General features: G+C 63.8%; 37 protein-coding genes and 4 tRNA genes. 18 read left to right on the top strand and 23 right to left on the bottom strand.

What is annotated here, in order from left to right:
- The 3 genes from VNN55_04905 to miaB form a co-directional block, all read left to right on the top strand.
- Positions 1-1,027: MiaB/RimO family radical SAM methylthiotransferase (locus tag VNN55_04905; protein ID HWO56888.1), on the top strand; the 1,027-nt coding region annotated here is incomplete at its 5' end.
- A gap of 82 nt (positions 1,028-1,109) precedes the next feature.
- Positions 1,110-2,786, top strand: coding sequence for a tetratricopeptide repeat protein (locus VNN55_04910; protein ID HWO56889.1), 1,677 nt, complete (start codon positions 1,110-1,112; stop codon positions 2,784-2,786).
- Positions 2,787-2,830: 44 nt separating this feature from the next.
- Positions 2,831-4,222 (top strand): tRNA (N6-isopentenyl adenosine(37)-C2)-methylthiotransferase MiaB, encoded by a 1,392-nt coding sequence (gene miaB / locus VNN55_04915; protein ID HWO56890.1) that lies wholly within the window; start codon positions 2,831-2,833, stop codon positions 4,220-4,222.
- A gap of 246 nt (positions 4,223-4,468) precedes the next feature.
- Here the strand turns inward: miaB and VNN55_04920 are convergent, their stop codons facing one another.
- The 13 genes from VNN55_04920 to smpB form a co-directional block, all read right to left on the bottom strand.
- Positions 4,469-5,125, bottom strand: coding sequence for a hypothetical protein (locus VNN55_04920; GenBank protein HWO56891.1), 657 nt, complete (start codon positions 5,123-5,125; stop codon positions 4,469-4,471).
- Complete coding sequence (locus VNN55_04925; protein ID HWO56892.1) at positions 5,122-5,661, bottom strand: heme-binding domain-containing protein; 540 nt, start codon at positions 5,659-5,661, stop codon at positions 5,122-5,124. Before VNN55_04925 ends, VNN55_04920 begins: the two co-directional genes overlap by 4 nt.
- A gap of 57 nt (positions 5,662-5,718) precedes the next feature.
- Positions 5,719-6,276 carry a YHS domain-containing protein gene (locus tag VNN55_04930; protein ID HWO56893.1) on the bottom strand — a complete coding sequence of 186 codons (558 nt, stop codon included), beginning with the start codon at positions 6,274-6,276 and terminating at the stop codon, positions 5,719-5,721.
- Positions 6,277-6,291: 15 nt separating this feature from the next.
- Positions 6,292-9,786, bottom strand: coding sequence for an efflux RND transporter permease subunit (locus VNN55_04935; protein ID HWO56894.1), 3,495 nt, complete (start codon positions 9,784-9,786; stop codon positions 6,292-6,294).
- Positions 9,787-9,804: 18 nt separating this feature from the next.
- On the bottom strand, positions 9,805-11,304 hold the full coding sequence (locus VNN55_04940) for an efflux RND transporter periplasmic adaptor subunit (protein ID HWO56895.1): 1,500 nt from the start codon (positions 11,302-11,304) through the stop codon (positions 9,805-9,807).
- Positions 11,301-12,626 carry a TolC family protein gene (locus VNN55_04945; GenBank protein ID HWO56896.1) on the bottom strand — a complete coding sequence of 442 codons (1,326 nt, stop codon included), beginning with the start codon at positions 12,624-12,626 and terminating at the stop codon, positions 11,301-11,303. The genes VNN55_04940 and VNN55_04945 overlap by 4 nt, the downstream gene beginning before the upstream one ends.
- Before the next feature lie 844 nt (positions 12,627-13,470).
- Positions 13,471-13,544: transfer RNA gene (locus tag VNN55_04950), tRNA-His, on the bottom strand.
- A gap of 60 nt (positions 13,545-13,604) precedes the next feature.
- Positions 13,605-14,936 carry an NCS2 family permease gene (locus tag VNN55_04955; GenBank protein HWO56897.1) on the bottom strand — a complete coding sequence of 444 codons (1,332 nt, stop codon included), beginning with the start codon at positions 14,934-14,936 and terminating at the stop codon, positions 13,605-13,607.
- A 426-nt stretch (positions 14,937-15,362) separates the two neighbouring features.
- A tRNA-Arg gene (locus VNN55_04960) sits at positions 15,363-15,438 on the bottom strand.
- 29 nt (positions 15,439-15,467) lie between these two features.
- Positions 15,468-15,541 (bottom strand) — tRNA-Pro (locus tag VNN55_04965).
- Positions 15,542-15,592: 51 nt separating this feature from the next.
- Positions 15,593-16,189, bottom strand: a complete 597-nt coding sequence (locus tag VNN55_04970; GenBank protein ID HWO56898.1) for an XTP/dITP diphosphatase — start codon at positions 16,187-16,189, stop codon at positions 15,593-15,595.
- A gap of 15 nt (positions 16,190-16,204) precedes the next feature.
- The gene (gene murI, locus VNN55_04975; protein ID HWO56899.1) at positions 16,205-17,041 is read right to left on the bottom strand and encodes a glutamate racemase; all 837 of its coding nucleotides are present in this window, start codon (positions 17,039-17,041) and stop codon (positions 16,205-16,207) included.
- Between the two features lie 5 nt (positions 17,042-17,046).
- Positions 17,047-17,520, bottom strand: coding sequence for an SsrA-binding protein SmpB (gene smpB, locus VNN55_04980; protein HWO56900.1), 474 nt, complete (start codon positions 17,518-17,520; stop codon positions 17,047-17,049).
- A gap of 130 nt (positions 17,521-17,650) precedes the next feature.
- Between smpB and VNN55_04985 the strand changes: the two genes are divergently transcribed.
- The 3 genes from VNN55_04985 to VNN55_04995 all read left to right on the top strand — a co-directional run bounded on the left by VNN55_04985 (position 17,651) and on the right by VNN55_04995 (position 21,584).
- The gene (locus tag VNN55_04985) at positions 17,651-20,434 is read left to right on the top strand and encodes a TonB-dependent receptor (GenBank protein HWO56901.1); all 2,784 of its coding nucleotides are present in this window, start codon (positions 17,651-17,653) and stop codon (positions 20,432-20,434) included.
- A complete protein-coding gene (locus VNN55_04990) occupies positions 20,434-21,456 on the top strand; it encodes a hypothetical protein (protein HWO56902.1) in 1,023 nt (340 codons plus the stop codon). Before VNN55_04985 ends, VNN55_04990 begins: the two co-directional genes overlap by 1 nt.
- A 41-nt stretch (positions 21,457-21,497) precedes the next feature.
- Positions 21,498-21,584: transfer RNA gene (locus tag VNN55_04995), tRNA-Leu, on the top strand.
- Positions 21,585-21,702: 118 nt separating this feature from the next.
- On the opposite strand, the gene VNN55_05000 is transcribed toward VNN55_04995, so the two are convergent.
- Positions 21,703-22,158, bottom strand: a complete 456-nt coding sequence (locus tag VNN55_05000; GenBank protein ID HWO56903.1) for a hypothetical protein — start codon at positions 22,156-22,158, stop codon at positions 21,703-21,705.
- A 93-nt stretch (positions 22,159-22,251) separates the two neighbouring features.
- On the opposite strand from VNN55_05000, the gene VNN55_05005 reads away from it, so the two are divergent.
- Positions 22,252-23,736, top strand: a complete 1,485-nt coding sequence (locus tag VNN55_05005) for a GWxTD domain-containing protein (GenBank protein HWO56904.1) — start codon at positions 22,252-22,254, stop codon at positions 23,734-23,736.
- 21 nt (positions 23,737-23,757) lie between these two features.
- On the opposite strand, the gene VNN55_05010 is transcribed toward VNN55_05005, so the two are convergent.
- The 6 genes from VNN55_05010 to VNN55_05035 form a co-directional block, all read right to left on the bottom strand.
- Entirely contained in the window at positions 23,758-24,183 is a 426-nt protein-coding gene (locus VNN55_05010; protein HWO56905.1) for a hypothetical protein, read from the bottom strand.
- Positions 24,170-25,291, bottom strand: a complete 1,122-nt coding sequence (locus VNN55_05015) for a hypothetical protein (GenBank protein HWO56906.1) — start codon at positions 25,289-25,291, stop codon at positions 24,170-24,172. The genes VNN55_05010 and VNN55_05015 overlap by 14 nt, the downstream gene beginning before the upstream one ends.
- A 285-nt stretch (positions 25,292-25,576) precedes the next feature.
- Positions 25,577-26,884: a hypothetical protein gene (locus VNN55_05020; GenBank protein HWO56907.1), complete on the bottom strand. Its 1,308-nt coding sequence runs from the start codon at positions 26,882-26,884 to the stop codon at positions 25,577-25,579.
- Between the two features lie 127 nt (positions 26,885-27,011).
- The gene (locus VNN55_05025) at positions 27,012-28,100 is read right to left on the bottom strand and encodes a hypothetical protein (protein HWO56908.1); all 1,089 of its coding nucleotides are present in this window, start codon (positions 28,098-28,100) and stop codon (positions 27,012-27,014) included.
- 187 nt (positions 28,101-28,287) lie between these two features.
- A complete protein-coding gene (locus tag VNN55_05030) occupies positions 28,288-29,619 on the bottom strand; it encodes a sigma-54 dependent transcriptional regulator (protein HWO56909.1) in 1,332 nt (443 codons plus the stop codon).
- Between the two features lie 24 nt (positions 29,620-29,643).
- Entirely contained in the window at positions 29,644-30,936 is a 1,293-nt protein-coding gene (locus VNN55_05035; GenBank protein HWO56910.1) for a HAMP domain-containing sensor histidine kinase, read from the bottom strand.
- A 308-nt stretch (positions 30,937-31,244) separates the two neighbouring features.
- Here VNN55_05035 and VNN55_05040 point away from each other — a divergent pair, with 308 nt between their 5' ends.
- The 3 genes from VNN55_05040 (at position 31,245) to VNN55_05050 (ending at position 35,298) form a co-directional block, all read left to right on the top strand.
- Positions 31,245-32,357: a hypothetical protein gene (locus VNN55_05040; protein HWO56911.1), complete on the top strand. Its 1,113-nt coding sequence runs from the start codon at positions 31,245-31,247 to the stop codon at positions 32,355-32,357.
- A gap of 134 nt (positions 32,358-32,491) precedes the next feature.
- Positions 32,492-33,487 (top strand): tRNA epoxyqueuosine(34) reductase QueG, encoded by a 996-nt coding sequence (gene queG / locus VNN55_05045; protein HWO56912.1) that lies wholly within the window; start codon positions 32,492-32,494, stop codon positions 33,485-33,487.
- 374 nt (positions 33,488-33,861) lie between these two features.
- Positions 33,862-35,298 carry a FlgD immunoglobulin-like domain containing protein gene (locus VNN55_05050; GenBank protein ID HWO56913.1) on the top strand — a complete coding sequence of 479 codons (1,437 nt, stop codon included), beginning with the start codon at positions 33,862-33,864 and terminating at the stop codon, positions 35,296-35,298.
- Between the two features lie 55 nt (positions 35,299-35,353).
- On the opposite strand, the gene VNN55_05055 is transcribed toward VNN55_05050, so the two are convergent.
- The gene (locus tag VNN55_05055; protein HWO56914.1) at positions 35,354-36,076 is read right to left on the bottom strand and encodes a class I SAM-dependent methyltransferase; all 723 of its coding nucleotides are present in this window, start codon (positions 36,074-36,076) and stop codon (positions 35,354-35,356) included.
- Positions 36,077-36,215: 139 nt separating this feature from the next.
- Between VNN55_05055 and VNN55_05060 the strand changes: the two genes are divergently transcribed.
- Both VNN55_05060 and VNN55_05065 read left to right on the top strand, forming a co-directional pair.
- Positions 36,216-36,650: a CoA-binding protein gene (locus tag VNN55_05060; protein HWO56915.1), complete on the top strand. Its 435-nt coding sequence runs from the start codon at positions 36,216-36,218 to the stop codon at positions 36,648-36,650.
- A gap of 245 nt (positions 36,651-36,895) precedes the next feature.
- Positions 36,896-37,753, top strand: coding sequence for a hypothetical protein (locus VNN55_05065; protein HWO56916.1), 858 nt, complete (start codon positions 36,896-36,898; stop codon positions 37,751-37,753).
- A gap of 68 nt (positions 37,754-37,821) precedes the next feature.
- Here the strand turns inward: VNN55_05065 and VNN55_05070 are convergent, their stop codons facing one another.
- The gene (locus tag VNN55_05070) at positions 37,822-38,250 is read right to left on the bottom strand and encodes a hypothetical protein (GenBank protein HWO56917.1); all 429 of its coding nucleotides are present in this window, start codon (positions 38,248-38,250) and stop codon (positions 37,822-37,824) included.
- 208 nt (positions 38,251-38,458) lie between these two features.
- Between VNN55_05070 and VNN55_05075 the strand changes: the two genes are divergently transcribed.
- From VNN55_05075 to VNN55_05090, 4 genes are all read left to right on the top strand, one after another.
- Positions 38,459-38,749: a hypothetical protein gene (locus VNN55_05075; GenBank protein ID HWO56918.1), complete on the top strand. Its 291-nt coding sequence runs from the start codon at positions 38,459-38,461 to the stop codon at positions 38,747-38,749.
- 237 nt (positions 38,750-38,986) lie between these two features.
- Positions 38,987-40,981 (top strand): tail fiber domain-containing protein, encoded by a 1,995-nt coding sequence (locus VNN55_05080; protein HWO56919.1) that lies wholly within the window; start codon positions 38,987-38,989, stop codon positions 40,979-40,981.
- Positions 40,982-41,116: 135 nt separating this feature from the next.
- A complete protein-coding gene (locus tag VNN55_05085) occupies positions 41,117-41,290 on the top strand; it encodes a hypothetical protein (GenBank protein ID HWO56920.1) in 174 nt (57 codons plus the stop codon).
- Positions 41,291-41,538: 248 nt separating this feature from the next.
- Positions 41,539-42,408: a hypothetical protein gene (locus VNN55_05090; protein HWO56921.1), complete on the top strand. Its 870-nt coding sequence runs from the start codon at positions 41,539-41,541 to the stop codon at positions 42,406-42,408.
- A 34-nt stretch (positions 42,409-42,442) separates the two neighbouring features.
- On the opposite strand, the gene VNN55_05095 is transcribed toward VNN55_05090, so the two are convergent.
- Positions 42,443-42,982 carry a DinB family protein gene (locus tag VNN55_05095; GenBank protein ID HWO56922.1) on the bottom strand — a complete coding sequence of 180 codons (540 nt, stop codon included), beginning with the start codon at positions 42,980-42,982 and terminating at the stop codon, positions 42,443-42,445.
- Between the two features lie 599 nt (positions 42,983-43,581).
- Between VNN55_05095 and VNN55_05100 the strand changes: the two genes are divergently transcribed.
- Both VNN55_05100 and VNN55_05105 read left to right on the top strand, forming a co-directional pair.
- Complete coding sequence (locus tag VNN55_05100) at positions 43,582-46,704, top strand: tail fiber domain-containing protein (protein ID HWO56923.1); 3,123 nt, start codon at positions 43,582-43,584, stop codon at positions 46,702-46,704.
- 412 nt (positions 46,705-47,116) lie between these two features.
- Positions 47,117-47,770, top strand: coding sequence for a hypothetical protein (locus VNN55_05105; GenBank protein ID HWO56924.1), 654 nt, complete (start codon positions 47,117-47,119; stop codon positions 47,768-47,770).
- Positions 47,771-47,969: the final 199 nt, after the last annotated feature.

Here is a 47,969-nt window from a genome sequence, read left to right on the forward strand (position 1 = left end):
GGCGGGAGCCTCGCCCTCCCGGATGAATTCGAGTGAGGGCGCGGCTGCCGAGCCGCTCCCACGCACTTGGGGCGAGGGGCCCTGGGTCGTGGTCAATCGGCGAGTGGAGGCGGATGCGCTTGAGTATCCGCTGGTCGGGTACTATCCGCATCAAACTCGTGCCAACATCAAGATTCAGGATGGTTGCGACTTTTGCTGCGCCTTCTGCATTCTGCCGCGCATCCGCGGGCAGGCGCGCTCGCGCCGTCTCGGCGACATCATCGCCGAAGGCCACGAACTGGTCCGTCGCGGCCACAAGGAGCTGGTGGTCACCGGGGTCAACGTCGGCACCTACCGCTTCGAGGAGTACACCATCGCCGACGTTGCCTGGCGGCTGTCGGCGATTCCCGGCGTGGAACGGGTCCGCATTTCTTCCATCGAGCCATCAACAGTCAGCGATGGGTTGCTCGATTGGATGGCCACCAGCGACAAGGCCTGCCGTCACCTGCACCTGCCGTTGCAATCTGGCGACGACCAGGTGTTGGCGCGCATGAAGCGGGTTTATACCGCCGCCGACTACGCCCGCTTCGTTGAGCGGGTCAAAGCCCGCATTCCCGACCTCGGCCTCGGCGCCGATATCATGGTCGGCTTTCCCGGCGAAAACGACGTCCACTTTGAAAACTCGCGCCGCTTTGTCGCAGAGATGCCGTTCTCGTACCTGCACATCTTCTCGTATTCCGACCGGCCTCGGACCGCCGCCAACTCGTACCACGACAAGTGCCGCCCCGGGACGATCCGTGAGCGCTCGGCGGCCATGCACGAGTTGGCGGGGGAGAAGAAGCGGGCGTTCTTCCGGGAGCACCTCGGGCAGACAGTGGATGTGCTCTTTGAGACCGTCGACGCCGACGGTCTCCGCAAGGGCTTCTCCGGCAATTACCTGCGGGTCGGGTTGCCACCCAACCAGGCCGTGGAAAACCAGTTGCTTTCCGTCCGCGTGACCGAACTGGCCGATGACCACTGCCTCGGCGCCGTTTGCCCCACGAATTGATTGTCTGCGAGTGGTTTCGCCGCTAAATTAATCCGCTAAACAGGACTGTTTTTCTCGACCATGTCACAGGGAGGAGATAACCATGACGAAGCGACGACGGGGATGCGCGTTGATGGTGATCGCCACCGTTGCCATCATCGCGCTCTCGGTGAATCCCGCCACGGCCTGCGAGACCTGCACACGCGCCCGTGAGGCGCTCTTCGCCGATCCGCCGAAACTGGCGCAGGGACTCGGCATGATCCACATGCCGGTGACCACCGACAACAAGGAGGCGCAGTGTTACTTCGATCAGGGAGTGGCCTATCTGTACGCCTTCAACCACGATGAGGCGGCGCGCAACTTCCGTCAGGCGGCGGCGCTCGACCCGAATCTGGCGATGGCGCACTGGGGCGTGGCCTATGCCCTCGGCCCCAATTACAATCTGCCGGCCGACTCGACCCACCTGGCCCTCTGCTGGGAGGCGATCCAGAAGGCGCTGGCGCTCAAACAGCATGCTTCCCCGCGCGAGCAGGCCTACATCGATGCGATGGCCAAACGCTATGCCGCCGATGTGGCCGCCCCGCGCCCGCCGCTCGATTCGGCTTACTACCGGGCGATGCGCGATCTGATGCAGGCCTACCCCGATGACCTCCATGCCGCCGTCATGTTCGTCGAGTCGGGCATGAACCTGCGGCCGTGGAAACTCTGGAGAAACGACGGCACCCCCGAGCCGGGCACGCTCGAACTGGTGGCGACGCTCGAGCGGGTCCTCCAGCGCGACCCCGGACACACCGGCGCCAATCACTACTACATCCACTGTGTTGAGGCGTCAACCGATCCCGAGCGCGCCCTGAGCGCCTGCATGCGGCTGGACACCTTGGCCTCCAACGCCGGACACCTGATCCATATGCCGGCGCACATCTATTCCCGCACCGGCGACTACGCCCGGAGCGCCAAGAGCAACGCCGACGGCGCCGCCATCGACGAGAAATACCTCGCCACCGCGCCCAAGGGGAACATGTACGGCCTCATGTACTACCACCACAACGTGCATTTCCTCTCGGTGGCCCAGCAGATGGAGGGCAAGTACGAGGCCTCTTTGGCCAACGCCCTGAAGCTCGAGAGAAGCGTCAGCGAGTTCATCAAGGACGTGCCGCTGCTGGAAGGCGTGTACATGACCTCGCTTTTGTGCTATGTGCGCTTCAACCGCTGGAGCGAAATCCTGGCGTTGCCCAAGCCCGATCCGTCGCTGAAGACCATCACCGCGCTCTGGCACTACGCCCGCGCAACCGCCCTGGTCGAAAGCGCGCGACTCAAGGACGCCCAGAAGGAATTCAAGGCCTACCGCGCCGCGGCGGCGGCGGTGCCGCCGGAAAACCTCATCGGTTTCTGGAACAGCGCCCAGTATGTCTTTACGATCACCGATGATGTCCTCACCGCCCGGCTCCTGGACGCCGGGGGCAAGACCGACTCGGCGGTCGTCCTGCTCCAACGGGCCGTCATCGCCGAAGACAATCTGGCCTACGACGAGCCCGAAGGATGGTATATTCCCGTGCGCGAGACGCTCGGCGCCTACCTGCTGAAACTGGGGCGGGCGGCGGAGGCCGAGCAGGTCTTTCGCGATGAGTTGCAGAAGCACAAGCGCAGCGGCCGCGCTCTCTTCGGTCTGCGCGAGGCGCTCAAGGCCCAGGGCGACACGGAAAACGCCCAGCTCGTCGACCTGCAGTTCCAGGCCGCCTGGCGCAACGCCGACACCCAACTGCGCCTGGAAGATCTGTAAGCCGAACAGGTCCTCACGGACCGACAGGATCATTACATTGCCGCATGCCTGACACCTCGGCCATTCCCGCATCCTGCGTCGATTCCGCGCCGCGCACACACCTGCGCGGCGCGGCGTCGCCGGATGCCCACACGCTCGTCTGCCTGCAGACATTCGGCTGCCAGATGAACGAGTACGATTCCGAACTGGTCGGCTCGCTGTTGCAGGACCGCGGCTTTGCCTTCACCGCCGACGAGCGACAAGCCGATGTCATCCTGTTCAACACCTGCGCCATCCGCGAAACCGCCCACACCCGCATCTATGCGCGTCTGGGCGAACTGAAGCAGGAGAAGAAAACCCGTCCCGGGCTGAGCGTCGGCATCCTCGGCTGCATGGCGCAAAACCTCAAGGAAGAGATTCTCCTGCGGTTCCCGGTGGTCGATTTCATCTGCGGGCCCGACGCCTACCGTCAATTGCCGGAGTTGATCGCGCGCGCGCGCGCGCTGCGTGAACGCTCCACCGCCATCGACCTCTCGGAATACGAGACCTATGAGGACATCGCGCCGACCCGCGTCGAGGGCGTCAACGCCTGGATCGCCATCATGCGCGGCTGCGACAACTTCTGCACCTTTTGCGTGGTCCCCTACACCCGCGGCCGCGAACGCTCGCGCGATCCGCGCGGGATCGTCGAGGAGACCCGCCGTCTCGCCGACGCCGGCTACCGGCAGGTCACCTTGCTCGGGCAGAATGTCAACTCGTATGCCCATCCCGATGCCGACTTCGCCACCCTGATGCGCCGCGTCGCCGACGTGCCGGGCATCGCGCGGGTGCGCTTCACCTCGCCGCACCCGAAGGACTTTCCCGAGACGCTGCTGCACGCCATCGCCGAGCACCCGCACATCTGCAAGCAGATCCATCTGCCCTTGCAGGCCGGTTCCGAGCGCATCCTCAGGAAGATGAATCGCGGCTACACGCCCGATGAGTATTGCCGCCTGGTCGATCGGATCCGGAGCATCATCCCCGACGTCGCCCTGTCCACCGACCTGATCTGCGGTTTCTGCGGCGAGACCGACGAGGAATTCGCCGCGACCGAACGGCTGGTGCGCGGCATCGAGTTCGACTCGGCCTTCACCTTCAAGTACTCGCAACGCGTCGGCACCATCGCCGCCAAATTGTGGGAGGATGATGTCCCCGACGCGGTTAAATCCGAACGTGTCACCCGTCTGGTCGAACTGCAGAAAGACATCTCGCTTGCGAAGCACCGCCGCATGATCGGACGCGCCGTCCGAGTGCTCATCGAAGGCGAGAGCCGCAAGAACGCCGCCGAGTGGCGCGCCCGCACCGATGCCAACACCATCGTCGTCTTTGCCGACCCGTCACAGCAGGTGGGCCAATTCTGCGACGTACGGATCACCGACGCCACACCCAACACGCTGATCGGCACACCCGCCTGTTAGCGCGTTCTCGGAGTGTCCCGATCGCGGGAACGGCAGTTGCGGCCCCGTAAGGGCAAACCTCGTTCTCGCCCGGCGCCCGCGGGATCATCAACAAAGATTCCAAGGGCATTGCCCCTCCGGCTTCGCCTCCGGGGCACTGCCCTTGGAATGACGACGAGGCCGGCGATGACTGTGATTGGATTTACGGATTTGTGCGAAGTATCAGACTGTGCCCGTAGGGGCGTATTGCATACGCCCGCTCCCGCGCTATCCTGCGACTTGCCCCGCTTGCCTTGCCATCTTCTTCAGGTGCTGGTGGAAAAAGAACGCGACCGCATCGGCCAGCGGCTTGGCGACGTCGTATTCCGAGGCGTACATGCCGCGGAAGGTTTTTCGCGCCGTGCCGGCGATAATGACATGCCCCAGACGCCGGTCCGAAAGCCGCATCTCGATGGCCACCGCGCCGCCGCCGGCGAGCACGCCCAGCAGCACACGGTTGACCGCGTCGCCCTTGTTGTACTCCCGCAGGGTAATTGTGCATTCGGCGACGTGTTGGGCGATCCCCGGCAACGAATCCGACGGAATAAGTTTCTCGCGGGGCACCTCGCGGACCGTGGCGGCTTCGAGCACCGAAGTGTCCTCGACGGCGATGTGCTTGAAGGTGTGGGAGTAGATGATATACTTGATGGTTTCGGCCATCAGCATACGGCAGAGTTTGGGATTCGGCTGGGCGCCGGTGCTGTCGACGAGCGCCCGCACAAACAATCCGTCGTAGGCCAATTGCGGCGCGCTGGCCAATGGAGAGGTGATCTCAACTTTCGGCGGGGGGATCCAGATGCAACCCGCAAGCGGCAGGGCGATTGCCATCGTCAGCGCGGCCGGCGCGCGAAGGCCGCGCCGGGCGCCCGGATGTCCGCGGCTCACTTCTCCTCCGGCACATTCTCCCGCTTATTGAACGGAAACTGCCCGCGCTTGGCCAGCAGGCGCAGACTGTTGTCGATCCAGGTGAAGATCGAGTCCTTCTCCGCGTCGTTGGGCGCCGCGCCCCAGTGCATGAGGCGGTAGGAACGCAAAGGCATCGCCCCCGATTCGATCTCGCGCTTGATCTTCAGCAACTGGTCCGGCTGGCGGCGCCGGCCGGCAAACGGAAAGCCCTGGCTGAAGTCGAGCTCCTCACGCGCCTCGGCCACATGCTTGTCCATCCAGCGGCCGATAACCGGCAGCGAATGGTACCAGGGGAAGTCGGTCTGGTCGCTGTGGCAGTCAAAGCACCCCTCGCGGAAGATCGGTTTCAGGGCCTCATACCCGACGGCAATCTGGCGGTAGGCCGCTTCAATCTCCGCGGTTCGTCCGCCTTCCTGAGTGTCTTGCGCTTCGTTGTCGCTGACGGCCAGGGCCGCGAGAAAAACGACCACTCCCAGCGCCGTCGCAATCCGTTGGGTTCGGTTCATCTTCTGCATACGGATCTCATCTCCCCGTCCCCCCATGTAGGGGGGACGGGGCCGCGAGAGCAAGCGCTAATCCTTGTCGCCGTGGTGATGGCCCGGTTCGGTCGTCACGGAATCGGAGGGCGGTGTGATCTGGCCCGCCAACGCCGAATCGAGGCGCGCGAGGTACATCGTGGGGTCCTTCTCAAACTCCTTGATACAGCTCTTGCAACAGAAGGTCAGCTCGCGGTCTTTGTACTTGTAGGGCACGGGCTTGCCCATCTCGCCGAGTTTGTCCCCGGTCACGATGCACCAGTCCAGCGATTTCGGCTTCGCGGCGGCATCGAGCATGGCCATGTACTTGGCCGGATCGGCCTCGAATTTCTTGATGCATCCCTTGCAGCAGAAATACACCGTCCGCCCCTTGTACTCGTACCGCACCGGATCGCCCATCTCTCCCAGCTTCTCGCCGGAGACAATGCAGTAGTCGATGGGATAGTCCTTGGTCTTGTCCGGCGCGGTCGCCGTCGCCTGATGGGAGGCGTGGCTTCCGGAGTGCATGCCGCCGCACTGCGCCTCCCCGCGTCCGGCCATGACCAACGCTCCAAACACGCCGATCGTCGCGAGCCCCAACATCCGCCGTTTCATCTTCCACATCCTTTCTTAGACAGGCCGCGCGGGCCCATCGCTCTTATTGTGTTTGATTTGCCAAAGCCGCCAGTATGTGTACACCACCGGAATCACCTCCAGCGTCAGGAACGTCGACGTGATCAGCCCGCCGACCAGCGGCGCGGCAATCCTGCGCATCACATCCGAACCCGTCCCGGTCGCCCACAGCACCGGCGCCAGCCCGATGATGTTGACCATCACCGTCATCAGCTTGGGACGCACCCGCATCACCGTGCCTTCCATGTGCGCCCAGATGATGTCGTTGAGGTCGCGGATTTTCCCCGCCGCCCTGCGGCGCTCATAGGCCTGGTCGAGATAGAGGATCATCACAATCCCCGTCTCGGTCGCAATCCCCACCAGCGCGATGATTCCCACCCAGGTGGCGGTCGAAAAGTTGTAGTCGAGCGCGTACATGAGCCAGATCGACCCGACCAACGCAAACGGCACCGACGCGAGCACGATCAACGTCTCGGTGAAGTTGCGGAAGTTCAGGTAGAGCAGGATGATGATCAGCAGCAATGTGATCGGCACGACAATCTGCATGCGCCGTGCCATCGCCTCGAGCAGTTCATACTGCCCGGTCCACTTGAGGTAGTAGCCGGCGGGAATCGTGACCTTCTCCGCGACCGCCTTCTTGGCATCCTGCACATACCCGCCGATGTCGCGGCGGCTCTGATCGATGTCGACAAAGACATACCCGACCAGCATGCCCGCCTCGTTTTTGATCATCGGCGGCCCGGCGGCGATCCGGACATCGGCGATCTGGCCAAGGGGAATGTGCGCGCGCCCCGCCGGCAGTTCGAACCGGTAACCGGTGCCGGTCGGCGCGGGGGAGGCAGACGGCGTCGAGGATCCCGGCGTCGGCACGCTCATGGCGGCGGGCCCGGACGCGCCACTCCCGGACGCAGAGCCGCCGCCGCCCATGCCGCCCATCTGGAACGAGGGCGTCGCCCACGGGTTGTAAATCCCCTCCAAATCCAGCGACGCCAAAAGCGGCGGCTCCGGTTCGGGCAACGCGCTCATCCCGCCCATGCCGGCGGCCGCGGGTCCCGCCGCCGTCGGCAACGGCACCAGCACCCCCTTGAGCCGCTCGACATTCTGCCGCAGATCGCGCGGATAGCGCACGTTCACCGAAAACCGCGCCCGTCCCTCGACCGTCACCTCGATCGGCATGCCGCCGATCGCCGCTTCGATCACATCCTGCACATCGCGCATGGTGAGGCCATAACGCGCGATCGCCGTGCGGTCGGGCACGATGTCGACAAAGTATCCGCCCGTGTTGCGCTCGGAAAAGACACTGCGCGTCGCCGGGATGGGGGAGAGGGTCCGTTCCAATTCCTGTCCGATGCGTTCGATTTCGGCCAGGTCATCCCCGAAGATCTTCACCCCGATCGGGGTGCGAATGCCGGTGGAGAGCATGTCGATGCGGGTCTTGATCGGCATCGTCCAGGCGTTGGTCCATCCCGGCATGTTCATTGCCTTGTCGAACTCGGCGACCAGCTCCTCCCAGGTGATGGTGCGTGTCTCCGGCCAGATGAGCCGCAGCGCCGGCTTGACGAACTCCGGCGCCGAACGCGAATACCAGCGTTCGACCTCGATTGCCCGCCACTCCTCGGGCGGTTTGAGCTGCACCACGGTTTCCAGCATCGACAGCGGCGCCGGGTCGGTCGGGGTCTCGGCGCGCCCCGCCTTGCCGTAGACAGCGACCACCTCGGGAAACGACCGGATCACCCGATCCTGGAACTGCATGTAGTTCTTCGCCTCCTCCACCGAGATGTTCGGGAAGGTGGTCGGCATGTAGAGGATGTCGCCCTCGTTAAGCGGCGGCATGAACTCCGAGCCGATCTGCGGGATCATCGGGACGGCCGAGATGATCGCCGCCACGCCGATGGCGATGGTCGTCTTCGGATTGCGCAGCGCGACGTAGACAAACGGCTTGTAGAGACGGATCAGAAACCGCGAGACCGGATGCTCGCGCTCGTGATGAATCCGTCCGCGCACAAACAGCATCATCAGCGCCGGCACCAGCGTGATGGCGATCATCGCCCCGAAGAACATGACGAAGGTCTTCGTATACGCCAGCGGGTGAAACAGCCGCCCCGCCTGGCCGGTGAGCGCGAAGATCGGCAGGAAGGCCACGGTGATGATCAAAAGCGCGTAGAACACCGACGGGCCGACCTCCTTGGCCGCTTCGATGAGGACGCGTCGACGGTCGGTGCGCGCGGTGGCGCGCTCGAGTTTCTTGTGCGCGTTTTCCACCATCACGATGCTGCCGTCGACCAGATCGCCGATGGCGATCGCGATCCCCGCCAGACTCATGATGTTCGAGCCGATGCCCAACAGGTGCATCGGGATGAACGCCAGCCCCACCACGATCGGAATCGTGATGATCGGCACCAGCGAACTGCCGAAGTGCAGCAGGAAGACGATGATGACGGCCGCGACCGCGATGCCTTCCTCGATGAGCGTGGACTTGAGCGTCTGGATGGAGCGATTGATCAGACCGCTGCGATCATAAACGGTCTTCAATTCGACCCCGGGCGGAAACGACGGCGTCATTTCGGCGATCTTGGCCTTGACCCGGCCGATGACGTCGAGCGCGTTTTCGCCATAGCGCATCACCACGATCCCGCCGACCGCTTCGCCGATGCCGTCGAAGTCGCCAACCCCGCGCCGGATGTCGGGCCCGTAGGTCACCCGCGCCACATCGGCCACCCGAATCGGGACGCCGGTCGGGGAGACGCCCAGTCCGACCTGACGCAGCGCCTCGAGATCCTCGATGTAACCGAGTCCGCGGATGTAATACTCGCGCCCCGACATCTCGACCACACGGCCGCCGACGTCGTTGTTGCTGGCGCGGATGGCGCGCGCCACGTCGCCGATGGTGAGATCGTAGGCGCGCAGGCGGTCGGGATCGACCTCGACCTGGTACTGCTTTTGATAGCCGCCGATCGAGGCGACCTCGGCCACCCCGGGCACCGTCGCCAGGGCGTACTTCAACGTGAAGTCCTGGAAGGTCCGCATCTCCGCCAGATCGTGGCGTCCGCTGGTGTCGACCAGCGCATACTGGAAAACCCAACCGACCGAACTGGCATCGGGGCCAATCTGCGGCGAAACGCCCTCCGGGAGAGACCCTTCGATCTGCTTGAGGTACTCCAACACCCGGCTGCGCGCCCAGTAGATGTCGGTGCCGTCCTCGAAGAGGACATAGACAAACGACATCCCGAACATTGAGTACCCGCGCACCGCGGTCACTTTGGGCGCCGCCAGAAGCGAGGTTACAATCGGATAAGTCACCTGGTCTTCGACCAGGTCGGGGCTGCGCCCCATCCACTCGGTCCACAGGATGACCTGCACATCCGACAGGTCGGGGATGGCGTCGAGGGGAATGTTGTTCAGCGAATACCATGCGCCCAGACAGGCGAAGATCGTGGCAATGATCACCACCGTCTTGTTGCGCGCACAGAATTCAATCAGCGAGCGGACCATAATGGTCAGTCCTTTCTGCTAATGCTGGTGCGCCGGTGGCGCGGTGGCCGAATCGACCGTCCCCATGCCGGAGATCGCCGCCTGCAGACGCGACTCCGAGTCGATCAGGAAGTTGGCGCTGGTGACCACGATGTCGCCGTCGGACAGTCCCTGACGAATCTCGATGAAATCGTCGCCGCGCCGTCCGACCGTCACCCGACGGGGCACAAAGTGCGTGCCGTCGTGCACGACAAAGACATACTGCGTCTGCCCGCCGTCGAGCACCGCATCGGCGGGCACGGCCAGCGCCGGTTCGCCGCCGCCGGCAATCCGCACGTCGGCGTACATCCCCGGACGCAGCCGCAGCCCGGGGTTGGCGACTTCGATGCGCACACGCACCGTGCGCGTATCCGGCGACAGCGTCGGGTACACAAACGACACCGTGCCCGCAAACGACTCGCCGTTGAAGGTCACTTGTGCCGAGTCGCCGACGCGCACCCGGTCGAGATCGCGTTCATACGCTTCGGCGATGATCCAGACGCGCCGCAGATCGGCGATGGCCAGAAGCGTTTGTCCCGGCCCGACATACTGCCCGGCCTGCACCGGTTTGTCGAGGACATAGCCGGTGAACGGACTGCGCAACACCAGCAACGATCCGTTTGTGGCGCCCTGGCCGATTTCCAGTTCGCTTAAACCGAGAAACCGCAGCCGCCGCTCGGCCGCTTCGGTCACCTCGCGCTTGATCGCCTTCATCAGCGTATCGGAGGCGATTTGCTCGGCGCGACGCGCCACCTGATAATCCTGCCAGGCCTGATACAGCTCGGGACTGTAAATGGCCAGCAGCGGCTCGCCCTTCTCAACGCGCTGTCCGGTCTCATTCACATACAATTCCTGGACCCAGCCCGATGTCCGTAATTGCACTTCGGCGAGCGTGGTCTCGTCCGGTGTGACATACCCCGCCAGACGGACCCCGTCGCTGATCACCCGGCGCGTCGCCGGGGCGGTCTTCAGGCCGATCAGTTGCAGCCGTTGCGGCGCCAGCATCACCGGCACCAGCCCGGGCACGTTCGATTCCGTCGTCGTCGCCGCCAGCTTGGTGGTGTCCACCTGAACCAAAAACATGCGGCAGACCGGGCACCGTCCCGCCGTATCGGAGACCACGTCCGGGTCCATCGGACAGCCGTACTGCCCGTGGTGCGCCTTTGTCTCGCGCATCCAGGCGTTGTCGCCGTCGGTGGCCATGTGATCCGATGCGCCCGCGGCGTCGTTGATCGGCACCAGCTTCATGCCGCAGATCGGGCAGTCGCCGGGTTGATTGCTGATGTAGGTGGGATGCATCGGGCAGTGATACTGCTGCCCGCCGGCGCCGTCGGAGGCCCAGGGCGTGACGCCGAAGTATCCCAGCACCATCACCGCGGCAAACAGGCACATCCCGCCGAAGAGAATCCAGCGGACCACCGCCATGGTGTGGGTCAGCGGCGGCGCCTCTTCGACACCCTCCGGCATCGGTTCCAGCTCGAGATCGTCATGGGGGTTCATTGTGTTTCCTCGTTTCCGTTGTCGGCCGGCGAGACATAGCGGCCGGGATCGGCGGTGTAGCGTTCCGCCTCGATCAACGCCGTCGCGTACGCCAACTCCAATTCGGTGAGCACGCGCCGGTCGGCGAAGATCGCCGCGGCATAGTTGAGCAGGTCCGGCAGCGAGGTGCGTCCGGCGGCGTATCCGGCCAGCGCCGTACGGAACGCATCCTCGTCGGCGGGGATGATCCGTTCACGGTAGAGCGCCCCCGCCTCCTGGAAGTGCCCGGCGCGCATGTGCAGCGTGCGCAATGCGGCGTCGACCTCCTTGGCCAATTGCGCCGCCTCGGCCTCCATCTGCTTCTGCATCGCGGTCATCGACAGCGCCATCTGACGCTCGTTGCGGCCGCGGAAGACCGGCAGCGAAAAGGTCGCGCCGAAACTCCACATGTCGCTCTGGGCCATCCTCTCGCCGTCCGCCAAACGCAGATCGTCACGGATGCCGTATTCCGCCGACAATTCCAGCATGGGCCAGCTCATGCGGCGCGAAGCGCGGGCGCTCAAGCGATAGCGCTCGGCGCGTTGCGCCATCGCGCGCAATGGGGCGTAGTGGGTACGCGCCGAATCCAGCCAGACCTGAAAGGTGTCCGGCAACGCGCCCCAGGCCGGCCGAACCACCGCCGGCATGTCGTCCGGGGAGACCACCCCGCGCAACGCATCCAGACGATGGTGCGCCGAGTGGGCGTCGTTGTGATGGGTCAGAATCTCCGCCTCCAGACGCCACATCGTCGCCAGAGCCGCGTTCAACTCATCCTGCCCGGCCAGGTTGGCCTCCAGACGCGAGCGCACGCTGGTGGCGATTTGCTCGGCCAGTTCGCGTTGACGCTCCAGATCGTCGATCAGCTGCTGGTGGTAATAGAGTTCGGCGTACGCCGTCTTGGCGGCGGCCACCAGATCGAGCGTCTTTTGCCGCCGGTCCTCGCCGGTTGCCTCGGCCTCGGCGCGTTGTGCTTTGGCCTGCAGACCCTTTTCGCCGGCGTAGGGGATGCGCTGCGACAGGCCGACGGCCTTCATCGTCATCATCTCCTCGTCGAAGCGCAGCGAGGACGGCAGGTTCTCGATGCCCAGCATGAGCATCGGGTCATCCCAGGCCCCGGCCGGGCCGACCTGACGTCGCGCCGCCTCCTCCATGAAGGCGGCCGCCTTGAGGGCGTCGTTGTGACGGAGCACCTCGCCGACCACTTCGTCGAGCGACAACGTGTCAGTTGGGGGCGATTGCGCCCACAACCCCGAGGGCGCCGCCATGGCCAGCAAGGCGAACATCCAGATGCCAAAGGTCTTCATCAGTCACCCATCCCGTGTTTCGTAACACGCCCGCAACGGGCGCGCGCCAAACGGTATAGTACACCGGCCCGGATGGGCCGGCGACGGTCAAACCAACCGTTGGCTGATTAACAGCGGAATGAGTGCGTGAGGAGAAAAAGGGGCGGGTCAGAGCAATGCCGGCCGCCACCTTCACGATCGACCGCGGGAGCGGCTGTGACAATCGCCGTCATGGTCACAACGGAGGGCAGCGGAACGGCATCAGACAGAGAGTATTCGAACTTGAGGGCGCCGTTGGTCTGTCCATGGAAGGACAGTGGACGCTCATAGCTGACAAAGCAACAACCCGTCTCGACCGAGGCAGGCGTAAGTGACTCGGTGGAGCAGTGTGCAGGCGCGGCCTCCTCCGGCTTGGCACAGCAGCCACGCTCCGCCACGGCCTCACCGGCGCAACAGTCGCACAACTGCGTCGACTGTGTCCCGTATTGCCGGCAGTTATGCAACAGCAATCCGGGCGAACCGGCCGAGACCAGGAAGACCACGGCCAGCGCGCATGAAATGGTCCCCTGTGTCAAACGCTTCGTCATCGTGTCCTATTATACGTAATCGGCCGGCATTGGGATAAAATAAGTTTGGGAGAGCCGCCTGATCGAATGCTTGATAAAAGCAGCGTAATTAACTGAATGCGCGATAGTTACAGGAGCGCCCGTGGGGTGGCCGCGATCCACCGCCTGGCAGCGAATTGCATGTTTCCATGCAATGTGAGGGTGCGGCCACCTCACGGACGCCGTCGCGATCTCGACGTTGTCGCCACTTCCTGGATGCGATGCGCTGGAGTCTACTGCGACAGCCGAATCGAAATGAGGGTGGGTGATGGGACTTGAACCCACGGCCACCAGGGCCACAACCTGGTGCTCTAACCAACTGAGCTACACCCACCGTAGCGGCGCACAATCTACAGAATTGCTCCGGCAAAGTCCACTGCGACGGCGCGCGGGTTCATGCCACGATGTAACGGATGACCACCAGCGCCGCCAGCGCATAGAGGGCCGGATGCACTTCGCGACGCCGCCCCGCCGCCAATTTCACCAATGGGTATGAGACAAAGCCGAAGGCCAGTCCGTCGTTGATGGAGTACGTGAGCGGGATCCCGATGGCCAGCAGGAAGGCGGGGATGGCCTCGGTGATGTCGTCCCAGCGGACGTTTTTGGCCAATTGCGCCATCAACGCCCCGACCACGATCAGGGCCGGCGCCGTCACCGGTTTGAGCATCACGCCTCCGGAGATCGCCACTCCGCCGGCGATCGCCTGGACCAGCGGCGCAAAGAAAAGCGAAAGCAGGAACAGCGCCGCCACGACCAATCCGGCGACCCCGGTCTTCGCACCGGCCATGATCCCCGAGGCCGACTCGATATAGGCGGTGACAGTGGTCGTGCCCAACACCGCGCCGGCGGTCCCGCCGAGCGCGTCGGCGGCGAAAGCCCGTGTCACCCGCGGAAACTCGCCGTCTCTTCTGATGAATCCCGCCCGCTGTCCGACCGCCGCCAGTGTGCCGGTCGCGTCAAAGACCGCCATGAACAGGAAGACAAACAGAGCGGTAAGGAAGTGCGCGGACAACGCGGGCGTCCAATCCAACCGTGCAAACGTCGGCGCCAGCGACGGCGGTGTCGAGACAATCGCCTCGACATGAATCAGCCCCGTGGCGATCCCGCCCAGCGCGGTTGCAAGCAGCCCCCAGAAGATCGCTCCCCGGACGCCGCGCGCCATGAGCACGATCGTAATGAAAAGCCCGCCCAGAGCCAACAGGACCGGCGGCCGGCTCAGATCGCCCAGCTGCACAAAGGCGGCCGGATTGCGCTGCACAATCCCGGCATCGGTCAATCCGATGAAGGCGATGAAAAGTCCAACTCCGATCCCGGTGGCCGACTTCAGACTGTCGGGAATGGCATCCAGCACCGCCTTGCGGATCGGGCCGAGGGAAAGCACGATGAAGATCAGCCCGGCATAGAAGACCGCCGCCATGGCCTCCGGCCAGGCCATGCCCATGGCCATCACCACGCCAAAGACGAAATAGAAATTCTCGCCCATGCCCGGCGCGGCGGCAATCGGGTACTTGGCCCACACCGCCATGAGCGCGGTCGCCAGCGCCGCCGATACGCAGGTCGCCGCCAACACCGCGCCAAAGTCCATCCCCGCCTGCGCCAACACCGCCGGCTGCACGAAGATGATATAGGCCATGGTCAGGAAGGTGACCAGCCCGCCGACCAACTCCTCGCGCCAGGTCGCTCCGCGTTCGGCAAACTCGAAATACCGCGCAATCCGATCGATCATGCCCCACCTCGCTGTGATGGCGGAACGATGGCCACGGCCACCCGCTTCGTCCAGCCCGGATTTGCGGCAATTGTCAGATTTGTCGAAGGGGCGTTGGCGCAGTCGGCCCATCCCCCGTCATACCGATCCGCCTTCAGCGGCCCGGGAGGACAAGGGGCGAGACTCGGAGTCGTAGGTCAGGAGCGCTGCGCCCTCAACACCCTTGAATCCACTGGTATTGTCACGGCGCAGCGCTCCTGACCCACCAGGAACCACCCGGGAGGGCAAGGCTTCCGCCGCGCCTGCTCTTGGCGGCGACAGCGGAAACGCAGCTCGGCAGGAGCCTCGCCCTCCCGATGCGTTGCATGCCACCCAGTGCTATTCCGAACAAAGCGCGGAATCTGCTTTTTGTCGCAGCCAACCGCGAGAGAGCAATCCCGATTGAATTGGTACCCCCGGCAGGATTCGAACCTGCTACCAACAGCTTAGAAGGCTGCTGCTCTTCCAAATGAGCTACGGGGGCAACGGCAGGCCTTGCGCCCGGAATGGAAATCGGGGCGAGAGGATTTGAACCTCCGACATCTTGGTCCCAAACCAAGCGCGCTACCAGGCTGCGCTACGCCCCGAGTGAGCTCCTAAAATACGTCAAAAGTCCCAGTCCCGACAGCCCCAGAATGTCAGCCGAGCGCACGGCGCAGATAGTCGGCCACCTGCCGGAAGGCGCGTCCGCGGTGCGACAGACGGTTTTTCTCCTCCGGCGAGGCCTCCGCAAAGGTGCAACCCAGTTCGGGGACATAGAAGACCGGATCATAGCCGAACCCGCCCTCGCCCCGCGGCGCGCGGGTGATGATTCCATGGACTTCGCCGGAAAAGATGACAACCTCATCCGTCGACTTGGCCAGCGCCGCCACACAGCGGAAACGCGCCCCGCGTTCCGGCTCGGGCAGATCGCGCATCAACTCCAGCAACTTGCGGTTGTTGTCGGCGAAGCTGCACCCCGGCCCGGCAAACCGCGCCGAGATCACCCCGGGCGCGCCGTCGAGCGCCTCCACCTCCAACCCGGAATCATCGGCCAGCGCCCAAAGCCCCGTTGCCCGCTGCACCGCCACCGCCTTGATCCGGGCATTCTCCTCCAATGTGGCCCCATCCTCCTCCGGATCGGGGAAATCCGCAAAATCCGCGGCGCTGAGAACCTGATAGGGGAGACCCTCGAGAATGGCGCGAATCTCCGCCACCTTGTGCGGGTTGTTGGAGGCGATGACAATGCGGGTCATGGACTCTTCGATGGGTCAGTTCTTCACGGGCGTCACCGTGAGCGCTTGCAACGTCTCCAGGTCGACCACTTCGACCGGTTCGACCGCGCGTCCGAGAAAGCGACGCCCCACCCGCTGGAACCGTCCCGGCGTATCCGAGACATAATACCGCGTCTCGGCCGTCTGCGCGGTCTCGCGATGGTGGTTGCGTTGCCGCAGGCGGTCGGCCACCGCATGCGCCACCGCCGTGGCTGAATCGACAAGCGTCACGGCGGGCCCCATGACCTCGGCAATGTCCGCCGCCAGCATGGGATAGTGGGTGCATCCCAGGACCAGCGTGTCGATGCCGTCGTCGCGAAACGGCGCCAGATACTCCTCGGCGATCAGACGCGTCGCCGGTTTGCCGGCATACCCTTCCTCCGCCAGCGCAACGAACAGGGGACAGGCGCGCGCGATCACCTGCGCGTGTGGCGCAATGGCGTGGATCGCCGCCGTGTAGGCCCCCGATGCCACCGTGGCCTCGGTCCCGATCACGCCAATCCGTCCGGACCGGCTGGCCTGGACTGCCGCCTGAGCGCCGGGCTCGATCACCCCGATCACTTCGACCGCCGCCTGTTCGGCCACTTCGCGCAGGGCCAGCGATGAGGCGGTGTTGCAGGCGATCACGATGAACTTGCACCGCTGCCGTTCGAGGAATCCGGCAATCTGCCGCGAGAACTCGACGATCACCGCCTTTGAACGCACCCCATACGGATACCGCCCGGTGTCGCCGAAGTAGACCAACGGCTCCGCCGGGTAGGCGCGCGCGATCGCGTCGAGGACCGTCAGTCCTCCCACGCCCGAATCAAAGATGCCGATCGGCCGATCCTTCATCGTCGCTACCGTCTCCGGTGCCGCGCCTGCCGCAGGCGCAGATCGCTTTCGCGTTTGGCGATGGCCGCCCGCTTGTCATACAACTTTTTCCCGCGTCCGACGCCGATTTCCACCTTCGCGTGCTTGCCCTTGAAATACACACGCAACGGGACCAGCGTCAGCCCCTCCTGCTGGGTTGCCTCGCCCAACTGGCGGATCTGCCGCCGCGACAGCAGCAATTTGCGCGTCCGCGTCGGTTCATGGTTGAACCGGTTCCCCTCGGTATACTCCGGAATGTGCACCCCGATCAGCCACGCCTCATTCTTGTCGATGCGCGCATACCCTTCCTTGAGGTTGCACTTGCCGTCGCGCAGCGACTTGACCTCGGTGCCGGTCAAGACCAATCCCGCTTCCACCGTGCTGAGGATTTCGTATCGAAATCTCGCCTGGCGGTTGGAGGTGATGACCTTGATGGCCGGCGCTGGTTTGGTCTCGCTCATCTGACGGCAATTAAGAGGGTTACGACTCCACGTTCAATTGCTGATTCACCCCGGCGCCCCCGGAGGTCCGGGGAATATTATTATCTCTGACGGGTAGAGCAGGTACCTTCGGCCCATTGTCGACCCGACCATGAGACCGTTTCATCTGTCACCTGTGCTTCTGCCCGCCATCGGCCTGCTGGTCATCCTGGCCAAGCCGGTCTCGCTGCAGGCGGCCAACGGGTCTGTGCGTGGTGTCGTGATCGACTCGGCCTCCGGTGCGACCCTGCCCGGCGCGACCATCTACATTCCGCTGCTGGGACGCGGCGCGATCGCCGACGACAACGGACGCTTCCGTTTCGACAGCTTAAAGGCGGGATACTACCAGATCGAGGCCAGTGTGGTCGGCTATACGCAGTGGCGTCAGAACGACCTGTGGATCGGCGCCGAGGATACGACAACCCTGACCATCGCCCTGATTCCGACTGTCCTGCCGCTGGGAGAAGAGATCATCGTCATCGGACGACGGCCGCCGATTGCGGTGGCCGCGCCGTCCACCCGCCGCACAGTGGAACGTCAGGATCTCGATATGGCACCCCTGGCGCTGACCGAACTGGTCCTGCGCCAGCCGGGTGTGACACAGGTGGATCGTGAGATTCACATCCGCGGCGCGCGCACGTATGAGACTGACTATCGTGTCGACGGCGTCTCGGTCGCCGATCCTTTCCTGCGGCAGGGCATGGCGGTCCGTCCGCCGACATCCGCCGTCGAAGCGGTGACCGTGGTGACTGGAGGGCTCTCCGCCGATCTGACCAGCGCCGCCGCCGGGGCGGTGCTGGTGGAAACCATCGAACCCACCCCGGCATTGCGCGGGCAGGTGGAGTACTCAACCGACCGCCTCTCGCCGCAGTCGGCCGGCGACTGGAACACCGACCGGGCGGCGCTGACCCTCTCCGGTCCGCTGCGGGCGCTGGGTCTGCCGATCGCCGTGTCCGACCCCCGCTTCGCGCCCGGGTTTGTGCTCTCGGTCAGCGGCGATCTTTCCGATACCTATTTGGGCTCTGGTCGTCCGAACTCGTCGGTGGCCGGCGGCACCCGCTGGACACCGCGCTCCGACAATCGCTACCACGCCCTCGCCAAACTTGCCTGGCGGCTCAACCCCGTGCACCGGGTCTCGGCGCTTTTCACCGCCGAGACCAACATCGATCAGGATGCCGCCTCGCTCGACACTCGTCTGCGCACCGCCACCTTCAGTTACGGCTGGCCATTCGCGTACGCCCGCCATCTCGAGAGCGCCACCACCTTCACCCGCCAGTCCAATTCCCAGATTCTGCGCTGGAGCATCCGTCCCGGCCAGCACACCGGTTTGGAACTCAGTCTGGCGCGTGTCTTTGCCCGTCTGCACGGCGATGTCAACGGTAAGGCGCCATCAGAATATGTCCCGCCGCAGGATACCGGCCCGATTCGCATCGACAGCACTCCGGGATCGCAGTACTACACCGTGCACGCCGGGGATGGTTTCTACGACGTTGGCGATGGCGATCTCTGGCACGATCATTTCTCGGAGACTTACACCGCCCGCGCCGATGCCGATGTCCGTTTCAGTCCTTCGGTCTCGCTGCAGACCGGCGCTGAAGTCGCGCCGCAGACGCTGCAGGTGATCGACATCTTTCGCCCCTGGCTCGGGCTGGGCGGCCTGAACACCGACCACTACCGTGTCTCGCCCACCTCGGCCTCCGCCTGGGCGCAGATCGAGGCGAATATCCAGGGCACGGTCCTCAACATCGGTTTGCGCGGCGAGCTGTGGTGGCCCGGAGCGTATCTGGATCAACTGATGGACGACACCACGCTACCCAACGTCACCGCGCGCATGCGTGAGAAGTATCTGGATGAGACCATCGAACTTCTCGGCGGACGCGCCCGTGGCTGGGTGATGCCGCGCATCGGCGTTGCCCATGCTCTGGGGCCGTCGATGTCGCTGTTTGTCTCCTATGACCGCCTGGCGCAACGCCCCAACCCGCGCCACATCTACGCCAAACTGCGCAGCCGCTCGCCGTCGTCCTACCAACTGCTCGGTAACCCCGCGTTGGAAACCGAAAAGACCATTGCCATCGAGGGTGGAATCAAGTGGCTCTACACACCCGATTGGGGACTGACCGCCAGTGTCTACCAACGCGATGTTCGCGATTACATTGCCGCGGTCGCGGTCATTCCCGACCCCGATCACCCGGAGGATTACTGGTACGCCTACGCCAACCGCGACATCGCCCAGTCGCGCGGGATCGAGCTGACCCTCGACGGACGGCGCGGGAACACCTTTCGCACCAATTTGTCCGCCGCCTTTGCCCGCATCCGTGGCGAACATTCTTCGCCGGAGGATGTCTTCCGCGGCCGGATCAGCCGCGATGGCACCGTGCTCTATCAGGAAATTGCCTTCGACTGGGACAAGCCGTGGCGCTTTGCCTCCACGTTTGACTGGACTTATGGCCCGGATGACTCGCCGCGTCTGTTCGGCATCGGGATCGGCGGTAACTGGGATTTCCACATCGGCCTCTGGGCCGAGGCGGGAAAGCGATTTACACCCTACCGCGACTCCACCGACGAAGACGGCGATGTGCACTATCTCCGCGACGGCGACCCGAATTCGGCGGTCGGTCCCTATTGGCGCTCGCTTGATCTGTCCGTTGCGAAGCACTTTTCGGTGGGGAAGGGCCGTTTGAGTCTGTTGGTATCAGTCACCAATCTGTTCAATCATGAAAATGTGGCGCTGATCAATCCCGTCACCGGTGAGGTCTACCGGGCTGAAGATCCGGTCCCGGTGGGGGACAACTTCTTCGAAACCGCGCCGGTCGGGTATGAACTGCCGATCTGGGCGGACCCGTCGCGGTTTGACAACCCGGTGCACTGGCAGTTCGGCATCCGTTGGATCTGGTAATGCGGCCCATCATCATCCTGAGTCTGCTCGGCATCGTCCTTCTGTCCTGCGGCGAAAAACTGCCGCTGCCGACCGATGTGCGCGACGACGATGGCGGCCGTTTGACCGACACCACCATGGCTCCGGTGCTGCCGCATTGGACCGCCGCCGACGGCATCCCGTTTGTCCGTCCCTTCGGCGTCACGGTCGGCTATGACCGCACGATCTACATCTGCGACACCGGCAACGATCGCATCGTGCGGCTGACCCCCAACGGCGAATTTATCGAGTCGTATCCGATTCCCCAACCGCACGCGGTCGCGCAGGATCGCGCCTTCTCGCTGGCGGCGGTCAACAGCACGCCGCAGATCTGGCTGCGACGCGCCACCGGCGGCGGCTTTGCGCCCTTTGCCGAACTCGACTCCACCTATCGCTGCGCCTCCCAGCCCAACGCGCCGCCCATCTGCTACTGGGATGTGCCGCGCTTCGAATCGATCACTTCGACCTTGGACGCCAACAAGAGCGTATTCTACGCCGTCGCCGTCGGCCGCATTTATGTCATGTTGGGCGATTTCCTCGAGCCGACGCCGCAGGGGATTCTCTACCCCGTGGTCGATTCCGGCGGGGCCTTCGGTGACGTTTACAACCCGACCGGCGTCGCCTTCGGCATTGTCCGCGACCAGCGCCGACTCTTCGTGGCTCAGTATCCGGGCATCTACGGCGTCCAGTATCTGGCTCTCCCGGAGTATTTGCCGGCGCTGCCCGACTCGGGACAGGATGTCTTCCGGATGCCGCTGGTTGACACCAAGTACCTGGCGGTCGACGAGCAGGGGAATGTCTTCGTCCTCCACCGGGCCAACGGCTTGGTCATGATGTTTGACAAGGACGGTCAGTATGTTCTGACCTTTGGCCGGAAAAGCGCCGACGATCTCGGCCTTTTTGACCCCTGCGGGATCGCCTGCTACGACGACATGGTCCTGATCGCCGACACCAAGAACAACCGAATCGCCCGCTACCAGCTGACCGCCGTGCCGCAAAACTGAGGCTTGATTGCCGGACGGCAATTGGCGATAATCCCGCCGCTGCCGAAGTGGTGGAACTGGCAGACACGCTGTGTTCAGGGCGCAGTGCCCTTACGGGCGTGCGGGTTCAAATCCCGCCTTCGGCACCAAAATCGAAAGCCCCGGCTCCACACCGGGGCTTGTTCTTTTTGGGGATGCGCCGTCGTCGTCGGCGCCCGGCGAAAATGTCCCGCGGGACGCCGTCGGGGCGGTTTCCAGCCGGGCCGGTTACTGGCAGGGGAACGTTGAAGGTGCTCCCCTCGATCCGGTCCGCTGGTCACATCGACCTTCCTCCGATTCGCGCTCACAATCCTGCAGACAATGGAAAGCCCCCATCCGGCGCCGTCCGATGAAACGGCCGTGCTCGCGGACAATGCGAAACCGGTCAGTGGCCAGCGTCAACGCGCCCAGCCCCATGACGATGAACGCGTCCCGGTGGACCATCTGGACATGCTCGCCCCCGGTCAGTTCGAATTCGTCGCCCATCAGGAGATGGAAAACGATCATCGTAAAAGCCGGGCCGACGATCGCCAGCCCGCCGGCCAACAGCTGTCCCCGACGAGCGCTCTGCCGGATGTCTTCACGGAATTCAGCGTCGCGCTCGGCGTCGGTGGGCGCGGACCGGCCGCAGCGCTCCACCGGTTCGTGGAGTCTGCCGCGCCGGCCGGTCGGAGGTGTGCTCATGATGCGGTCGCAGGGGAAGAGATCGGCCCGGAGGATTTCCGCACGCCGTTCGCACAATCCCGGCGCCAAAACACGCTCCGGACGCGTATCTTAGTGTCAGTATCGATGCGTGCGGTGGCCGGACAATACTCGCTGTTTTGCTCCCCGCGGGCGCTGGTCCGCCTGCTTTTTGCCGTCATGCTGGCGGCGCTGGCCGCCGCCTGCGCCGCCCCGCTGCAATCCAGGGGCGAACGCGCCCCGCTGACCGAACGGGAAGAGGAAGCGGCGTTGCGCGCGCTGCTCGGCGCCGAAAAGTTCGGCGAGTATGTCACCATCGAGGACACTCTCGCCTCGGCCGACTGGCTGCGTCGCTTCTGGACCTCCCATGACCCGACCCCCACCACCCCGGAAAATGAGTTCCGCGAGGAACATGACCGTCGGGTCTATCACGCCATCTATCTGTTCGGCAGTCCCGGCAAGGGAGGGCGGCCGTGGGATGATCGCGGCGAGGTGTACATACGCTACGGCCAGCCGGATGAGCGGATCGTGCGTCAGGCCGGGGTCAACAATGACGGCGTCGAGCCGCCGGGCGGCCGCGCGGATGACTTCTTCGACGCGCCGCTGAACGAGGCCGATGCGGCCATCGAAGTCTGGTCCTATAATCGCTGGAACGAGACCTTTCAGTTTGAGGACAAGCGCGGCTTCGGCTTTTTCGAACTGGCACCGGTGACCGATCCGGCGTTCCGCCGCCAGTCGGCGGGCGAGTTCCACTCCGCCCGACTGCGCGCCATCGATTTGCAGCCGGCGATTTATTATCACGAATACGGCCGCAACCTGATCGACTACGCGCTCGATGTCGTCCGTTTCCGCGGCCAGCCGGGGACCTGGCGGCTGGACATCAACCTCGGCTACCCGCTGGCGCAACTCGGGCGCGGCCCCGATTCCACCAGTTTCAGCATCCGGCGCACCCTGCTGGTGCGCGATGAGCGCGAAGAGGAAGTCTACAGCGAAGTCGGCATCATCTCCCGCCAGGCGGGCCGTCAGGGACCGACCAACCAATTGGTCATCGAGCAAAAGGTCCTCGAACTGCCCCCGGGTCGCTACACCGTCGCCGCCACCATCGAGGACGAAAACACCGGCAAGTCGGGCACGTACCTGAAGCCCCTGCGCCTGCCGGAGTACATCAGCCCCGAAATCCAGGAGATCTCCGACATCGAATTGGCGTCGTTTGTCTGGTCGATCTACGAGCCCGGCTCGCCATTCATCAAGAATCAGCAAATGGTGATGCCGCTGCCGTCGCGGGTGTACCTGCCCGATCAACCGCTGGCCTTCTACTTCGAAGTGTATCACCTGCTCCTGGACGAGAGCGGGCGGACGCACTACCAGATCGACTACGAAATCTCCGCGTTGGACGGCGACTTCAAAACCGGGCGGCCGGGCACCGGCGTTCTCTCCGGTTCCACGCGCGAAATCATGCACTCCGCCACCCTCGACATCGGCGATCTGCCCAGCGGCGATTATCTGCTGACCGTGCGCGTCACCGACCTGGTCGGCAAACACGAAAAGCAGGCCGTGGCGCGCTTCGCCAAATCGAGTTGAGCCGTAACGCGGCCGGAGGACTCAGTTGTCCAGCGCGCCTTCGGCGATCCAGATGCGAACGAGTTGAATCAGCGTGTCGGCCAGCGGCGCACGGCCGTAAGGCATGCGCGGTGTCAGACGGCCTTCGAGGCGCTGCACCAGCGCGCTGCCTGAGCTGTCGCCGGGAATCACCACGCCACCCTGCATGAGGGTCGCGTGGCTTTGCAGACAGAGCCCGCCGCCGTTGTTGGCGCCGCAGGGATTGTGGCAGAAGGCCCCGCCGCAGTTGGCGGCGAAGATCGGCAGTACATCGGCCGCAAACGAAACCGTGGCGGTGTCGCCGTTCTGGCCGCCGCCGTTTCCGACGGTCGGGATGCCAGTTCCGAAATCGGCGCAGCCGGCCATTGTGACAAACACCAGCGCCACCGCCGCCGCCAGCCACTCGCCGCGTTTCTCAATAGAACGCATGGAAGAGTATCTCCACCCGTGTGTCATCGGTGACCGACTGCGCGGTCGTCTCCCGCTCGAAGCGCACCAACGGCTCCACTTTGAGGAAGTGCCGCAGATAGATCCGCGACCCGACGCTGATGCGGTATTGCGTTCCGTTTTCGTGATCCAGATCAGGATCGAGGAAATCGTAACCGACATACAGGTCCAGCCCCTGGCGCGGTCGAACGTCCAGCTCCTGCGACATGACCCAGGACCAGGTGCGTCCGCGACGGCCGGTGTCCGCGTCCGACGCCATCCGACGGCCGAAGAGATCGGCGAGGTAGGCAAACTGTCGCCAGCTCGCCTGCCCCTGGATTCCCCAGAGCCGCTCCCTGACCAGGGGACCGGAGTTCCAGCGGGTCGATCCGCCAAGGGCAGTCTGGACTGAGCCCATGCGCCAACGTGCCAGCGCCTTGCCGACATACATCTTCTGCGAGTTGTCGTCGAACCGGGCATTGCCGTTCCCGTTGAACACGCCGCCGGTCAGCGTCAGCGGGCCGGGCGAGAGGCCGACTTCGATCCCGGTCTCGGTGGCGCCGGGGTAGTCGAGATCGAGACGCTCGCGCGTGTAGTGATTGTGGTCGTCCCACCGCCAGCCCAGGTCGGGGACAAACCGCCCGCCCTTGACATATCCATGCGCCGGCAACAGACGCGCCAGCGCGAAGACTTCGTAGTCGGCGCCGGTGCCGCGATCGAGGTACAGCAGGAATTGCGGATCGGGTTCGAAGGCGACATAGAAATCCGCCTGCATCTGGAAAAACGAGTTGTCCAGCGCGCCGACCGCGGTGCGGGCATTGTCGCTGGCCAGGTAGAGCAGACGCAGGTCGGTCCCGACAGTGATGAAGTCATTCAGACGCGCCTTCGGCCAGCGCGCGCGCTCGTGCGCGGGCAGAGGATGTAACGGCAATTCGGCGGGGCCGATGAATTCGGTCACATACGAGTTGCGCATGCCGCCGCCGGACGGATTGGCATGGCAGAGTTGACAGTCCTGACCGTATTGCGCCGCCAGCCGCGGCGTGGCCCGGGCAACGGGGATCAGACTCAAGATCGACAGACCGATGGCGACAGGCAGAATCGGGCGGCTCATCATCCGTGTGAACCTCGCTGGGCGCTTACATGTTCTTGGCCATCAATAATGAGGCCCGGACCAAGGTCCGGGCCCATCACCCCAGGTATTAGGCGGGATTTTTAGCGGCTCACCCCAGAGGGGTGTGGAAGCTTGTATGCGTTCAGATTCGCAACTTATCCGGTGCTGTGGCTGCCCTTCCCTCCGGCTTGCTCCTTTGTTCTGCGGACAAGTTACCTACGATCCCTCAGGACGCAATACCTTTTTTTCTCGACCCACGCGGAATTTGTCCGTTTGCGACAACCGTCACAATCGGAAGGGGAAGCGTATGGCCAACGCCCCATACGTGTAGTCGGTGTCGCGCGACGGGTTGTCGTGGTTTTCCGTCTCGTACGTGGCCGACAGACTGAGCGTAAAGTGATCACCGACCGAGGCATCGACGCTCAGATCAATCTCCAGGAAATCGTAATCGTCGTAGACCAGCGAGCGGTCGCTGTAATACCGACGGCCCCATCGTCCTCCGGTATCGATCCAGACCATTCCCGAGGGTTGCCAGCCGGCGACCGGTCCGGCCGCCCAGTCGGTGAAATCATTGTCCGCGAACGCGTCGCTGGCCGCCCCTTCCCAGCGGGACCGCGCTTGCGCTCCCACCGTCCAGCGTCCCACCGCACGTCGCGCCTCCAGTTCCACTTTGCCAACAGCGAAGTCAAAGTAAATCTCCGCGTCCTGCGCGTAATTCCAATACTCCCAGTCGGCTTGCGCCTCGGCGCGCCAACGATCGCCAAAGTGGCCGCGCGCCGACAGCTCAACCTCGGTGCGGCTGTGGTCCCGTTCGGCGCCATCGGTGTCATACTCCCGCGCCCGGTGCGACACCGCCAGGGTCCAGAGGGCCGGTCCCCATTCCCAGTACGACGCCTCCGCCGCGATCCAGGCCTCCTCATAGGCCAGACGGCTCGAGTCGGGAACCCGGCGGCTGGTGAGCCCGGCTGTCATATCAATCGCCTCAAGCAACGCGCCGCTGTAACGTATCCCGGCCCGTCCCCGCCAACGGGAGTAGTCCAACCCCCATGTCGAGCGCGCGTCGTAGGCCGTCCCTTCCCAGTCGCCGCGCGCCAGGACACTCCACCGCTCGCCCAGCGTATACCGCGGCGCCACCGTCGCCTGGCCAAACAGATAACCCGACGAGATCGTGTCGCGGTCATCATCGCCCTTCCATTCCAGCCGGGCGTTGGCATCGACCGTCCACTGCCGCCGCCGCCAGCGTGTGCGCGCCGTGGCGATGTTGCGCCAGGCGGCGTCGGTGGCGTAGAGGGTGTTGCTGATCACGGTCGCGCCCCGCTGGTAGGCGGTTTCCAGCGAGAGATACGACTCCTTCAAGTCTTCGATGGTGCGCTCCAGTGTCTTAAGCGAGTCGGGATCGATATCCAGCGTGTCCTCAAGGAAGAATGATTGCTCGAAGCGGTCATGGCCGATACCTGGCACAAGCAGCCAATGGCGCTCCTCTGCCCAGGAAGCGGTGGCGGCGCCGACCGCGAAGGTCGCCATTGCCAGTGCGCCAAGCGTGATTCGCCGCCACCTGCCCGCATTGGTCGTCGTGCCCGCCACGCGTGTCAATGTCGCTTCCCGGCAGTGAGTGAACAAACGTTAACCGCATTCGGCGCGGACCCGCGAGTGCCCGCGCAAAAGCACGGCAGAGGCGCGATGACGCGCCTCTGCCGTCATTGTCCCGATCGCCCGAGCGCTATGGCGTCAACTCGTCGGCGATCCGGTCCATCATACTCATGGCCGCGCGGGTCTGGACCACCGCCTTGCGCAGGTCGCCGGACCGCAGGGCCCGCTCGGCTTCGTTCAAATCGTTGCCGGCCTTCGCATGCCAGTCGCGCCAACGCGCCTCGCCGCCGGCGTCGATATCCTCGCCCAGATTCTCCCAGCGACGGCGGGCATCGTTGATCAGCGCGGCGATGTCCTGATCGTCCAGATCCGCCTCGACCGTCTGCACCGCCCGCATCAGGGCCTGCCGGGTGAGGCGGAGGTTCTGATCGGCCAACAGGAACTTTCCCTCGTTAAAGGCGGTCTGCGCCGCGCCATAGGCGGAGCGTGCCGAGTTCAATTCCGTTTGTCCCTGCTCATTATCCGGAGCGATCCGGTCAGCGACCCGATCGATGGCCTGTCCGAGCCTATCCAGTTGCCGCTCCACCCGGCTGTCGAGGTTGGGACCGCCCGGTCCAAAGCGGCCGCGCAGGGCCAGACGCCCCGCCGCGTCACGCGCCTCCAGCGTCAGCTTCAACGCCGGACGCAGCCGCCGGTTGCGGAACATCTCCCAGGCGCGGGCCTGAGTCGAGAGCGCCTGTTCCAATCGACGGATCGCCAGCAATCCTCCGCCGTCTTGATCGCGCGCCTGTTCCAGGATCTGATCGGTGCACTCCAATTCGCGTTCGACCGCCTCTTCGTTGTCCTCGGCGCGGCGAACACCCGCCAGCGCATCCAGGGCGCGGTCGCGCGCTTCCTTCGTCAGACGCACCGCCATGCGGTAGTTGCCGCTGGTGAAGAAAACCTTCGCCTGAGTCTGCAGTCGAACCGCCAGCTCCAATGTGCCCCGTCCGCGCGGCGCGCCGGTTTCATCGAGCAGGTCCTGCGCCTTGGCGAGCACCTCGTCGGTCTTTTCGATCTCGATGGCCGCTTCCTCGCGTGTCTGCGCCGAAGCCGACGCCGGCAGGCAGACGAGGACAAGCGCTCCAAGCGCCGCCAACAGGAGGAGCAACGGGAGAATGCCCGGACGATGACGTCCGGAGCCACTGGAGCGATGTTGCAAGCGAGACATGTCGTTCACTGTTCCTTCCGGCACATGGCCGCTTAGAAGACACCAAAATCGGTGCCGAACGGGCCATACTGGAGGCGCAATCCTATCACGTTGAGATGCAAGGCGTTCTATGCGTTCTCGCATAAATTGCTTGAACGGTTCCGGGCTTGGCGCCGACGCAACTGGACCGATTGGTCCATTTCGTCCGATTCGTCCGCTACTCAAGTCCATACCGGCGCAGTTTCGCGTAGAGGACCCGGCGGGTGATCTTCAGGCGACGCGCCGCCTCGCTTTTGTTGCCGCCGGAGGCCTTCAATGCCTCTTCCACCAGCCGCTTCTCCACATCCTCGAGGCCATGCTCGGCCGGCATCGCCAGCGATGGGTCGTGATGGACCCGGGGCGAAGTGAGCGGTCCGAGATGCTCAACTGCCAGCGGCCCGCCGTTGGCGAGGATCACCGCCCGTTCGATCACATTCTTCAATTCGCGCACATTCCCCGGCCAGGAGTGCTGGCGCAGGCGGTCGACAACCGCGCGCGCCAGTCTCGGTTTCTGATATCCCTGCAGCCGTAGGAAGTGCAACGCCAGCGCTTCGATGTCATCGAGCCGCTCGCGCAGCGGCGGCACGTGAATCGGGAAGACATTCAAGCGGAAGTACAGGTCTTCACGGAATCGTCCTTCGGCCACCTGCCGCGCCAGGTCCTTGTTGGTGGCGACGATCACCCGCGCATCAACTTTGATCGGCGTCGCTGAACCGACGCGCACGATCTCCCGCTGTTCGAGCGCGCGCAGCAATTTCGACTGGAAGCCGGGAGAGACTTCGCCGATTTCATCGAGGAAGAGCGTGCCCTTGTCGGCCAGTTCGAAGCGGCCGATGCGCTGCTTGTAAGCCCCGGTGAACGCCCCCTTCTCGTGGCCGAACAGTTCGCTTTCCAGCAGCGTCTCGGTCAGCGCCGCGCAATTGGTGGCGACGAACTGCCCGTTGGCGCGCGGTGAGGCATCGTGCAGCGCCCGCGCCACCAGTTCCTTGCCCGTGCCCGACTCGCCGAGGATGAGCACCGTCGCATCGCGCGGGGCCACCAATTCGATCAGGCGGCGCATCTCGCGCATCGGCGCCGAATCGCCCACGAGCGTCTCCGCGCGCGCCGCCGCCAACGGCGGCGCGACCCGCAGTTCGCTCGTTGCCCGGTCGCCGCGGCCGCGGTCCCAATGCTCGACCCACTGGGTCATCTCGTCGAGGTCCAGCGGCTTGGAGAGAAAATCCAGCGCACCGGCCTTCATCGCCGCCACCGCCGCGCCGGTCGTGCCGTGCGCGGTCAACACCGCGACATCAGTGCCGGGCAATGCCGCGACGGCCCGGACAATCTCCATGCCCGGCACCGGCTCCATGCGCAGATCGGTGATCACCAGATCATAGGCGCCGGGCCTCAAACGCTCGAGCGCCACACGGCCGTCGGTGAGGTAGGAGGCCTCATGACCCAGGTCGCGCAAGGTTTCGGACAACAGCAACCCGATCCGTTCCTCGTCGTCGATCACAAGAATTCGTGCCATGCCGGCAATCCTTCCTTCGATGAATCAGTTTGTCGCGCCGCCGGCCTCGGATGCCAGCGGCCAACGCACAATCACCGCGGCGCCGCCGCCCGGGTTGTCCTCGATTGCCACCTGCCCGCCGTCGCGCTCCACCAGCGTCTTGACCGCATAAAGCCCCAGCCCCGAGCCGCTCGTTTTGGTCGTATAGAATGGCTCAAAGACCGCCGCGCGCAGTTTCCGCGGTATCCCCGGTCCATGATCGCTGATGCGCAACTGCCCGTACCGTCCTTGCTGTGTCCATGCGATCTCGATGCCCGCGCCATTGGGTGACGCCTCCAGCGCGTTGCGAATCAGGTTGAGCGCCACCTGCCGGGGCGCCTCCGGATCGGCGTGGATCGGACCCGTGGTATCAAGAGACAATCGTATACGATCCCGTTCCGGCATCGCCTCGATCCACTGGGGGAGCTGACGGCCCACATCGACGGGGGCCGGGTGCGATTGATCGGTGGCGGCAATCTGCAGATAGCGGGTGAGGATGCGATTGAGACGGTCCACTTCTTCGGGGATGAACTTGAGCAGTTCATCGCGTTTCTCCGGCGCCAGATTCTGCCCGGCGGTGCGTTCGAGGCGCTGCGCCGTCGCCTTGATGATGCCGAGAGGATTTTTGATCTCATGGGCAATCGTGGCCGCCAGACGTCCCAGCCCGATCAATTTCTCCGACCGCAGAAGCTCCCGCTCCCAGCGTCGCGCAAGACGCGCCTGCCCGAGAAAGAGCGCCACCAGGGCCAGCGCCAGCGCCGCCGACAAACCATGGATCCACCACGCCAGCCGATCGAGACGGTCCAGCGCGCCGAAATGACGCGCGTCCGCTTCGATGCGCGCGATGGCGAGGAATGCGCCGCTGGTCGGGTCCTCGATCGGCGCGGCCGCGCTGCGGTAGTAGGAATCCCCCCAACGGAATGTCTGCGACACCCAGGTCAATCCGACCGCCGGCGCCCAGCGGCCATCACGGTCCAGAAGCGAGTACACCTTCGCCCCCAGCGAATCGGCGGCGTCGGCAAACGGATCCTGCCAATTGCTGTCGAGGACGGTGGCGGTCACCAGCCGATTGACATCGGCGAACTCCTGCGCGCGCGCCCGCAGACGCATATAGGCATCGGGATCGAAAGTCTCCGCCGACGCGACCGCGTCGCGCACATCGGCGACATCCAGCGTGGCGGCGAACGTCTCGGCCAGTCCGCCCAGTTGACGGCCCAGTTCGCTGTCCAGCGTCTCCCGCAGGTCGGCAACGATCACACGATAGCCGGCATTGATCCCAACCAGGATCAGGACGGCCACGGCGATGACAAGCCAGGGACTGGTGAAGACCCGTTTCAGAAAGACCCCCTCAATGTACCTGTCGGCTGTCCGGCCGCCCGGTACAACTCTGTACCGAATGGTACAACAGGAACCGTCATGCCGCACCAATGGGTCTGAGATCGACATTGGCTCTATCTGTCTAATTCATGGATTGTGAATGTATTACGGTCGATAATTGAAGTAGCAGATATAATCATGCCGGCTCTGGCAGTTGCCTTGCAAGGATATGGTCCCAGCGTTTTGAGTTGGCTGGTGTCGAATCGACGAGAAGAAGGAGGAGTTCATAGATGAAAGCAAAACTCGCACTGCTCTCGCTGGTGGCCATCATCGGTCTGGCCGGTTTCGGCTGTTCTGGTGACAGCGGCAACAGCGCCACCACCGGCGATGATCTCTACTCTGAATATGGCGGCTACAGCGCCGCCGATGAGGCGCCCGCCTTTGGCGATGCCGAGCTGGCCGCCATGATGGGAGCCGATCCGTTGGTCGAGGATCCCGCCTTCCCGGCGGTGGCGCTCGACTCTCTCGACAGTCTCCGCGATGTCTATGCCCTGGTGCTGCGTTGGGGGCAACTGGAAGGTGACTCGACGGTGACCACGCTCACCGATTGGGACGGCTCGCTGGAGATTGAGTACGGCGGCATCGTCCTGCGGCAGGTGATTCGTTTTGAACCCGGACAAGACTACATCGTCCGCCCGCGCACATCGCGGCGGCTGCTGGAGTGGGTGTCGCAGACCAGCGTTCACTTCGATGGACTCTTGGTGCTGGTCGTCGATCCTCCGATCGATGATGATTCGGTCGCCGGGCCGAATCAACTGGTCCTGACACTGCCGCAGTACACGCGCACGTTCAGCATGGCCGAACTGGAGAATCTCGCGGAGATCGTGCCGATCGACAACCTCGGCAATGAACTGGCGATCAACGCCCGCCGTCTGGAGCTGACCACCTGCGGCGAGGGACCGATGGACGGCATCTGGCGGCTGAACCCCTCGCGCCGCAACGGCGAGTTCTTCGGGCGCTGGATGAATGAGGATGGCGCTTTCGGCGGCCACCTGAAAGGACACTTCGGCATCCGCGGCGACGGCAGCAAGGTCTTCTTCGGCAAGGCCATCGGAGTGCACGGCCACTTCGAGGGACTGCTGCGCGGCGCCTGGGGTTTCAACGACACCGATTCCACCGGCGGCTGGTATGAGGGCGTGTGGATGTCGCATGTCGGATTGGCCACCGGAACGGTCAGCGGCACCTGGCAGAGCAAGACCGATGATGACGATGACGATGACGACGATGGCAATGGCAACGGCCATGGCCGCGGGCACGACCGCAACTCCCGCTGGGGCGGAGGATTCTTCTCCGGCTGGTGGGAGCGCGCCTGTGATGCCGACAGCACAGAAGACGGCGCTTAGGCGCCATGTACCATACACCGCAACCCGCCCCCGTGTGCCCCCGCGCACGGGGGCTTTCCTTTGCGGGCGGGCCCACAATAACGCGCTGGCCGACGTAATCCACATTGGTCTCCGCCGGACGGAGACGGAGCCTTATGTCCGAATCCGACCCCGCCCTCATCCGCCAGCGTCTGCATGACCGCGCTCTCGAGCTGGGCTTTTCGCTCTTTGGCGTCAGTCCGGCCGACAGCGAGCCCGATCTCCGCGACCGCCTGTTCCAGTGGCTCACGCGCGGCTATCATGCGTCGATGGCGTGGATGGCCCGCAACGCCGAGCGTCGCGCCGACCCGCAGAAGGTCCTGCCCGGGGCACAGTCGATCATCTCGGTGGCGATCAACTACTACCACCCCGACCAGCACGATGAGGAGTGCGGCGCGCTCAAAGTGTCGCGCTATGCATGGGGGGATGACTACCACACGCTGGTCGCCGAGCGCCTGGAGGCGCTGCGGCAGACGCTGGCGGACCTGCTGCCCGGGGCCCGTTCGCTTACCTACGTCGACACCGGCCCGCTTTTGGAGAAGGCCATCGCCCAGCGCGCCGGCCTGGGCTGGATCGGCAAGAACGCCTGCCTGATCACCCGCGATTTCGGCTCGTGGGTTTTTCTCGGCGAGATCATCACCACCGCGGAACTGCCGCCCGATCCTCCGCACACGGATTTCTGCGGCAGTTGCACGCGCTGCATGGAGGCCTGTCCCACCGAGGCCTTTCCGGCCCCGTATGTCCTCGACGCCAACCGCTGCATTTCGTACTGGACGATCGAGCATCGCGGCGAAATCCCTGAGGAGTTGTCGTCGCAGTTTGACGGCTGGATCTTTGGTTGTGATATCTGCCAGGATGTCTGTCCCTGGAACAAGTTCTCCCGGCCCAGCCCGGAGCCGGCCTTTGCGCCGTTGCCCGAGCGACGCCGCCCGCCCGGTCCGCGCTGGTCATCGCTGTCGCCGGAGGCCTTTCGCGCCGAGTTCGCCGGATCGCCGATTCTGCGCGCCCGCGCCGAAGGACTGGCGCGCAACATCCGTTCGCAACGCGCCGACCCCTTGCCGCTGGCCGTGCGCCAGGTCCGGGCGCAATCGCCGTCTGTCCAGGATCCTTAATCCTGCTCCATTCGGGCCGCCTGCGCGTTCACCGGCCGACCCCCGGCGTCTATGATCTGTGAAGATTCCGTCCGCAACCCCGGGAATGCGGGCGCTCCCGCCCGTTCGGGGGCAGGCCCGGCGTCGGCCCAGCGCCGCCCGGGCCGAGGGTTTGCGATGAAACCCAGCCGGCCGGTCCAACGACTTCCCTGGCTGTGGAATCCGATTCATCCGTGAGAACCGGCCCTCGCCCCCCGCTATTACCCGCCAATCAAATTATTTTTGTCCTGATTGTGTTTATTGTGGACAGTTCCAGACAGGGGGGGTTATGCTTCTGACGACTCCGGCGTCTGACGCAGTGGACCGGTCGCCTTCCAAAACTCGGAGGAACATCTATGGGTGCTTTGCGATTGCTTTGCAAGACCCTGATTGTGGCGGTCGTGGCGCTAGGCGCACCGTCAGCGGCAGTGGCGGGGTTGCAAACGTCTAAATCGGAATTCGAACGCCGGGCGGCAGAGTACGATCAAGCGCTCATAACACCAGCGCAGGCCACTCCCGAGCAACACCATCTTATCGCCGTCTCCCTGGCGGCGCACCACGCCCAGTCTTCCGACCTTTCGGAGATGCTGCGGGTTCTCGACGAGCTTGCGGCGCTCGTCACATACCTGCCGCAGTCGGACACGAGCTTTTGGTGGGACGGAGCTCAGTGGGTTCCGTCCAACCGAACCACGTACACCTATTCCGGCGCCAAGTTGACCGAGACGGTGTTTCAGTCAACCGGGGACGGCGTAAACTGGGTCAACGAGACCAGATCGGTCAATACCTATGACGGCAGTGGGCGCTTGGCCACCAGCACGTCGATGACCTGGTCTGGCGCGTGGGTCAATGCGACGATGGCGACCTTTACCTATGATGGCAGCGGAAACGTCGCCACATCGCTGAGCCAGACGTGGAGCGGGAGCGCCTGGGTAAACGAGTTTTACTCCACGATGACTTACTCCGGCTCCAACCTCGCGACCACGATAACGCAGATCTGGTCTGGTTCTGCCTGGGTCAATATGCGCAAGGATATCTACACATACGGCGGCTTCGGTCTATCAGAGATACTGACTCAGGCATGGACGGGCGCCTGGATCGACGCCGAGCGGGTCGTCTACAGTTACGACGGGAGCGGACGGAGAACCCAGCAACTTTCACAGCTGTGGCGCAACAGCTCCTGGCGGAACTGGTTTAAGTACGATTTCGGCTACGATGGGGCGACCACAAACGAAATCCTCAACGTGCGCTCCGATTGGGATACCGCCGGCTCTGCCTGGGTCGCGTTTTCGGCGGACACGACCCGCTACTCCTCCAACAGACGAATCGAAATGGTGACGGCCTACTTCACGTTCCCATCCGTAATGCGGTTCCTCTACGCTTACGATGGTCCAGGTAACCTTTCGGAGATCATCAATCAGAACGGATTTGGCTCAAATTGGATGAATTTCAGCCGAACCGTAATCGTTTACACCATGGCCGGTGTGTTCGATGATGAAAGCGCGGGCGGGCTGCCCGCCGGTTTCACTGTCTCCCAGAACTATCCGAACCCGTTCAATCTTGGCACGACAATTCCCTACACACTCTCCGGCGACGGCCCCGTTCGCATCAGCGTGAGCAACATCGTGGGCCAGACTGTCGCCACCTTGGTTGAGGGCTTCCAGCCGGCCGGCTCTTACACCGCCTATTGGGATGGCCGCGATCCCACCGGCCGCGCCATGGCCAGCGGCGTCTACTTCTTCCGCGCCGAGATCGGCGGACAGACCCAGGTGCGCAAGATGGTGCTGCTGAAGTAGGGAAGAGGGTGATGATTCCACACAAGCCCCGGCCGTCGGCCGGGGCTTGTCTCATTCAGGCCGGCGCCAGCACATAGATAGTCCACGGCGCAATTGTCAGTTCCGATTTCCACTCGAAGGGCTCATCAGAACGTCCCAGCGGTTGATGGGTCGCGACGACCGTCAGTCCCGCAGCGTCATAAACGTCGCGGTATGCCGCATCGCTCCAGACAATGTCCTCGACCGGACGGCGGTCGGCGACATCGGTCATGATGATGCGCACACGGTCGCCGCTTCGGGCCGCGCGGTTTTCGGGGAAGTCGCGCGTGGTGAATGACGCCCACTCGTTGACGTAGATCTCCGGCGCCGAGACGAGGTTGATCATCCGTCCGCCGGCGCGCAGCAGGCCGCGCAACCCGCGGAACAGCGCGACCTTCTTTTCGCGGGTCGGGACGTTGTCGAAGGTGAAGACCGACAAGACCAGGTCGAACCGTTCGCCGCGCCAGTCCCCCAGTTCGCCGTCGGCGACCAGACGGTAGTCCCCTTCGGGATCCAGGCGTCGCGCCTGAGTCAGCATCTCAGCGGAGATGTCGATGCCGACGGCGGTCATGCCCAGACGCTTCACGAAGCGGGTCGAGCGTCCCGCGCCGCAGCCGAAATCCAACGCCGCATAGCCGTTGACATGCTCGGCGATGAGCGACGGCAAGTCGCGGTAGGCGAGGTAGTAGGTGCCCGGAAACTCCAGCCGCGCATACGATTCAGCGCGTTCCCGATCCTCGTACACGTTCCCGAAGGTCATATTCGCAACCATCCGGCGATAACGACCGGACTCCAGTCGCAACATTGCGCCGCGCCGGCCTAGATTCCCACCAGAATTTGCCATTCCGGATGGTTTTCGTACCGCCGGAGGACTTAAATTGACGGACAGGAAGCCCAGCATGCAACCGGCAATCACCGAGTTCCTCGCTCAACGTCGCATCGCCGTGGTCGGCGTTTCGCGCAACCGTGGGTTTGGCAATGCCGTGTTCAAGAAACTGGCCGAGTGCGGCTACGAGACGGTGCCGATCAACGCCAACGCCGACACGGTCGAGGGCGTGCGCTGTTTCCGCAGTCTCGCCAAACTCCCGGCCCCGGTGGACGCGGTGGTCACGGTTGTCCCGCCGTCCCAGACGCCGGGCCTTGTCGAGGAATGCGCCGCCCTTGGCATCAAGCACATCTGGATGCAGCAGGGTTCGGAATCGAAAGCCGCCATTGAGAAGGCCGGTGCCCTCGGTTTGAATGCCGTGCACCACGCCTGCCTGCTCATGTACGCCGACCCGCGCGGCATTCACGGCCTGCATCGCTGGCTCCACGATCGTCTTGGCGGGGGCTGAGCCCTCTCCTAAATCACTCCCTTCCCAAAGTCCGCCAGATCGGGTTGAACGAACCCGTCGTGGCCGCGTATATTGTGATTGAAGCTCGAGCCGGGCCTCCTCCTGCGCGACCGACATCGCTTCCGGCTCGTCAACGCCTGACCGGCCACATCGACAGATCGGGAGGGCACTCCCTGCAGATCGATCGGTTGCGGTTTCGCCGGGCGCGAAACCGTTGGGACACTCCAACCGAAGAGGAGGTAGGTATGAAACGGGCTTGGATCCTGCTCGCTCTGGCCGCGCTTTGGCCGGCCGTCGGGAACGCCGGCGGGGCGCGTGGACACCTGCAGACCGGCGATCTGCCGACTTATCTGCGCGACCGCGGCGAGGGCATCCCCACGTCGATGTTCGGCACCTATGTGCAGAAGGGACAACTTCTCGTCTATCCCTTCGTCGAGCACTACCGCAACGCCAATGAGGAGTATGCCCCCAACGAACTGGGCGGGACCGAGGATGTCGATTATCGTGGCGACTACGAAGCCAACGAGCAATTGCTTTTCCTCGCCTATGGCATCAGCGACCGGCTGGCCATCGAGATGGAAGGGGCGATCATGCAGGCCGAACTCGAGCGCAGCCGAGAGGATGCCTCGCCGCTGCCGACCGAGATTACCGAGTCGGGGCTGGGCGATGTCGAAGGACAGCTGCGCTTCCGCTGGGCGCGCGAAACGGCGGGGCGTCCCGAGGTGTTCAGTTATTTCGAAACCGTCTTCCCGACCCAGAATGAGACCTCGCTCATCGGCACCTCCGACTGGGAATTCAAACTCGGAACCGGCCTGACCCGTGGGTTTGGCTTCGGCACGATGACCGTGCGCGGCGCCTTCGAGTACAACCGCGCCGAGGACTTAATCGAAGTCGGCGAATTGGCCGTCGAGTACCTCAAACGGCTCTCGCCGAATTTTCGCGTTTACACCGGCGTCGAGGGCGTGCAGGATGAGTGGGAGTTCATCAGCGAATTGCAGTGGCATGTCGCCGGCAATCTGTTCTTCAAGTTCAACAACGCCTTCGGGGTGACCTCCAAGGCGGCCGACTGGGCCCCGGAGATGGGGATCATGTTCGGGCTGTGAGGCCCCCTCCGCCCGTGGCGGAGGGCGGCCTGAAGGTCGCCCTCCGCTTGCCGCGGGCTCGCTGGACGCTAATACTCCACGTACACCGGCCGATCCTCCTGCACCGCCAGTTCGGCCGCCTTCATGAAGGCCTGACGGATTTCATCGCTGGAGGCACTGGCGGCCACCACGATGTCGGCGGGCGCCTGTGGCAGTTCCGCGCCGCCGCCCGAACCGCAGGTCACTTTGATCTCAATGGGGGTGTAAATCCCAAATGTCACCGCGCCCACCAGCCAGTTGAGGAACGAATACTGAGTCTCCACTTTGGCCACACCGTGCGGGCACTTGCCCATCGTTTCGACCGTCTTCGGCGGCACCAGGCCAAACAGCCAGCACGAGGCAAACGGCTGGTGGATGGTCTGGGTCCCCGGCGGGAGACCGGTGTCGATGGTGGCGTGGTAACAGCCCGGTACGGCCAGCAACAAGGCCACTGCGACGGCGGCGCTTTTCAGCGTCATGGACACCTCCTGAATGACGTTCACCGCGGACGAGCGTGAATTGGGCCTACTTAAGTCTGAATCATTCCGCGTCGCAAGCACAAAATCGGCGGGGCATGTTCAGGGGTGACGACATTGCGGACAACCGAATCCCACCGGCTCGGTTGACCCACTGAAGTTAGTCGGCATGCTCTGGAACCAATTATCCAGCCCGGGAGGGAATCCCGGTGTGGCTGACCGTCGCAGCGAACTGACGGCACAGCCGGAGGCATCGATCGATGCGGCGCTCCGGATAACGCCGCGTGATGGCGTTGACCGCCTCATAAACCGCGGTCTGGACGATGGCGATGACGCGGTACGATTGCGGCGCCGGCACCTGGCCCGTCAGGACGATCCCGACCACGGTCTGATTTCACTCGGTCGCCACATCGGCGCGCGCCGGCGCGGCTGCGACCAGCGCCGCACCGAACAAAAGGATCCATCCTCTCATGCTGACTGGCTCCTGGGTTCGATGGGTTGATACCTGCGGCGCGGCCGGTTGCGACAACCGCCCTCGCGATGACCTGGTTAAAGATATACCAACTCCATCCGCATTACGCCAAGGACGATTCAGCCGCATGTCCGGGAGGGCAACGTTTCGGTTCGTTGGACAGATCATTGCGGGATCGCAAACCGGATGTATATTATCCGTATTCCGTGCCGCCGTCGGCGGTGGCCCGTACTTACTTACCCATACTGTCATCCGGGAGGTCGCACCATGCGTAACAGCCCGCCTTTCGCAGTCGTTGTCGCCGTGTTGCTTGCCGCAGCGGCATATGCCGCTGTGCCGGCGAGCATGAGTGTGCAGGGGAAACTGACCGACGCCCTGGGCGAACCGATCGTCGGGAGCCAGAATTTCACGTTCAAAATCTTTGACGCCGCGGTTGGCGGGTCCGAGATCTGGCCCGGCGGTCCGGGCGAGACCCAGTCGCTGAACACCGACGCCAACGGTCTCTGGATCGGGCTGGTCGGCGCGGTAATCCCGCTCAACCACACAGTGTTTCAGGACACCGTGCGCTGGCTGGAGATTACGGTCAACGGGACCACGCTGCCGCGCACCCGATTGGTCACCGGCGCCTACGCGCATCGCGTCGGGACCGTCGACGGCGCCTCCGGTGGCTGGATTACCAGCAAGGTGACAATTGGGCCGGGGCAGACGAATACGGGGTCCGAGGCCTTCGTCGCCGGCAGCAATAACACCGCCACCGGCGGCTGGTCGAATGTCGGCGGCGGCAGCGGCAACCTCGCCTCCGGCCCGTGGTCGAGCATCGGCGGCGGTGCCGGCAATATGTCCAGCAACGACGGGACAACGGTCGGCGGCGGCGAGTACAATGTGGCCGCTGGTTTTCTGTCAACCGTCGGGGGCGGCTACAGCGATACGGCCTTCGGAGGCCACTCTGCCATCGGTGGCGGCAGCCGTAATCGCGCCTCCGGCGATTATTCATTCATCGGCGGCGGCCTTTACCACACGGCGTCGGGCACTGCCGCGACGGTGGCCGGCGGCGCGTCGAATCTTGCCTCCGCCTGGGGCGCCACGGTCGGCGGCGGGCAGTACGACACCGCGATTGGTTTATACTCCACCATCGCCGGCGGCAATCGCAACAGAGCAATAGGCGATGGGGCGACCGTCGGAGGCGGGGCCTACTGCTTTGCACGCGGCCCATACTCGGTCGTCGCCGGCGGCGGCGGGTTCGACAGCGACTCCAACTCGGCCAAGGGCGCCAACGCCACAATTGGCGGGGGCCGTCACAACTACGCCGATGGCGTAGTGGCAACGGTCTCCGGCGGCGCCAGCAACAATGCGCCGGCCAGTCATGCGACCATCAGTGGCGGCGGCTCCAATTCGGCCACCGACTTCGGGGCGGTTGTTTGCGGTGGGTACGCCAACACGGCCGCTGGAGCGTGGTCGACGGTTGCCGGCGGCGATCACTGCGAGGCCACCGGCCAGTGCTCGTTTGCCGCCGGTCGCAACGCCAAGGCGATTCACAACGGCAGTTGGGTCTGGGGCAGCAGCGAACCTGTCGACTTTCCCTCCACGGCCGATCGGCAATTCCTGATCCGCGCCGTGGGGGGCGTGGGCATCAATACCAACACACCGACCGAAGACCTCACGATCAACGGCACCGTCGCTTTCGAGAACTCGTCGCTGCCGGCAATCAACATGTTTGAATCTGGAACCAGCAACGCCGACAAGATGATTCTGGCGCATTCCTCCGCGTTCCCAGACTGGGGGCTGGAGTATCGCGACGCCGACGACAAGTTCGTCTTCATCCGCGATGGGTTCCCGGGCATGACGATCGATTTCAATCAGGCCAATACCCTCGTGGGATTCGGTTCGGTCGACTCGCCCTCCAATATCATCACGTTGCCCAACTTTAACAGCATCAACGGCCGCGCGCTCGGCTTTGCCTGGGATGTCTACTCTTCTCGCCGTTGGAAGACCAACATCCGTCCGCTGGATGGATCGCTGGACAAGGTGCGCCGCCTGCAGGGCGTCTCCTATGATCCCATCGAGGGCGGCGGGCGACAGATTGGTCTGATCGCCGAGGATGTCGGGCAGGTGGTTCCCGAAGTGGTGCAATACGAAGAGAACGGCGTCGATGCCAAGTCGATCGACTACGCGCGGCTGGTGGCGCTGCTCATCGAGGGGATGAAGGAACAACAGAAACGGATCGAGACGCTGGAGGCGACGATCCGGCAAATGCAACCGTAGCGCATTGCGTGGCACAACACCGGGAATCGGCGATTCAGCGAGGGGCAGCCAGCTCGGGGCAATGGTGAACTTTTGCTGTTGCCGAATACGGGAGCGATTCGGTATTGTTTGCCGAACGCTGACTGGAGGCGCTCCATGTGGATTGGCTTAATCGTCGTTGCGGTTGCCTTGATCGGCGTGTGGTGGTGGACGGTGGCACGGGACCAGCTCGTCTGCCCCAGTTGTGGCCATCCGATCGCGAAGCATCAGCAGCAGCAGCTCACTCCGGGACCGAACTACTGCGTGATCTGCCGCCGGGAATGCCACTGAGCGACGGCCCTGCCGCGGCGATGCCTGCCTTCCCGCGTCCACGGGAATGCCAATCGCGCTTCCATTTAACTTAACGGAGAGGCATGATGAAATCCCGTCAGCTCATCGCAAGCGGCGGTGTAAGGCCGTCGCCTTCCCGACCGGACCACAATGCTCCGATTTACGCTTGACTGGCGCAGCCAACCGGACATATTTCCTCCGTCTTTCAGTTTTGGACCAAGTGCAACCTTTCTCTCACGGAGGAGCATATGTTTACGGCGTATGGGCGCCGGGCGTTGCCGGCCTTCCTGTTGGCGCTGGCGTTGACGGCCTGCGACGACGACAAGTCGAGCAATTCCAATTGCACTCTGCCGGCGGCGGCCAAGGACCTGCTGGAGGATGCCCTTAACAACTGGAACGATCTCTTCGCGGCCAATGTCGAGGCGCTCGGCTGGACCTGCGACCGGACACTGGCCACGGCCGTAGACATCGAGGACCTGCTGGATGAAATCACCGACCCCGGCGCCTGGCTGCCGATCGGCGATCCTTCCGATCCGTCTTCGGTGAATGTCGCCCGGTTGCAGGACGATCCGGCGATCACCCCCGCGATGATCGCCGACTGGCGCGACGGGGTGGACGCCATGCTGGATATCGGCCAGTATGTCGTGCGCACCCGCTGGCGCAAGGGCACCGACGAGTTCACCACGCTCACCGTCACCAGCGACGACGAGATCATCTACGACAACATCCTCTACAACATCAGCGGCGCGGGGACTTCGACCCTTCTGGCGGCGGAAACACGGTGCGCGCACATTCGCATGTGGTGGATCTGGGAAAAGCACAAGGGATTCAACGGGTGGACCCGTGGCGAAATCATCGCCGACCTGAAACCCGATTGCTCGGGTCAGCAGATCATCTGCAACAAAGACTGCTCGGCCACGATGACCGGCGGCGACGCCAAGGTCAATTGCAAGACCACGCTGGCCGACAACTGCTGCATTATGGAGTACGAGTGGGCGTGGGCGTGCGGCTTCAAATCGGTCGAGGTCGAAGCCGATGGGTTCAAGCTCAAGGTGGAGGGGTATATCGGCTCCTCCGGCAGCGGCAACGGCAGTTGCAGCGAGTGCTGCGACCGTTGATCCCCATCGGGCGCGCGGAGAGCCGGCCGCGGCATTACCCGCGCGGCAGGATCGACAGATACTCCCGCCAGGGGCCGACCGCGTCGCGGTAGCGGAAGGCCATCGTGCGGGCAATCTGGGCAATGTGATTGAGATCGTGCACCGCCCAGGTCGCGATCAACTGCCCGGCGGTGACTGGTCCCAGCGCCGGATGCCGTCCCGGCGCGCTGAGATCGGCGGGGGAGAGCCGCATGTCGGCCAGCGCCGACAGGTTTGCGGCGCGCAGTTCGGCGAACTCGGCCAGCAGCATGGCCAATGTCTTGCCCTGGCTTTCGTGATACATGGCGAAGCGATCGACCGGGGCAAAGGCAATCGTGTCGCCATGCGCCAGGATGTGCCGCAGACGCACCATCCAGTCGGTCCGCTCGCCGTGAATCAGGTGCCCCACGACGTCATAAGGTGAAAACGTTTCCGGTCCGGTGTTGCAGGATGTCCACTCCTCCGGCAGGTCCGACAGCCACGCCGACAAAAGCGGCGGCGTGCGCCGGAGAATCGCGATGGCTTCGGGGATTCGCAATACGGCATCGTTTGACATGGCGCCTTAACCTCCGCCCATGATATAGCCGAAAACCGCGGCGCCTTCAAGCGCCCGTCGTGGGGTCTTGATACCTCACGAACATGTCGGCGATACAATCCCCGCCACGATCTACCCCGTGATTTCAATGCGGCCTGGGCAAGCCCCGACACAAAAAGCGTGTCAGGGCCACACCGCCACGGCGTGCCGAAGGCACAACAATGCTGACACAACTCACGAGTCGTTGCCGGCGGGTAGAAACCCCTAATCGGGAGATGGTTGTCTACACGTGCCTGCTGTCGTTTCGCTTCGCGAAACCGCGGTCGGAGACCGCGGCCGCACATCTCACTAACTGAGGCCGCCCGGCCCTCTAACCGAGTGGGCAAGAAGACATTAGGGATATGGGACCAACTCTAAAGCATAGGCAGATTACGGCGACGGGGAATCACGTAAGGGCCAGTGAGCAGGTTCTGCGTCGGGGGATCGTGCGCAATAATTCCACCGTTTCAGTCCGCAAATCCTGCCTTATATTCTATAACAAATATACACATCCGTCTTTGACGGGTGATTGTCTGTCCTCTCTCTGACCGTCAGTTCAGGCACTCTCAAGGAGGAATCCCATGCGCGCCCGCATGATCATCACCGCGTGTGGCGTGATTTTGGTTGGCACTGTTTCGCACGCCGCCGTCCCGACAAGCATTACCGTGCAAGGCAAACTCACCGACGCGGCCGGTCTTCCCTTGGTGGCGGGACCGAAGTCGTTTGTCTTCCGCATCTTCGACGCCGAATTTGGAGGCAGTGAAATCTGGCCCGGCGGCGCGGGCGAAGCGCAGACGATTACGTCGTCATCAGATGGTCTATGGATCGGTTTGATCGGCGCGATCAACCCACTGGGCGAGTCCGTCTTTGCCGACTCTGTGCGTTGGCTTGAGATCACTGTCAACGGCACAACACTGCCGCGCGTACGCCTCGTGACCGCACCATTCAGCTTCCGTGTCGCAACAGTTGACGGCGCTTCTGGCGGCACAATCACCAGTAAAGTCTCCATTGGGCCGGGGCACACGAACACAGGGATTCATTCGTTTGCCGCGGGCGAGGGACAAACGATCAGCGGACACTGGAGTTCGATCACGGGTGGAAGTGGCAGCTCTGCGTCTGGAGGACATGCGTTCATCGGTGGCGGCGAAGCGAACACGGCCGGCAGCGATTATGCGACTGTTGCCGGAGGAAAGGATAATCAAGCGGCCGGAGAACTCTCGGCGATTGTTGGCGGGGATGGCAATGTCGCGTCCGGAATCTGGTCTGCCATTGGAGGTGGCGAAGGCAACCAGACGCCTGCGGATTGGTCCACGGTCGGCGGAGGACTCACCAATCAAGCGAATGCAGGAGTAAGCACAGTCAGCGGCGGTCACAACAACATCGCCAGCGGAAATGCCTCAACCGTCTCTGGGGGCGAATTCAACCGGGCGCGCGGCAGTCACTCAGCCGTCGCCGGGGGGGGCGGACTCGTTGCTTCTGATTCGAATTCCGCATTGGGTGCCAACGCATTCGTCGGAGGCGGCAGAGGCAACATCGCTTCGGGCGACTCATCGACAATTGTGGCTGGTGCGCGAAACTTAGCCAGCGAGGTGAATGCGACGGTGGGCGGTGGCCGGGCCAATCAGGCAACCGCACAACATGCTACCGTCGCGGGCGGAAGTGGAAATGTCGCCGAAGGACCGCACGCGTTTGTCGGAGGTGGAGATGGCGTGGTCGCCACAGGCGCGGCCAGCACTGTCGGCGGCGGCGAAAGCAATTCGGCGTCCCAGAGCTACGCAACGGTCGGGGGTGGTATACTCAACGAAGCGGGGGGATACGGGTCATTTGTCGGTAGCGGCGAGGAGAACCAGGCAACGGGTGTGATTTCCGCCATCCCCGGCGGTACAGGAAATCGCGCTGCGGGCTATGCAGCGAATGTTGCTGGAGGAATCCTGAATGTTGCCGGGGACACGGCGGCAAGCATCGGCGGCGGACGACACAATCGAGCGAGGGGACGCTATTCCGTCGTGTCCGGCGGCGGTGGGCCCGCGGAAACGGATTCCAATGCCGCTTATGGGACGAATTCAACAATTGGAGGTGGCAGGGCGAACCTGGCCGTCGCGGACTCGACGACGATCGGAGGTGGCGGTGGTAACGTCACCGCGGCCATCGGGGCGACAATTGCCGGCGGTGGAGCCAACTTCGTCCGCGGCGCCTTTGGCGTCGTTGGAGGAGGCAAGAACAACCGCTCGCATGGCCCCTATTCCGTGATCGGCGGGGGCGGCGGCGACGCATCCGCAGATTCCAATGCGGCCGCCGGCCAGAATACCACCGTTTCCGGAGGACGATCCAATGCCGCCACTGGGCGATACGCGTCGGTCGGCGGAGGACGCCATGGGCGCGCCCACGGGGCATATTCTTTCATCGGAGGAGGCGGCGGGGACTTGGACAAGGATTCCAACGCGGCGTCCGGACAAAACGCAACCGTGTGTGGCGGTGGTATGAACACCGCATCAGGGGATTACGGAACTGTGGGGGGAGGACGCCGGAATTACTCCCGTGGGAAATTCGCTTTCGTCGGCGGTGGCGGCGGAGATTTTGAGCCCGACTCAAATTCTGCTTCCGGTGAGAATTCCGTCATCTCCGGAGGAAAGAGCAACGTTGCCAGTGGCCTTCGCGCAACGGTGTCCGGCGGCTTCTCCAATCGGGCGACCGATCAGGGCGCCAGCATCGGCGGTGGCACAGCCAATGATGCTTCGGCGCTGGCCGCCACGGTCAGCGGCGGATATCGAAATCACGCTCGAGGAGAGTACAGCGTTGTGTGCGGCGGAGGCGGGCAGCTCGACTCGGACACGAACACGGCCGCCGGAAGCAGCTCATTCATCGGGGGCGGCGCCGGCAATTATGTCAGCTCCTCGGCGGAGTACTCGGTGATCGGTGGCGGGCGGAACAATCTGGCGAGCGGAGATTCTTCCGTCATCGCGGGAGGACTCAACAATACTGCGAGCGGTCATTCATCGACTATCGGCGGTGGCAAATACAATGAGGCGTTGGCGTCGAACTCAACTGTGTGCTGTGGGCTTTCGAACATAGCATCCGGATCGCAGGCGGTCGCGGTCGGTGGACAACTGAATGAGGCGCGAGGACTACGCTCGCTGGCGGCTGGCTTCAATGCCAAAGCACATCACCAGGGTTCAATCGTGATCGCCGCTGGTGGAAGCGGTGTAGTGAGTGATTCAATCAGGTCGGGTGCCAATGGGCAAATGGTGCTCCGCGCCAATGCAGGGCTTTACATTACAAACACCTCTGGAACGGCCACACCCATAGCGGGTCAGTTTATTACCACGACCGCAGGTTCCCCGGGAGCTCACCTCACGACAACCGGCGTCTGGACGAACGCATCCAGCGCGGAGAGCAAAGAAAACTTCCGGCCGCTGGACGGCGACTGCCTGCTGGAAAAGGTCGTGCAGTTGCCAATCACGAGATGGAACTATAAAGATGATCCCGACAGCGTCACGCACATCGGGCCCGTCGCGCAGGATTTCTATCGCTTATTCGGCGTTGGCAGCAACGACAGGACAATTTCAACGATCGACCCGTCCGGCGTTGCGCTCGCGGCCATCCAGACCCTCTGCAAGCGGAATCAGGAGCTCGAAACGGCGGTCATAAAACTGCAAAACGAACTGAAGAGCATCAGGGAGACTCTGGCGACGCGCTCAAAGTAGTTAGGCCGATCGTGAGCTGGGCAACCGTGATGCATGCCTCATGCCAACGCTCACGGCACGGTCGGGCGGCCCTGACGAGTCCCTCTCTCGTCAGGGGGCATTCAAACGCCCCCGACACGCGGCGAACCAACTTGGTGGATCCGACGATTCATGTGGCATCCCGCGTTGATGCAGTGTGTCAGGCGGGCCCTGGTGCAAACAGCGTCTCAGGGCCACCCTTTGGAAACCGCCTTACGAGAATCGGGGATCAGGGCCACCCGCCCGTCGTGGGGTCTTGATGCCGCAGCCGGCGGACGCGCTGTGCACGCAAGCGGCATTGACACCATAATTGTCCGGTATTTAAATGTCTCCGGCAAGGAAACCGCGCTTCGAGTCATTTCGAAACGAGAACGCCAGTCCATGGAGGAAGAAGATGCGAGCACTGCTGACAACTGCGCTGGTGGTGTTCGGACTGTCATCCGCCGTTGCCACCGACCAACCGGAAGCGCCGGGCAACAAGTTCCTGCAGAGAGAATTCGACACGACGCTTGCGATCGCCGGGTCCGCCGTCGCCCGCTACGGTGTCACCGATACGGCGATGGCCCTGGTGCGTGAGGCGTTGGCCCGGCTGGCGGGACAACCGATGCTGAGGGATAACGCCAAGCTCCAGGAGATCCACGGCAGTCCGAAATCCAACGCCGCCGTGCTGGCCACGCGTGGCGACGACAGCGTCACGCTCTTCCTGGCGCGTTTCGAGAAGGGGCATCCCACCCCGCTCCATGATCATCAGACATGGGGTATCGTCTATGTCCTCGAAGGCCGTGATCATTATGTCCACATGACGGCCAGGTTCGCCAGGGACTCGGCGCACGCCGACTTGCAAGTCGACTTCGACACCGTTCTCACGCCCGGCACATCCGTTTACTGGCTTCCCCCGCCGCGGGACCTGCACACCCAGGAAGCGCTGGACAGCGTCGTCTGGGAGCTGGTTCTGGCGGGTCGAAACTTGCTGGGCCCCAGCGTCATGCCCCATCGTCACTACTTCGACCCCGAGACCGGCAACGTCTCGCACACCCCGCCGAAGTAGGGGGGAGAGGTAAGGGGATATTTCTCTCCATCGACGCCGGGTGCCCCACCCTCCGGCGTAAACGGCTCGCGCTTACGGCGGGAGGGTGGGTATGTCACCGACGGCGAACGCGATCGCCGGTCTTCAGATCCGCGAGCTCGGATATCGCCGCACGCGTGATGGATAGATTCCCACAGCAAGCCCGCCTGCGGCGGGCGGT

The sequence above is a fragment of the bacterium genome (genome assembly GCA_035559435.1).
GTDB lineage: Bacteria > Zixibacteria > MSB-5A5 > WJJR01 > WJJR01 > JACQFV01.

Excerpts from the sequence above, each read along its gene's own strand:
- smpB (HWO56900.1), bottom strand. The coding sequence starts at position 17,520 with ATGAGCGAGACCAAACCAGCGCCGGCCATCAAGGTCATCACCTCCAAC.
- VNN55_04945 (HWO56896.1), bottom strand. The coding sequence starts at position 12,626 with ATGAAGACCTTTGGCATCTGGATGTTCGCCTTGCTGGCCATGGCGGCG.
- VNN55_04970 (HWO56898.1), bottom strand. The coding sequence starts at position 16,189 with ATGACCCGCATTGTCATCGCCTCCAACAACCCGCACAAGGTGGCGGAG.
- VNN55_05080 (HWO56919.1), top strand. The coding sequence starts at position 38,987 with ATGCGTAACAGCCCGCCTTTCGCAGTCGTTGTCGCCGTGTTGCTTGCC.
- VNN55_05055 (HWO56914.1), bottom strand. The coding sequence starts at position 36,076 with ATGACCTTCGGGAACGTGTACGAGGATCGGGAACGCGCTGAATCGTAT.
- VNN55_04955 (HWO56897.1), bottom strand. The coding sequence starts at position 14,936 with ATGATCGATCGGATTGCGCGGTATTTCGAGTTTGCCGAACGCGGAGCG.
- VNN55_04935 (HWO56894.1), bottom strand. The coding sequence starts at position 9,786 with ATGGTCCGCTCGCTGATTGAATTCTGTGCGCGCAACAAGACGGTGGTG.
- VNN55_04925 (HWO56892.1), bottom strand. The coding sequence starts at position 5,661 with ATGCAGAAGATGAACCGAACCCAACGGATTGCGACGGCGCTGGGAGTG.
- VNN55_05070 (HWO56917.1), bottom strand. The coding sequence starts at position 38,250 with ATGACGCTGAAAAGCGCCGCCGTCGCAGTGGCCTTGTTGCTGGCCGTA.
- VNN55_04985 (HWO56901.1), top strand. The coding sequence starts at position 17,651 with ATGAGACCGTTTCATCTGTCACCTGTGCTTCTGCCCGCCATCGGCCTG.
- VNN55_04940 (HWO56895.1), bottom strand. The coding sequence starts at position 11,304 with ATGAACCCCCATGACGATCTCGAGCTGGAACCGATGCCGGAGGGTGTC.
- VNN55_05085 (HWO56920.1), top strand. The coding sequence starts at position 41,117 with ATGTGGATTGGCTTAATCGTCGTTGCGGTTGCCTTGATCGGCGTGTGG.
- VNN55_05030 (HWO56909.1), bottom strand. The coding sequence starts at position 29,619 with ATGGCACGAATTCTTGTGATCGACGACGAGGAACGGATCGGGTTGCTG.
- VNN55_05000 (HWO56903.1), bottom strand. The coding sequence starts at position 22,158 with ATGAGCACACCTCCGACCGGCCGGCGCGGCAGACTCCACGAACCGGTG.
- VNN55_05095 (HWO56922.1), bottom strand. The coding sequence starts at position 42,982 with ATGTCAAACGATGCCGTATTGCGAATCCCCGAAGCCATCGCGATTCTC.
- miaB (HWO56890.1), top strand. The coding sequence starts at position 2,831 with ATGCCTGACACCTCGGCCATTCCCGCATCCTGCGTCGATTCCGCGCCG.
- VNN55_04910 (HWO56889.1), top strand. The coding sequence starts at position 1,110 with ATGACGAAGCGACGACGGGGATGCGCGTTGATGGTGATCGCCACCGTT.
- murI (HWO56899.1), bottom strand. The coding sequence starts at position 17,041 with ATGAAGGATCGGCCGATCGGCATCTTTGATTCGGGCGTGGGAGGACTG.
- queG (HWO56912.1), top strand. The coding sequence starts at position 32,492 with ATGTCCGAATCCGACCCCGCCCTCATCCGCCAGCGTCTGCATGACCGC.
- VNN55_05105 (HWO56924.1), top strand. The coding sequence starts at position 47,117 with ATGCGAGCACTGCTGACAACTGCGCTGGTGGTGTTCGGACTGTCATCC.
- VNN55_05065 (HWO56916.1), top strand. The coding sequence starts at position 36,896 with ATGAAACGGGCTTGGATCCTGCTCGCTCTGGCCGCGCTTTGGCCGGCC.
- VNN55_05015 (HWO56906.1), bottom strand. The coding sequence starts at position 25,291 with ATGAGCCGCCCGATTCTGCCTGTCGCCATCGGTCTGTCGATCTTGAGT.
- VNN55_05090 (HWO56921.1), top strand. The coding sequence starts at position 41,539 with ATGTTTACGGCGTATGGGCGCCGGGCGTTGCCGGCCTTCCTGTTGGCG.
- VNN55_04930 (HWO56893.1), bottom strand. The coding sequence starts at position 6,276 with ATGAAACGGCGGATGTTGGGGCTCGCGACGATCGGCGTGTTTGGAGCG.
- VNN55_05060 (HWO56915.1), top strand. The coding sequence starts at position 36,216 with ATGCAACCGGCAATCACCGAGTTCCTCGCTCAACGTCGCATCGCCGTG.
- VNN55_05010 (HWO56905.1), bottom strand. The coding sequence starts at position 24,183 with ATGCGTTCTATTGAGAAACGCGGCGAGTGGCTGGCGGCGGCGGTGGCG.
- VNN55_04990 (HWO56902.1), top strand. The coding sequence starts at position 20,434 with ATGCGGCCCATCATCATCCTGAGTCTGCTCGGCATCGTCCTTCTGTCC.
- VNN55_05040 (HWO56911.1), top strand. The coding sequence starts at position 31,245 with ATGAAAGCAAAACTCGCACTGCTCTCGCTGGTGGCCATCATCGGTCTG.
- VNN55_05100 (HWO56923.1), top strand. The coding sequence starts at position 43,582 with ATGCGCGCCCGCATGATCATCACCGCGTGTGGCGTGATTTTGGTTGGC.
- VNN55_05050 (HWO56913.1), top strand. The coding sequence starts at position 33,862 with ATGGGTGCTTTGCGATTGCTTTGCAAGACCCTGATTGTGGCGGTCGTG.